General features: G+C 64.6%; 47 protein-coding genes, 1 tRNA gene and 1 other RNA gene. 26 read left to right on the plus strand and 23 right to left on the minus strand.

What is annotated here, in order from left to right:
• Positions 1 to 38 precede the first annotated feature (38 nt).
• The 3 genes from QZV93_RS11975 to QZV93_RS11985 all read right to left on the minus strand — a co-directional run bounded on the left by QZV93_RS11975 (position 39) and on the right by QZV93_RS11985 (position 1,518).
• Positions 39 to 125 (minus strand) — tRNA-Leu (locus QZV93_RS11975).
• Positions 126 to 212: 87 nt separating this feature from the next.
• A complete protein-coding gene (locus tag QZV93_RS11980; RefSeq protein WP_295558745.1) occupies positions 213 to 953 on the minus strand; it encodes a ceramidase domain-containing protein in 741 nt (246 codons plus the stop codon).
• Positions 954 to 987: 34 nt separating this feature from the next.
• Positions 988 to 1,518, minus strand: coding sequence for a thioredoxin family protein (locus QZV93_RS11985; protein ID WP_295558747.1), 531 nt, complete (start codon positions 1,516 to 1,518; stop codon positions 988 to 990).
• A 273-nt stretch (positions 1,519 to 1,791) separates the two neighbouring features.
• On the opposite strand from QZV93_RS11985, the gene QZV93_RS11990 reads away from it, so the two are divergent.
• Positions 1,792 to 3,981 (plus strand): bifunctional diguanylate cyclase/phosphodiesterase, encoded by a 2,190-nt coding sequence (locus QZV93_RS11990; protein WP_295558749.1) that lies wholly within the window; start codon positions 1,792 to 1,794, stop codon positions 3,979 to 3,981.
• 50 nt (positions 3,982 to 4,031) lie between these two features.
• Here the strand turns inward: QZV93_RS11990 and QZV93_RS11995 are convergent, their stop codons facing one another.
• Together QZV93_RS11995 and QZV93_RS12000 are read right to left on the minus strand one after the other, a co-directional pair.
• Positions 4,032 to 5,039 (minus strand): tetratricopeptide repeat protein, encoded by a 1,008-nt coding sequence (locus QZV93_RS11995; RefSeq protein WP_295558751.1) that lies wholly within the window; start codon positions 5,037 to 5,039, stop codon positions 4,032 to 4,034.
• 147 nt (positions 5,040 to 5,186) lie between these two features.
• Positions 5,187 to 5,741 carry an acyloxyacyl hydrolase gene (locus QZV93_RS12000; protein ID WP_295558752.1) on the minus strand — a complete coding sequence of 185 codons (555 nt, stop codon included), beginning with the start codon at positions 5,739 to 5,741 and terminating at the stop codon, positions 5,187 to 5,189.
• 224 nt (positions 5,742 to 5,965) lie between these two features.
• Between QZV93_RS12000 and QZV93_RS12005 the strand changes: the two genes are divergently transcribed.
• On the plus strand, positions 5,966 to 6,433 hold the full coding sequence (locus tag QZV93_RS12005) for a DUF2852 domain-containing protein (RefSeq protein ID WP_295558754.1): 468 nt from the start codon (positions 5,966 to 5,968) through the stop codon (positions 6,431 to 6,433).
• Positions 6,434 to 6,658: 225 nt separating this feature from the next.
• Positions 6,659 to 7,453: a HAMP domain-containing sensor histidine kinase gene (locus QZV93_RS12010; protein WP_295558755.1), complete on the plus strand. Its 795-nt coding sequence runs from the start codon at positions 6,659 to 6,661 to the stop codon at positions 7,451 to 7,453.
• Positions 7,454 to 7,459: 6 nt separating this feature from the next.
• Here the strand turns inward: QZV93_RS12010 and QZV93_RS12015 are convergent, their stop codons facing one another.
• Positions 7,460 to 8,296 carry a pentapeptide repeat-containing protein gene (locus QZV93_RS12015; RefSeq protein ID WP_295558756.1) on the minus strand — a complete coding sequence of 279 codons (837 nt, stop codon included), beginning with the start codon at positions 8,294 to 8,296 and terminating at the stop codon, positions 7,460 to 7,462.
• A gap of 206 nt (positions 8,297 to 8,502) precedes the next feature.
• Between QZV93_RS12015 and QZV93_RS12020 the strand changes: the two genes are divergently transcribed.
• A complete protein-coding gene (locus QZV93_RS12020; protein WP_295558758.1) occupies positions 8,503 to 9,075 on the plus strand; it encodes a methyltransferase domain-containing protein in 573 nt (190 codons plus the stop codon).
• Between the two features lie 25 nt (positions 9,076 to 9,100).
• Here QZV93_RS12020 and QZV93_RS12025 read toward each other — a convergent pair whose 3' ends face one another.
• Positions 9,101 to 12,715, minus strand: coding sequence for a hydantoinase B/oxoprolinase family protein (locus tag QZV93_RS12025; RefSeq protein ID WP_295558760.1), 3,615 nt, complete (start codon positions 12,713 to 12,715; stop codon positions 9,101 to 9,103).
• A 116-nt stretch (positions 12,716 to 12,831) separates the two neighbouring features.
• Here QZV93_RS12025 and QZV93_RS12030 point away from each other — a divergent pair, with 116 nt between their 5' ends.
• From QZV93_RS12030 to QZV93_RS12060, 7 genes are all read left to right on the plus strand, one after another.
• Positions 12,832 to 13,560: a TerB family tellurite resistance protein gene (locus QZV93_RS12030; protein ID WP_295558762.1), complete on the plus strand. Its 729-nt coding sequence runs from the start codon at positions 12,832 to 12,834 to the stop codon at positions 13,558 to 13,560.
• Positions 13,557 to 14,342 (plus strand): N-acetylmuramoyl-L-alanine amidase, encoded by a 786-nt coding sequence (locus tag QZV93_RS12035; RefSeq protein ID WP_295558763.1) that lies wholly within the window; start codon positions 13,557 to 13,559, stop codon positions 14,340 to 14,342. Before QZV93_RS12030 ends, QZV93_RS12035 begins: the two co-directional genes overlap by 4 nt.
• A 189-nt stretch (positions 14,343 to 14,531) precedes the next feature.
• The gene (locus QZV93_RS12040) at positions 14,532 to 15,890 is read left to right on the plus strand and encodes a glycerate kinase (protein ID WP_295558765.1); all 1,359 of its coding nucleotides are present in this window, start codon (positions 14,532 to 14,534) and stop codon (positions 15,888 to 15,890) included.
• A 209-nt stretch (positions 15,891 to 16,099) separates the two neighbouring features.
• Positions 16,100 to 17,212: an OpgC domain-containing protein gene (gene opgC / locus QZV93_RS12045; RefSeq protein WP_295558766.1), complete on the plus strand. Its 1,113-nt coding sequence runs from the start codon at positions 16,100 to 16,102 to the stop codon at positions 17,210 to 17,212.
• 109 nt (positions 17,213 to 17,321) lie between these two features.
• An RNA gene (gene rnpB / locus QZV93_RS12050) (RNase P RNA component class A) lies at positions 17,322 to 17,721 on the plus strand.
• Positions 17,722 to 17,879: 158 nt separating this feature from the next.
• Positions 17,880 to 18,143 (plus strand): hypothetical protein, encoded by a 264-nt coding sequence (locus QZV93_RS12055; RefSeq protein WP_295558768.1) that lies wholly within the window; start codon positions 17,880 to 17,882, stop codon positions 18,141 to 18,143.
• Between the two features lie 108 nt (positions 18,144 to 18,251).
• Positions 18,252 to 18,548, plus strand: a complete 297-nt coding sequence (locus tag QZV93_RS12060) for a hypothetical protein (protein ID WP_295558770.1) — start codon at positions 18,252 to 18,254, stop codon at positions 18,546 to 18,548.
• Positions 18,549 to 18,639: 91 nt separating this feature from the next.
• Here QZV93_RS12060 and QZV93_RS12065 read toward each other — a convergent pair whose 3' ends face one another.
• Positions 18,640 to 19,050, minus strand: a complete 411-nt coding sequence (locus tag QZV93_RS12065; RefSeq protein ID WP_295558772.1) for a diacylglycerol kinase — start codon at positions 19,048 to 19,050, stop codon at positions 18,640 to 18,642.
• 93 nt (positions 19,051 to 19,143) lie between these two features.
• A complete protein-coding gene (locus QZV93_RS12070; RefSeq protein ID WP_295558773.1) occupies positions 19,144 to 20,067 on the minus strand; it encodes an alpha/beta hydrolase in 924 nt (307 codons plus the stop codon).
• Positions 20,068 to 20,484: 417 nt separating this feature from the next.
• On the opposite strand from QZV93_RS12070, the gene mraZ reads away from it, so the two are divergent.
• From mraZ to QZV93_RS12105, 7 genes are all read left to right on the plus strand, one after another.
• Positions 20,485 to 20,988: a division/cell wall cluster transcriptional repressor MraZ gene (gene mraZ, locus QZV93_RS12075; RefSeq protein WP_295558774.1), complete on the plus strand. Its 504-nt coding sequence runs from the start codon at positions 20,485 to 20,487 to the stop codon at positions 20,986 to 20,988.
• On the plus strand, positions 20,985 to 21,977 hold the full coding sequence (rsmH, locus tag QZV93_RS12080; protein ID WP_295558775.1) for a 16S rRNA (cytosine(1402)-N(4))-methyltransferase RsmH: 993 nt from the start codon (positions 20,985 to 20,987) through the stop codon (positions 21,975 to 21,977). Before mraZ ends, rsmH begins: the two co-directional genes overlap by 4 nt.
• Positions 21,978 to 22,034: 57 nt before the next feature.
• Positions 22,035 to 22,325: a cell division protein FtsL gene (locus QZV93_RS12085; protein WP_295558777.1), complete on the plus strand. Its 291-nt coding sequence runs from the start codon at positions 22,035 to 22,037 to the stop codon at positions 22,323 to 22,325.
• Between the two features lie 15 nt (positions 22,326 to 22,340).
• Positions 22,341 to 23,996, plus strand: a complete 1,656-nt coding sequence (locus QZV93_RS12090) for a penicillin-binding protein 2 (protein ID WP_295558779.1) — start codon at positions 22,341 to 22,343, stop codon at positions 23,994 to 23,996.
• A gap of 32 nt (positions 23,997 to 24,028) precedes the next feature.
• Complete coding sequence (locus tag QZV93_RS12095; protein ID WP_295558781.1) at positions 24,029 to 25,234, plus strand: GNAT family N-acetyltransferase; 1,206 nt, start codon at positions 24,029 to 24,031, stop codon at positions 25,232 to 25,234.
• A gap of 251 nt (positions 25,235 to 25,485) precedes the next feature.
• Complete coding sequence (locus QZV93_RS12100) at positions 25,486 to 26,097, plus strand: helix-turn-helix domain-containing protein (protein WP_295558783.1); 612 nt, start codon at positions 25,486 to 25,488, stop codon at positions 26,095 to 26,097.
• A 408-nt stretch (positions 26,098 to 26,505) separates the two neighbouring features.
• Complete coding sequence (locus QZV93_RS12105) at positions 26,506 to 27,546, plus strand: FkbM family methyltransferase (protein WP_295558784.1); 1,041 nt, start codon at positions 26,506 to 26,508, stop codon at positions 27,544 to 27,546.
• 36 nt (positions 27,547 to 27,582) lie between these two features.
• Here the strand turns inward: QZV93_RS12105 and dxs are convergent, their stop codons facing one another.
• The 7 genes from dxs to QZV93_RS12140 form a co-directional block, all read right to left on the minus strand.
• The gene (gene dxs / locus QZV93_RS12110; protein WP_295558785.1) at positions 27,583 to 29,493 is read right to left on the minus strand and encodes a 1-deoxy-D-xylulose-5-phosphate synthase; all 1,911 of its coding nucleotides are present in this window, start codon (positions 29,491 to 29,493) and stop codon (positions 27,583 to 27,585) included.
• A gap of 185 nt (positions 29,494 to 29,678) precedes the next feature.
• Positions 29,679 to 30,620, minus strand: coding sequence for a hypothetical protein (locus QZV93_RS12115; RefSeq protein WP_295558786.1), 942 nt, complete (start codon positions 30,618 to 30,620; stop codon positions 29,679 to 29,681).
• A gap of 98 nt (positions 30,621 to 30,718) precedes the next feature.
• Positions 30,719 to 30,979, minus strand: coding sequence for an exodeoxyribonuclease VII small subunit (locus QZV93_RS12120; RefSeq protein ID WP_295558787.1), 261 nt, complete (start codon positions 30,977 to 30,979; stop codon positions 30,719 to 30,721).
• 90 nt (positions 30,980 to 31,069) lie between these two features.
• Positions 31,070 to 32,020 carry a histone deacetylase family protein gene (locus QZV93_RS12125; protein WP_295558788.1) on the minus strand — a complete coding sequence of 317 codons (951 nt, stop codon included), beginning with the start codon at positions 32,018 to 32,020 and terminating at the stop codon, positions 31,070 to 31,072.
• Positions 32,021 to 32,105: 85 nt separating this feature from the next.
• Positions 32,106 to 33,620 (minus strand): hypothetical protein, encoded by a 1,515-nt coding sequence (locus QZV93_RS12130; RefSeq protein WP_295558790.1) that lies wholly within the window; start codon positions 33,618 to 33,620, stop codon positions 32,106 to 32,108.
• 16 nt (positions 33,621 to 33,636) lie between these two features.
• Positions 33,637 to 35,418 carry an acyl-CoA dehydrogenase gene (locus QZV93_RS12135; protein WP_295558792.1) on the minus strand — a complete coding sequence of 594 codons (1,782 nt, stop codon included), beginning with the start codon at positions 35,416 to 35,418 and terminating at the stop codon, positions 33,637 to 33,639.
• Positions 35,419 to 35,567: 149 nt separating this feature from the next.
• Entirely contained in the window at positions 35,568 to 35,930 is a 363-nt protein-coding gene (locus QZV93_RS12140; protein ID WP_295558794.1) for a hypothetical protein, read from the minus strand.
• A gap of 90 nt (positions 35,931 to 36,020) precedes the next feature.
• On the opposite strand from QZV93_RS12140, the gene QZV93_RS12145 reads away from it, so the two are divergent.
• A complete protein-coding gene (locus tag QZV93_RS12145) occupies positions 36,021 to 37,466 on the plus strand; it encodes an FAD-binding oxidoreductase (RefSeq protein WP_295558795.1) in 1,446 nt (481 codons plus the stop codon).
• A 6-nt stretch (positions 37,467 to 37,472) separates the two neighbouring features.
• Here the strand turns inward: QZV93_RS12145 and QZV93_RS12150 are convergent, their stop codons facing one another.
• From QZV93_RS12150 to QZV93_RS12160, 3 genes are all read right to left on the minus strand, one after another.
• Complete coding sequence (locus QZV93_RS12150; protein WP_295558796.1) at positions 37,473 to 37,811, minus strand: hypothetical protein; 339 nt, start codon at positions 37,809 to 37,811, stop codon at positions 37,473 to 37,475.
• A 156-nt stretch (positions 37,812 to 37,967) separates the two neighbouring features.
• Positions 37,968 to 38,567, minus strand: coding sequence for a response regulator (locus tag QZV93_RS12155; protein ID WP_295558798.1), 600 nt, complete (start codon positions 38,565 to 38,567; stop codon positions 37,968 to 37,970).
• Positions 38,542 to 40,143: an ATP-binding protein gene (locus QZV93_RS12160; RefSeq protein WP_295558799.1), complete on the minus strand. Its 1,602-nt coding sequence runs from the start codon at positions 40,141 to 40,143 to the stop codon at positions 38,542 to 38,544. The genes QZV93_RS12155 and QZV93_RS12160 overlap by 26 nt, the downstream gene beginning before the upstream one ends.
• A 261-nt stretch (positions 40,144 to 40,404) precedes the next feature.
• Here QZV93_RS12160 and QZV93_RS12165 point away from each other — a divergent pair, with 261 nt between their 5' ends.
• Positions 40,405 to 40,614, plus strand: a complete 210-nt coding sequence (locus QZV93_RS12165; RefSeq protein WP_295558800.1) for a hypothetical protein — start codon at positions 40,405 to 40,407, stop codon at positions 40,612 to 40,614.
• Positions 40,615 to 40,763: 149 nt separating this feature from the next.
• On the opposite strand, the gene QZV93_RS12170 is transcribed toward QZV93_RS12165, so the two are convergent.
• Positions 40,764 to 41,642 carry an SGNH/GDSL hydrolase family protein gene (locus tag QZV93_RS12170; RefSeq protein ID WP_295558802.1) on the minus strand — a complete coding sequence of 293 codons (879 nt, stop codon included), beginning with the start codon at positions 41,640 to 41,642 and terminating at the stop codon, positions 40,764 to 40,766.
• On the minus strand, positions 41,639 to 42,706 hold the full coding sequence (gene opgC / locus QZV93_RS12175) for an OpgC domain-containing protein (protein ID WP_295558804.1): 1,068 nt from the start codon (positions 42,704 to 42,706) through the stop codon (positions 41,639 to 41,641). The genes QZV93_RS12170 and opgC (QZV93_RS12175) overlap by 4 nt, the downstream gene beginning before the upstream one ends.
• Positions 42,707 to 42,932: 226 nt before the next feature.
• Between opgC (QZV93_RS12175) and QZV93_RS12180 the strand changes: the two genes are divergently transcribed.
• Positions 42,933 to 43,727, plus strand: a complete 795-nt coding sequence (locus QZV93_RS12180; protein WP_295558806.1) for a tellurite resistance TerB family protein — start codon at positions 42,933 to 42,935, stop codon at positions 43,725 to 43,727.
• On the opposite strand, the gene QZV93_RS12185 is transcribed toward QZV93_RS12180, so the two are convergent.
• A complete protein-coding gene (locus tag QZV93_RS12185) occupies positions 43,724 to 44,662 on the minus strand; it encodes a hypothetical protein (RefSeq protein WP_295558807.1) in 939 nt (312 codons plus the stop codon). The genes QZV93_RS12180 and QZV93_RS12185 overlap by 4 nt on opposite strands.
• 141 nt (positions 44,663 to 44,803) lie before the next feature.
• On the opposite strand from QZV93_RS12185, the gene QZV93_RS12190 reads away from it, so the two are divergent.
• Complete coding sequence (locus tag QZV93_RS12190) at positions 44,804 to 45,226, plus strand: low affinity iron permease family protein (protein ID WP_295558809.1); 423 nt, start codon at positions 44,804 to 44,806, stop codon at positions 45,224 to 45,226.
• Positions 45,227 to 45,237: 11 nt separating this feature from the next.
• Here the strand turns inward: QZV93_RS12190 and QZV93_RS12195 are convergent, their stop codons facing one another.
• On the minus strand, positions 45,238 to 45,387 hold the full coding sequence (locus QZV93_RS12195; protein WP_295558810.1) for a hypothetical protein: 150 nt from the start codon (positions 45,385 to 45,387) through the stop codon (positions 45,238 to 45,240).
• A 141-nt stretch (positions 45,388 to 45,528) separates the two neighbouring features.
• Here QZV93_RS12195 and QZV93_RS12200 point away from each other — a divergent pair, with 141 nt between their 5' ends.
• The 4 genes from QZV93_RS12200 to QZV93_RS12215 all read left to right on the plus strand — a co-directional run bounded on the left by QZV93_RS12200 (position 45,529) and on the right by QZV93_RS12215 (position 48,717).
• Positions 45,529 to 45,876, plus strand: a complete 348-nt coding sequence (locus tag QZV93_RS12200; protein ID WP_295558811.1) for a hypothetical protein — start codon at positions 45,529 to 45,531, stop codon at positions 45,874 to 45,876.
• Positions 45,877 to 46,040: 164 nt separating this feature from the next.
• The gene (locus QZV93_RS12205; protein ID WP_295558813.1) at positions 46,041 to 47,276 is read left to right on the plus strand and encodes a patatin-like phospholipase family protein; all 1,236 of its coding nucleotides are present in this window, start codon (positions 46,041 to 46,043) and stop codon (positions 47,274 to 47,276) included.
• 125 nt (positions 47,277 to 47,401) lie between these two features.
• Positions 47,402 to 47,932 (plus strand): hypothetical protein, encoded by a 531-nt coding sequence (locus tag QZV93_RS12210; protein WP_295558814.1) that lies wholly within the window; start codon positions 47,402 to 47,404, stop codon positions 47,930 to 47,932.
• Positions 47,933 to 48,498: 566 nt separating this feature from the next.
• Positions 48,499 to 48,717 (plus strand): hypothetical protein, encoded by a 219-nt coding sequence (locus QZV93_RS12215; RefSeq protein ID WP_295558815.1) that lies wholly within the window; start codon positions 48,499 to 48,501, stop codon positions 48,715 to 48,717.
• Positions 48,718 to 48,845: the final 128 nt, after the last annotated feature.

A 48,845-nucleotide genomic window follows, 5' to 3' on the forward strand; every position in this document is an offset into this window, starting at 1 on the left:
ATTCACGACCTGAGCCGCCTCGGGTCTACAAAAACAGTTGGTGCGGACGGTGGGACTCGAACCCACACGACGTTGCCGTCTCAGGATTTTAAGTCCTGTGTGTCTACCAGTTCCACCACGTCCGCAGGATCGATTCAGATTCGGTGTTGGCGCCGGGCGGGCCTTTATGCGCTGGCGCGCGCGACGGCTCAAGATGGTGCGTTACGACGCCCTCAGACTTGTAAAACCCCGGGCTCCTTTCTGGCGGGGCTCGCGTCGCCGTGCCGGACCGCCGCGCGTAAGAGGATATAGAGCGTCAGCCCATTGAGGATGTGCCACACGAAGTGGCTTCCGCTCAGATGTCCGCCGAAACGGCTCAGCTCGCACAGCTCGAGATCGAGCGTGCGGAAGGTCATGGAGACGAAAAATACCGCTGAGGCGAGCGCGATGGCGCGGCCAGCCGGGTGAAACGCAAGCGCGGCCGCGGACCCGAGCAGGGCCAGGAAGGCCGGGAGATAGCCCACGGTGCCGTTGAAGCACCGGGCGCCGGCACGGGCCGTGATCGGCAACAGCTCGCCATACTGGCACTGGATGCCACCCGCATATCTGACCGAGACGTAGAACGCCCCCAATCCGAGGATCACAACGATCCAATTGAGCCCCAGGAGCTGGCGCAGCACGAACGCAAAATAGGCCACCATGAACACAGCGATGGGAATGCGGTCGGCCAGTGCGGCCCATTGCGTGGCGTAGGTGTGAAACAGGAAGCTGCCGATGCCGATCACGGACGTGAGCCCGATCAGCAGCGCGACGGCGGGCTTCCGACTCTCCCGGGGCTGAGACCGGTAGTCGTAGGCTGCCACAAGAGCTGCAATAAGAAATGCAGTGTTGCTCACGGCGTTGAGCGGCTCGGCCCAGAATGCCGGATCCTGGCCGCGCTCGCAGTACATGTAGATCTTTGCGCCGAGATCCATCGTGCTTTGTCCCGGAAAGTCCCTTCTCCCGCCCTCAGTTCTCGGCACGCCGGTCGGGATCAGCAGCGGGTGGAGCCGTCGTCATGCCTGCCGCCTTCCGCATCAGTGATCGCAGCTCGGTCGGATCGTCGAGATCTATGGTATGGGGGTATTCGGGGTCCTTGCCGCGCACGTCGTTCATGACGTCGCCTTCGGCCGTGTAGAAAATCGTGCGAGGGACGTAGGTGCCATCGGGGGAGAAGGCGCCGTTGGCATCGGGGTCCTTGTCGACATCGACCAGGATCATGACGAAGCTCTTCGCGGCAGCGACGACGCCCGGGTCCCTCCAGACCGCTCGATAGCGCTTGCAGGAGCTGCACCAGGAGGCATGAAACAGCATCACCACCGGCTTGCCGGTACGGTTCGCCTCACGGATGCCCGGGCCAACCTCCTGCCAGGCGATCTCCGCCCCGTTCCAAAGATCCGCCATCTCGGGCTGGCGCGCCGCGGCCGGAACGGACGCCACCCAGAACATCGCGACGCTGAATGCGGCAAACGCGCGCGGCAAAAAATTCATGGTCGGCATCGTTCATGGTCTCCCGGTTCAACGCGCCTCTTTTCCCGCTTCTTGGCGGCTAACGCAAGGCGATGCCAGAGGCGGGCCGGCACGCGCCCTCCCATGATAACGCAGATCATTACCTCGCATTAACCGTGTGTTGCGCGGTTTTCTTAATAGTAATCGTTCTAAGGTCAAGGGAGGTCGGAGCTACCAAAAATCGAACCTGCCGTGTCCTTTATCCGAGTTCTCAAAACCGCGAAGCCCGCACTTAGCGTCGGGGCGCCGCGCACTGACGAGCCAATGCGTGCGCTCGCGGTGGCGAGCGTCCTTACGATCGCTTTTGCCGCCCTCATCGTGCTCGGAGCGGTGTGGTGGTCGGCGACGCGCGCCGATACAGCTGCAAAGGACAGGCTCTTTCAGACCGTGTCCTTTGCGCTCAAGGACGCCGAGAAGAAGATCCCGTACGATCAAGAAAGCGTAGCCTACTGGGACGAGGCGGTCGTCAATACCCATGACGCCTTCAACGAAACGTGGGTGGACGTCAACCTTGGCGTCTGGATGCACACCTACTTCAAACACGACCGCGTCAACATTCTCGATGCGAAAAACCGGCTCGCCTACGCGATGGCCGACGGCGAAAAGGTGGCCGACCCCGATCGCATACCAAGCCCCGTGATCGAAGATCTCGCCGTGCAACTTCGGCACAATATCGCGGAAGGGGCCCTCGACCACTTCGAGGCCGAAGAAACCCGCATTCCCCGTATCCAGGATCTCGGGATCGTCGACGGCCGGCCGGCGATCGTCAGCGTCATGCCCCTGGTGCCCCACACGCGTGGGGTGGTGCAAGCACGTGGCAGCGAGTTTCTGATCGCGAGCGTCCGCTTCCTCGACGAGAGCTTTCTCGCGGATTTGGCAGAGGCCAATCTCCTCTACCGTGTCCGCTTCTCGCGTGCCGACGACATCAAGCCCAAAGAGCAATCCTATCCGCTCAAATCCCGAGCCGGATCGAGCATCGGCCGCTTCGTCTGGACGCCCAAACTGCCGGGGACGCGAATCCTGTCGGAAGTGCTTCCGGTTCTTGGAGCCTGTCTCCTCGGAATTGGCATCGCCGTCGTGTTCCTGATACGGCACCTCAGGCGAACCTACACCGAACTCGTGAGCAGCGAAGCGCATGCCAAGCACCTCGCGTTCCACGATGCGCTTACCGGACTGCCCAATCGCGCCTATTTCAACAGCCGGCTGGACAGCGCCCTCGACGACGTCAGAAACGGGCGCGGTCAACTCGCGCTCATGTTCCTCGACCTCGATCGGTTCAAGCAGGTCAACGACACGCTCGGACATGCCGCCGGAGACGTGCTGATCTCGAATCTTGCCAGCCACCTCAGCGCCGCGCTCCGACCGGGCGACGTGCTGGCGCGCATGGGCGGCGACGAATTCGCCATCGTCATGCGGGACGTCAGGGGCCGAACCGAGGTCGAGGCGCTCTGCCGCGAACTCGTGGACATCGTCTCGAAGCCGCACGACGTCGGCTGCGGACAGGCCGTCGTCGGTCTCAGCATCGGTATCGCGATGGCGCCTCAAGCCGGAACCGATCGCAGCGAGCTGGCGCGCAGAGCGGATATCGCCCTCTACAAGGCAAAGCGGAGCGGCGGGCAACACTTCGAATTCTTTACCGAGCACATGAGCCAATCAGTGCAGCAGCGGCGGGATCTCGAAATCGATCTGCGCCATGCGCTCGATTCCGGGCATGAGCTCGAGGTTGTTTTCCAGCCCGTCTACTCGGTGGGCGGCACCGCGCTCACGGGCGTAGAGGCGCTGCTGCGGTGGAACCATCCGCGAGCCGGAGCCGTCTCACCCTACACGTTCATCGGACTTGCCGAGGATTGCGGACTGATCGACCGGCTCGGGGACCTCGTTCTCAGACGTGCCTGCGCGGTAGCCGGCGCATGGGATCTCAAGACGATCTCCGTCAATGTCTCGGCGATGCAGCTCCGGCATGGAACGTTCGCGCAACGCGTTTTGGACCTTCTCGCCGAAACGGGCATGAGCCCGAAACGGCTGGAGATAGAGATCACCGAGAGCACGCTCCTCGCCGGAACGGAAGCCTCGAGCCGCAACCTGAAGGCGCTCAGAGCGGCCGGCATCAAGGTCTCTCTCGACGATTTCGGCACCGGGCATTCGTCGCTCAGCTACCTCATGAAGCTCGAGGTCGACCGCATCAAGATCGACCGTTCGTTCGTACGGCATGTCGGAAAGATCGAGCAATCAGACTCCATCGTCCAGGCGATCGTGACCATGGCGCACGCCGTTGGTGTATCGGTCACCGCCGAGGGCGTGGAGACGCGCGAGCAGCTGGACTTCCTCACGCGCATCGGCTGCAGCGATCTGCAGGGGTATCTTCTGTCGCCGCCGCTTTCCGCGCTCCGGATGGTCGAGCTGATCGCGAGCAAGGGCCCCCGCAACGAAAAATCCGGCACCGAGGCCGCCTAGAGCGCAATCGCCTCCCGTGGAATGGCCATCGCGCGCGCCAGCATCGCGATTCAGTTGCTCGCGTTCTCGCATTCGACAGCGACCGTCGTTTTTGCCTCCGGGATAAAGCGGCGACAGTCGGACGTCGCCGGCGACTGAGCAGCGGGCGAGCGGGATGCCGCGGCGGCTGCGGCGACTTCGGCGGCCGGCCGCGGTTTACCTTCGAGCACGGCGAGGCGTGATCGCGCCTTCTCCTGTGCAACATAAGCGTCGAGCGATTTCGACGTGATCTCCAGAGAGCGCCGGTAGCTCGCGACGGCGGCGTCATTGGCGCCCTTCTTCTCCTCGATCTCGCCCTTCAAGGCATGCGCCGTCGCCTGCCTCTCCTTGAGCTTGAGCGCCACATCGATATCCGCCGTGGCCGCGTCGAGGTCACCGGCGCGAAATTTGACGAGGGCTCGTGCATAGAAGGCTGCCGGCTCGTCGGCATTCGCGGAAGCTGCCTTGTCCGCGTCCATACGCGCCGGATCGGCCTCGCCCAAGTCGGAGAGCACGATGGCGCGCTGCGTAATGATCTTGGCGTCGCCAGGATCGAGGCTTGCGGCACGCTGAAGCTCCGAGAAGGCGCGGTCCAGTTCGCCACGATGACGGAATATGCGCGCACGATTCGTGTGCGCTTCTGCCGTGTCGCCCTTCTTCTCGAGATAGCGATCGAGATCGGCAAGGGACTGGTCGCGCGCACCCAGCACATGCTGGACGACCGCCCGGCTCAGATAGGTGTCTGCGTAAGCTGGATTGTTGCTCACCGACTTGTCGAAATCGGCCAGCGCCTGATCGTAGGCGCCCTGATGGTAGTAAGCCCAACCGCGGTTGTAATGGCCGATGTAAATTTGCTCATTCGGGAGACGCCCGCTTTTCATAACGCGCGTGCAAGCATCGGCGCTCGTCTTGCGGTCGGCGGCCGTGCAATCGGCGAGGTCCTGGGTCATGCCGGCCAATGCGGGAGAGGCAAGCAGACAGATAGCGCACGCGAAATAAAAACGACGGCGATGCTTCGAAAAACCGGCTGATCGCGACATGGTCCGCTCCCTTGGATCATCCTCGGTCGAAGCTCGGAGCTAGGCGCAAACGCGGCTGCCTGTCTGTTCCCGCCGTAACGGACGACGCGCATCGTCGTCTCTTGCCGGCAATCGCCGAGAAGAGACGACGTTTTCATTCTCGGGAGGCTAGAACCGGTAGCCGTAGCGCACGCCGATGCGGTCGAGCCCCTCGTTCGGATCGACGGTGTAGGCGTTCGACATGTGCTCGAAGTAGGCGGACAGGCTGTTGTGCTCGTCGAGGCGGCAGCCAATTTCCAGAGGAATGTGAAACAAAACGCGCGAGCCGAGCGCCTTGCGATCGACGTCCTTCAACTCGAGCTGGCCGTCGTGCACCGTGCCCCCGAGCCCCAAGCCGAAGAAAATTCCGGAAGGCGTTTCATACTGCCATCGCGCGTCCAGGTAGACGTCGCTGGTTCCGCCTTCGGTGTCGATCGAGGCGCCGACCGCCGGGCGAAGCGCGCCGCCGAACAGCGCCACCGACGGCGAAAAAAGGGCTTCGACATTGATTGCGGCAGAGACCGGTTCGGCTCGGAAACCGCTCCAAAGATCGGGCATGTCGTGGTCGAGAACGCCGAGCTTCAGTTCCTCGATCAGGCCTCCGGCCAAAGCCGCCTGATCCTGAAAAGCCAATAGCCCCAGAAGTCCGACCAGGGCCATCAGCAGTTTGGCGGAGAGCGTCATCAGCGGTCACTTTTCGAAAGCCAAGACGCCAGCAAGTTCGCGCAGTCGGCGGTGGGTCGCTCCTTACATCGGCGTATAGAGTTCCTATTTCTCAACAGCTGTGCCCCGTTTGCCCGCTCGATCCTGTGCGGCGGGAGCGAAAAAAGAGGCCACGCATCTTGACGAGGCGCCTCTCATGCGCCACGTATGTTAATGTGATAAACATTCACATGAGGGCTGACCGCATGCACGACATGGTTCTCAAGCTCGACGAGATGGGCCGGCCGGCATGGCTCGGCCTCATGGTGGTGAGCTTCATTCTCTTTTGGCCGCTGGGACTGGCCGTCCTGGCCTTTTTGCTCTGGAGTGGACGCATGGGACATGGTTGGGGTTGCAGCTCATACGGCGAGCGGCGCGCGCGCTGGCAGCAGCGTTTCGCGGACAAGTGGGAGCGGCGTGGAGGCGGCGACGTCTGGCGCGGCGGCTTCTCATCGTCAGGCAACCGCGCCTTCGACGAGTACCGCGAGGCAACGCTGCAGCGGCTCGAAGACGAACAGCGAGAGTTCCGCGAGTTCCTGGAGCGCCTGCGTCTTGCCAAGGACCGCGCCGAGTTCGATCAGTTCATGGACGACCGGAAAAACCGGCCGGCAGGGGAAGGAAAAGACCCCAACGGCAGCCCGCTCGGCGGGGGCGCGCCCTCGCCGCAGACCTGACCCCCGGGCAGACACCACACGGACGAGGCCGGCCCCATGGGCTGGCCTCGTTGCGTTTCGGATGGCTTCGATCCTTAGGCGCCACCCCATCCCACTTAACCGGCGGGAAATAATATTTCGGGACAGTTTCCCGAGAGGCCGGCCTGTTGTGTAACGATTTTCTCATCCGCTACCCGATAGGCTGTGAACGATGATCGGCATTGCGCCCGTCATGGAGACTCTTCGATGCTCGTGCGCTGCGGCGTCGCCGGCTGCATCATGGCTCTGGCAATGTTGCTGCTCGCGCCGCTGGCGGCCGTGGGTGGGGATTCCCATGCGGGATCGCCATTGTCGCCCTACGGGTTCCTTTGCCTTTCGGTCGTCGCATGCCTCGCCGGCGAGGCGCTGATCGTGATCGGGAAATCGCGGCCGAGCGGACGGAGCCCGCGGATTCGAATGTCCGCTACAGGCCTTGCCGCAAGCCCGGGCCCGGCTTCCGATCGGATGCCCGGCGTCGACGATCTCGTCGGCATGCTCGACGACACACTGAAACTTGCGCGCGCCGCTCCTCCCGCGGGCGAACTCGAACCGGCGAACATCCTCGAGGTGCTGCAGGCGGCGGCTGCAAAACAGCGCTCGCCTCGCCTGACGCTCGTTGTGAAAACGGCGCCGATCCACACCCTCGCCCGCCCTGCCCTCGGACGCGCGTTCGAAATCCTGCTCCAGAACGCGCTCGCTCATGGAGCGCAAGCCCAAGCCTCGTGCGATCACGGCACGTCCGCTCTCGTCGTCCACGTGGACGACGACGGACCGGGCATCCCGCGCAGCGAGCGCACGAAGGTCTTCGACTGGCGCTACTACATGACCACGCCGCCCTCTCAGCAGATCGGGTGTTGCGCGGATCTGGTCATTGCGCGGCAGATCATGCTTGCGCACGGCGGCGAACTCATCGTCGGCCCCTCGCCGCTCGGCGGGGCCCGCTTCACGGCCCGGCTTCCGTTGCTGGCCGAGCACCAACTCGAACTCGCGGCGGCGTCCTAACGGCTGCTACCGAAAGGCTTTGTCGAGGTTCTGGGCCTTGTCGAAGCCGGTCGCGGTCTCGAGCCCCTTGACGCCGGTGAGATTGGCGCCATCGAAATCGGCGCCCGTCACATCGGCCCCGGTGAGATTTGCCCCGGAGAAATCGACCTTCGACAGATCGGCCTCGACGAGCTTGGCGTCTCTCAGGTCGGCGCCGACCATGCTCGAGAACATCAGCACGCTGCGTGTAAAATCGGCGCGATGCAGGATCGCTCCCGAAAAATCGCAAGACTTCAGAACGTTCTTTGCCAAGGTGACCAGCGTGCCCTGGCCGGGCTTGGCCTCCAGCGGGCTGAAGTCGGCGTTGGTCAAGTCGGCGCCGCGGAAGCTCGCGCCCGAAAGATCGGCCTGGACGCGGATGCCGGTCAGATTGGCTCCGGCGAAGCTTGGCGCGTCGGCGTAGCTGTTGTGCATGTCCGAATAGACGGTCGGGCGAAAAATCGTGGTGCCGCGCAGGTTGGCGCCCGACAGGTTGGTCCGGATCAGCACGGCGCGGTCGAGGCGCGCGCCGGAGATGTCGGCGCCTTTGAGATTGGAGCCGGTGAAATCAACACCATAGAGGTCCGTACGGGCGAGGCTCGCCTGCTTGAAGTCGAGCCCCGAGAGGTCGAGGTAGGTCAAGTCGCGGCCGGCATAGTCGAGGCGCTCGCCGGGCTGGGCCTTGAAGAGCTGCTGGGTGATCTCACGGACGGTGAAATCGGCTTCGGGCGAGACGTTCTCGTGGATCTCCTCGGCCGCAACGGCGGGATGCGCCGCGAGCAGCAGCGCACACAGTCCCATCTGCCAATTTTTAGCAGTCGCCATGACCGATCCGTCTTTGCCGGGGCCCGCCAGCCGCGGCTCTATATCCTATTAAATGATTCCCATGCGGGGCGCAGAGTTCAAGGGGCTTTTGGGCCGGCGTCCGCTGTCCGTCGGAAATAACACCCCGGGGATTTCGCCCGGTTCTCCTGGTCAGGAAAGCGAAGTATCGATCATGGCAACCGAAATCGACCTCAAAAGGCGCGCGGATGCTGCACACAAGGGCACAGATACCCCGCTTCATCCTGGCGAGCCTGATCGCTGCTGTCATCGCCGCGCCGACCTCAAGTGCCGTGCCTCGCGATCTGGACGTGCTTTATTTTCCGACACCGCAAACTGCGGTCGAAAAGATGCTCGAGATGGCGGAGATCACGAGCGGAGACGTCGTGATCAATCTGGGATCGGGCGACGGCAGAATTCCGATTACGGCGGCTAAGGTCTACGGCGTCACCGCTCTGGGCGTGGATCTCGATGCCGAGCTCGTCGCGAAAGCCAGCGCGAACGCGGAGCGTGAGGGCGTCGCCCATAAGGTGACGTTCCGGGAGCAGGATCTGTTCGAAACGGACCTCAGCACCGGAACAGTCATAACTATGTTTCTCCTGACATCCATCAACGAAAAGCTCAAGCCGCGGCTGAAGCAGCTCAAGCCCGGCACGCGCATTCTCTCCTATAGCTTCGGCATGGGCGACTGGGCGCCGGACAAGACCGAACGCGTCGACGGCCGCGCCATCCATATGTGGGTCATCCGCAGGGACACGAACGGCGTCACGGCGGCCGACTAGGAGCACCCGTCATGCGCGGGTTGCCCTATTCCTCGCCGAGGCCGCCGCCGGTGGGCGTCTCAATGATGACGGCGTCACCGGCTTGCAGCGTCGCGCTTGCTGCGCCCTGTAGCTCCTCCATCGATCCGTCGCGGCGACGGATGGCATTGCGGCCGGCTTCTCCGGGTGCGCCGCCCAGCAAGCCGAAGGGGCGAACGCGGCGGAAGCCCGAGAGGATGGCCGTGCGCATGGGCTCCAGAAAGCGGATGATTCGCAGCGTGCCGTCGCCGCTTTTCCAGCGGCCCTTGCCGCCCGAGCCGCGGCGGATCGAGAAGCGCTCCAGCACCACGGGATAGCGGCTTTCCAGGACCTCGGGATCGGTGAGGCGTGTGTTCGTCATGTGCACGTGGACGGCGGCGGCGCCATCGAAGCCCACGCCGTCGCGGTCGAAGCCGGCCGGGGCGCCCGAGCAGATGGTCTCGTAATACTGCACGCGTTCGTTGCCGAAGGTCAGATTGTTCATCGTACCCTGCGCGGAGCCCAACACGCCGAGCGCCGCGAACAGCGCGTTGGTGATGACCTGGCTGGTCTCGACGTTGCCGGCGACGACGGCAGCGGGATAGGCGGGCTTCAGCATCGAGCCGTCCGGAATAACGATCTCGATGGGCCTCAGACAGCCGGCATTAAGGGGAATGGGCGCGTCGAGCAGAACGCGGAAGACATAGAGAACCGCGGCACGCGCAACCGGAGCCGGCGCGTTGACGTTGGTCGGCTGCTGCGGCGACGTCCCCGTGAAATCCACCTTGGCGGAGCGGCGCGCGCGATCGATGGTGACGGCAACCTCGATGGCCCAGCCGCCGTCGGTCTCGACGCGGAAATGCCCGTCGTTCAATCCGCCGATGAGCCGACGCACAGCCTCCTCGGCGTTCGCCTGCACGTGCGCCATGTAGCTCGCGACCCCATCGAGGCCGAACTCCGCGACGAGGCGCAACAGCTCGGTGCGGCCGCGGGCGTTGGCGGCGACCTGGGCCTTGAGATCGGCGATGTTCTGCGCGGGGTTGCGTGCCGGATAGCGCGCGCCCGTCAGCAGAGCCAGCGTCTCGCGTTCGAGGAAGCGGCTGTCCTTCACGAGCGGGACGCAGTCGATGTAGACGCCCTCCTCCTCGATGGCGGTGGCGTCGGGGCTCATGGAGCCGGGCGCGGTTCCGCCAATGTCGGCGTGGTGGCCGCGGCTAGCGACGTAGAAGTGCGGCCTGGTCCCGCCGTCGAGGAAGACGGGCGTCACGACGGTGATGTCCGGAAGATGCGTTCCGCCCGCATAGGGTGCGTTCAGCATGTAGACGTCACCCGGCGCGAGGCCGGCGCCCCGCTCGCGGATCACGGTCTCGACCGCGCTCTCCATGCTGCCGAGATGTACCGGGACGTGCGGAGCGTTGGCCACGAGCTCGCCGTTGCCGTCGAAGATGGCGCAGGAGAAATCGAGGCGCTCCTTGATGTTGACAGATTGCGCCGTGGCGCGGAGTGCTTCGCCCATCTCCTCGGCGATCCCCATGAAGAGATTGCCGAACACCTCGAGGAGGACGGGATCGGCGTCGACACCGACCTTCTCACGCTCTTTTGTGGTGGTGCGCGTCAGCAGGAGATCGCCGAGCGCGGTTTTCTCTGCCGACCAGCCGGGCTCGACGACAACGGTCTGGTTGGCTTCGATGACGATGGCCGGCCCGGCGATGGGCTCGCCCGCGGCGAGCGCGTCGCGTCCCCACACCGACGCTTCGTGCCAGGCGCCTTGCGAATAGAAGCGGGTGCGGGACGCCGGCGTTGCGGCCATCCGTTCCGGATCGGGCTCGTGCGCGATGCCGGGAACCTCATCGGCGCTTTCCGCCTCGACCTCGACAAGCGCGATGAAGATCCGCCTCTCGGGCGACACGAAGCCGAAGTGCTGCGCGTGCGCCTCCTCGAAGGCGCGCTTCATCTCTTCAAGATGAGAAAGCGGGACGGGAAGTGCGACTTCGGTCGCCTCGTATCTGAGGTGAAGCCGCGCGGTCGTGCGGAGCGTGCCGGGCGATGCGCCCTCGGCGACGAGCTCGTCCGCGGCTTCCCGGCGCATGGCGTCGACAAGCGCTTCGGCAGCCGCGACGCCAAAATCGTCGAGCGGCATCTCCAGCGAGCGCTCGCGGCTGGCGCGGACGGACGAGAGGCCGATGCCGTAGGCGGACAGCACGCCGGATAGCGGATGTATCAGAGCCTGGCGCATGCCGAGCGTGTCCGCCATCCGGCAAACGTGCTGGCCGGCGGCGGAGCCGAAGCCGTTGAGCGCGTAGCCCGAGACGTCGTAGCCTCGCTCGACGGAGATCCTTTTCACCGCCTTGGCCATGTTCTCGACGGCGATGCGGATGGCGCCGTCTGCCACCTCCTCCGCCGTGCGTCCGTCGCCAATGCTCGCTGCTAGCTCCGCGAAAGCGGCTCGCGGCGCGCCGGCGTCGATGGGCTCTGTGCCGTTCGGGCCGAAAACCTGGGGCAGGAATGCGGGATCGAGCTTGCCGAGCACCACGTTGGCGTCGGTGACGGTGAGCGGGCCGCCACGGCGATAGCACATGGGGCCGGGATCGGAGCCGGCGCTTTCGGGTCCGACTTGCAGTCGTCCGCCGCTGTAGGAAAGGATCGAGCCGCCGCCCGCGGCGACGGTGTGAATGCGCAGCATCGGCACGCGTAGACGGACGCCCGCAACCTCGGTCTCGAAGGTGCGCTCGTAGTCTCCGGCAAAGTGAGCGACGTCGGTCGAGGTGCCGCCCATGTCGAAACCGATGACGCGCGTGAATCCTGCCCGCTGTGCCGTCTCGGCCATTCCGACGACGCCTCCGGCGGGGCCTGAAAGGATAGCGTCGCGGCCGTGGAAGTGCGCGCGCGTCTTGAGGCCGCCGGACGAGGCCATGAACATGAGGCTCGTCTCGAGATCTCCGGCGAATGCGCGCGCGACGCCGTCGGTATACCGGCGCAGAACGGGGGAGAGATAGGCGTCGGCGACGGTGGTGTCGCCGCGCGGCACGATCTTGATGAGCGGCGCGACCTCGTGGCTGGCAGAAACCTGCGTAAAGCCCGCCTCGCGCGCAAGCGCCGCGGCCCGACGCTCGTGATCGGGAAAGGCGTAGGCGTGCATGAAGACGATAGCGACGGCGTCGAAGCCATCGCGACGGGCGGTAGCAAAATCGGCGGCCAGCTTCTCGACATCCAGCGGCCTCTCGATGGTGCCGTCGGCACGCACGCGCTCGTGAGCGCCGATGACGCGGCGATACAGCACGTCGGGCTTCACGACACGACGGGCGAAAATGTCGGGACGCGCCTGGGTGCCGATCTCAAGCTGATCCTCGAGCCCCTCCGAGATGACGAGCACGGTCGGCTCGCCCTTGCGTTCCAGGAGCGCGTTGGTCGCGACCGTGGTGCCGATCTTGACGCAGCGGATGCGTTCTGCCGGGATCGGCGCGCCGGGCGTCAGCCCCAGGACGCGGCGGATGCCGGCGATGGCGGCATCGTTGTAGAGGCCAGGAGCCTCGGACAACAGCTTCAAGGCCGTCAAGCGGCCATCCGGCGAAACGGCGACGATGTCGGTGAACGTGCCGCCGCGGTCGATCCAGAACTGCCAACCCCCGCCCGCCTCAGCCATCGTCCGTCCTCCTCGATGCTGGTTGGCTATCGGCGGGCGCTGCCTGCGTCAATTGCGGATCATGAAATTTAGTCCATGTCCTTCATCATCGGCGCGGATTTGGGTATGGGTTCTCCATGCCTCTCGATTGCATCTCCAGTTTCATCGAGCCGGCGCGGGACAAACGTCTGCGCGCCAGGCTTGCGGACCTCATCGAGCGCTGGTGGCCGGCGCTCGGAAAGCTCGTAAGACCGAAACCCGCTCATCAGACCGCGGCCTTCTCGGCGGCCGTGGTTGCGCTTGCCGCGAAAATGGCAAAGGCGGACGGCGTTGCCGTCATCGCGGAGTGCCAGACGTTCGAGCGCTTCTTCGAGCCGACGCCGGACGAGGTGCCGCGCATCCGCAATCTCTATCGCCTCGCGAGCCAGGACACGGCCGGGTTCGAGCTCTACGCCGAAAGCATCGCGCGAATGCTCAAGGATGAGCCCGAGCTCAAGGTCAACGTGCTCGAGTGTCTGTTGACGATCGCCTGCGCCGACGGGATCCTGCATCCGGCGGAGGAGGAGTTCCTGAGGACGGTCGGACGCGCATTCGGCATCTCATGCGACGAGTTCAAGCGCATCCGCGCGCCGTTCGTGCGCGACATGGACGACCCCTACGATGTGCTCGGCCTCGAACGCTCGGCCTCACATCAGCAGATCCGGTCGCGCTACCTGGAGCTGGTGCAGCGGTTTCATCCCGACCGGCTGATCGCGCGCGGCGCACGGACTGCGTTGGTCAAAGCCGCGACCGTGAAGCTCGCCGCGATCAATGCGGCCTACGAAGCGATCGATTTAGAAAAGCGGGTCGCGGGAGAGCGCGTGTGAGCCCCGATCCCATCATCCGCCCGGACACGCTCCTGGTCGCGGATCTCCATCCCTCGCCGAACATCGAGCCGCGGAAAGCGGGATATACGCCGTCCATTCTGATCCTGCACTACACAGGGCTGCCGACGGTCGAGCGGGCGCTCGACGTGCTGTCGCGGCCAGACTGCAAGGTCTCGTGTCACTATGTGATCGACGAAGATGGGCGCATCATCCAGATGGTCGCCGAGGATACGCGCGCGTGGCATGCCGGCGTCTCCTACTGGGGCGGCGAGACGGATATCAACTCGGCCTCGATCGGCATCGAGATCCAGAACCCGGGGCACATGCTGGGCTACCCCGATTTCCCCCCCGTCCAGATGCGGGCCGTCGCCGCGCTCTCCCGCGACATCACGCGACGGCATGGGATCGCCCCCCATCGGGTGCTTGCCCACTCGGACGTGGCGCCGGGGCGGAAGATCGATCCCGGCGAGAAGTTCGACTGGGCTTGGCTGGCCGGGGAAGGGGTGGGCCATTGGGTTGCACCAGCCCCGATCGAGGACGGCGACGAGGACATCCCGCCCGGCAGTCGCCAACGCGACGTGGACCGGGCCCGGGCGCTGCTTGCCGCCTACGGCTACAAGGTCGATCCCAAGGGTGCCCTCGATCCCGAGCTGCAGACCGTCCTGCGGGCGTTCCAGCTCCACTTCCGGCAGGAGCGCTGCGACGGACAGCTCGACCGCTCGACCCTGGACACGCTGTCGCGGCTCGGGGTTCCAAGTCTCAAAGATGACCGGATCGCGTGATTAATCGTGACAATTAAAATCGCGATGTAAACGGCTTAGACTGTGGCTCTCTCGTACACTCCCGGATGCCTGCCCTGCCGCGGCCGCTCGCTCTGGCCTCGCAGCGGCAGTTTGTTGCATTGTGGGACGTGCCTACTCGAAAAATAAAATCGAGCAGCCAAACCATAAAGAACCTAGGGGAAACGCCTCATGAAGATCGTCATCGCCCCGGACTCCTTCAAGGAGAACCTCACCTCCCTCGAGGTGGCGAGCGAGCTCGAGACGGGGCTGCGGCGCGTGTGGCCCAACGCGGAGTACATCAAGGTTCCCATGGCGGACGGCGGCGAGGGCACGGTGCAGTCGCTCGTCGACGCAACCGGCGGGCGTATCGTCAAGTGCGCGGTGACGGGCCCCCTGGGGCAGAAGGTGCTCGCCTCGTACGGCCTGCTCGGCGACGGTCGCACGGCGGTGATCGAGATGGCCGAAGCGTCAGGATTGCCGCTGGTGCCGAAAGCCGAGCGCGACCCCCTGCGTGCCACCACATTCGGCACCGGCGAGCTGGTCGCCGACGCCATCAATCGCGGCGTCGAGGAGATCATCATCGGACTCGGCGGATCGGCCACGAACGACGGCGGCGTGGGCTTCGCGCAGGCGCTCGGCGTGCGCTTCATCGACAAGGACGGCGCGCCCATCACGGAGCCGCTCGGCGGCGGGCGTCTCGATGAGGTCTACGCCATCGACAGCCGGTGGGTGAACCCCGGGCTGGCGCGCGTGAAGATCAGCGTCGCATGCGACGTGACCAACCCGCTGACCGGCGACAAGGGGGCTTCGTTCGTCTATGGACCCCAAAAAGGCGCGACACCGGAGATGGTGCTGAAGCTCGACCACAATCTCGGTCACCTCGCCGCCGTCATCAAACGCGATCTCCAAGTCGACGTCGCCGACCGGTCGGGCGCAGGCGCGGGCGGCGGCATGGGGGCCGGACTGCTGGCCTTCACCAATGCCGTCATGAAGCGCGGCGTCGAGCTGGTCGTCGAGGCGACGCAACTCGATGCGTACATGAAAGGCGCTTCGCTGGCGCTGACCGGCGAGGGCCGCGTCGATTTCCAGACCGCATTCGGAAAGACGCCTTCGGGCGTGGCCGCTTCGGCGCACCGCCATGGCGTACCGGTCGTCGCCATCGGCGGCGGCCTGGCCGACGATGCGAACGGCGTGTTCCAGCACGGCATCGATGCGATCGAAAGTGCGACGCCGAACGCCATGCCGCTCGACGTTGCCATCAAGAAATCGCGCCAGTATCTGCAAGACGCAGCCGAGCGCGTGGCGCGCCTCATCGTCATGGGGCAGCGCATGGCGGCGGGCACGACGGCGACGCAATCGGCGTCCGCTCCGAGCGCATCCGCGCCGGCTTACGTCAATGGCGCGGCTCCCGTGCTGACGCAGCCGATGGCAAAGCGTAACAAGCCCGTCAAACGCTTCCTGCGCGCCAAGCGCGTGCAGGGGCTTACCCGAGCCGCGGTCGAGCTCAGCCAGCGCCGTCGCGGGCGCCAAGCCCCCGCCACAAGCTAAACAGCGAGCCGGCGCCATTCATAACGGCGCCGGCATCCTTTTGATCCTAATGCTGAATTTTGAGAAAGCGGGCCGGGATGGGCGTTTGGGCGGCGCGTATCCGTTTTCTATCCAGGCACGCCGGGCGTTAACTTGGCCGGTGTCTTTGCGTTGCGGGGCCAAAGACCCCTTGCGAGATTGGCCGATGGGACGGCCGAGACTCGCAGCACATGCAAACGAATGCCCTCAAAAGGGATTTGAGAATCGACCTGCTGCGCGGGTTGGCACTCGTCTTCATTTATATTGATCACATTCCCTTCGATCGTCTTTCGCATCTCACGCTTAGAAACTTCGGCTACACGAATGCCGCCGATGTTTTCGTTCTCTTGGCGGGAACCTCATTCGCGCTCGCTTATGCGCGCCGGCTCGACGTCTCCGGATTGAAGGCTGTCCTGGGGCCGGTTCTGCGGCGCATCTTCACAATCTATTTTGCCCACATCCTGGTGCTGCTGCTCGGTCTCATCGTGCTCGTGCAGGCCGGGCGCGACGCGCCGCTCGATCTTTTCTCCACGATATCGGGCCCGGTGTGGGCCGGACTTTCTCCTCGTGACGCCATCGCAATGGCGACGACGCTCGAATACCAGCCGCCCTATTTCGACATCCTACCGCTCTACGTGGCGCTGCTGCTCATGGCCATACCCATTCTGCTTCTGGCGCGCGTGCACTGGGCCCTGGCGCTCGCCGCATCGATCGCGCTGTGGGCGTTCGCCGAATTCTACGGCCTGAATTTCTCGAGCACGAGGTCTGACGCCGGTTGGTATTTCAATCCTCTTTCGTGGCAGTTTGTCTTCACTGTCGGCATCTGCCTCGGCCTCGCGAGCCAGCGACCGGCGCCGATACTCGAAGTCCCGTGGCTTCCTCTCGTGTGCGTTCTGTATCTCTGCGTCGCATTCTTCATGTCCGCACCCTGGCGGCGCTACGGCGTGCCGATAGACTACTGCAATATCGAAACCCTGCCGCTTCTCAACTCGTCGGTCGACCGGCAGACGCCATGGCGCTTCGCCAATACGTTGGCTTGGGTCTTCCTCATCGCACGCTACGTGCCAAGGGATGCCGGCTGGCTCACGCATCCCGTCACGCAGCTCGCGACGCGAATGGGACGGCATTCGCTCGCCGTCTTCTGCGTCGGCAGCCTTTTGTCGCTCGTCGCCCGCGTGTTCTTCGCCTGCACACACGACAGCTGGCTGGTGGAGATTGCGCTCGATGTCGGCGGCACGGGTCTGCTCGCGCTCACGGCCTACATGCTCGACCACGAGCCGAGACACGCTCCCGACACGGCGTAGTCATGGTCTTTTTCGTGAGACGGATGATTCACGCTTTGGATCATGGTCTTCATCGTTTTTCGCCGTTGCCCTTGACGCGACGTGCAATCACATCCTTATGTGGCCACTGTCAGCTGGCCGGACGGCCGCTGCCGGCGCTCGGGCGTTATGGCCTATCAAGAGATCCGGTGGAGGAAAGTCCGGGCTCCATGGAGACAGGGTGACGGCTAACGGCCGCCGGGGGTGACCCCAGGGAAAGTGCCACAGAAAACAAACCGCCCGACGGGCTCGCTCGTCGCGGTAAGGGTGAAACGGTGCGGTAAGAGCGCACCGCGCGACTGGTAACAGGAGCGGCACGGCAAACCCCACCCGGAGCAAGACCAAATAGGGGTGGCCGCGTGCGGGGAAACCCGGCACGAGGCGCGTCTTCAAGCCCGCCACCCGGGTTGGTTGCTCGAGGCGCCCAGCAATGGGCGTCCCAGATGAATGGCCGTCCACGACAGAACCCGGCTTATAGGCCGGCTGACACTTTCTCCTCTGCCACCTTTTGCCTCATCTTTTCTCCGATACAAACCCGCCTTAGTGTTGGGCTAGCTTGCATTTTTCGGGTGACGCCAGCCGGGGAAAACCTTCCGCCGCGCTGCGCGTTAATCCCCCAAATTCCGTCCCTGAAAGAAGGAGTCCTGAGATGAAGATGATGCTCCCGCTCGCTGCTGCGCTGGTGCTTGGTGCAACGCCGCTGCTCGCCCGCGACGACAGCTTCTCGGAAGATCCCGTGCCGCCGCCGCATCAGGCCGGCCCGAGCCTCTACGACCGCATCTCCGCCCACTACGGCCCGATGGGCCGCGACGTGAAAGAGGAGTTCCGCGACGGCCCTTGCAAGATCACGCGCGAGTGGGAAACCGACGGCGACTACTACGAGCGCATCAAGTGCCGCGGTCCGCGGGACTGACCGAGGATTCTCCGGCCATGCACCATAAGTCCGCCGCGCATTTGACAACCTGAACGGCGGGCCGTCTCATCGGCACCAGGCTCAGCCCTATCAGAGGAGCTTCGTCTCATGAAACGCATCGTGACTGGCCTGGCCCTGCTCGCCGCGTCCGCTGCGCCCGCCCTCGCCGGCTGGGACCGGTATGACGACGACGACGAGTATTATTCACGCCAATGGCGCGGCGAGTATCGCTCGTATTACGCTGTGCCCGCGTATCGCGCACCGGCCTATGAGGTCTACATTCCTTACGGGGCCTACTTCGACGAGGGGCCCGAGTACTACGGTTCCAACTGCGAGGTGGAGCGCAAATGGCGTCACGGGCGCTATAAGGAAAAGATCGAGTGCGACGACGATGACGACGATTGATCGCCGCTGATTGCCGGGCACCGCTTTCACCACGACAAGCGCGCCGCTCCTTCTCGAAGGGGCGGCGTCTTTTTTTGGTTTTGCCTTTGGATCAGAGCGGGCGGCCCTTGCCGGTCAGCAGCCACTTGGGATCGAACCAGCGGTCGGCCGGGCCGTCATAGGGCAGCCGCGTGATGTCCCAGTGCATGATGTACTTCGCGTAGACGTCCCAAAGCGGAGGTCCGCCGCCGATGAAGACCACGCGATCGGCGAACTCCGCGAGCACATCCTCGGGATTCTCGTGTGAGCGCGCGATGCGCAGCGTCATCTCCTTGGCGGCGAAGTCCGGTACGGCACCGATGGTCTTCGGGCCTGCGATCAGGACGTGGCCGCGCGTGATGTCGAAGAAGCGCTCCACATCGGCGCGGAACTCGGGCCGAGGATCGCCTTCCCACGGCAGCTCGCCCTTGAGCCCCATCTGGCCGCTCAACCCTATGGCGCAGATGCAGCGGATATCGGCCATGGCTTTTTCGCGGTCGCCCGCGCTCCTCATCACGTTGATGACAATCGCGACTGGTAGTCGATCACTCGCGGTTGCTCAAGCCGCTCCGCGCAACTATCGATCGAGGAAAGCGCCGAGCACGCTGAGGAGCACCTTCGGGCGCTCGTGCTGCGGCAGGTGATGACACTTCTCGAGCACGGCGAGGCGCCCTCGGGGCAGTGCGGCCGCGAGCTTGCGGCCAGAGCGCAACGAGACGATCGGGTCCTTGCGGCACCAGACCACGAGCACGGGCTCTCTCAACTCCCGATAGCGTTTGACGATCGCGTCGGTGTCGCGCTCGTTGACGATGGATCGCGCCGTGGCGAGGAAGGCCCGTGTCGCGTCGAGATTACGGTAAGGCTGGGCATAGCCGTCCACGATCTCGTCGCTCGGCTCGCGTCCGCCCATGGCCTCCTTGAGCAGGAACCGCGCGACATTCTTCGGCGGAACGACGGCCGCAACGGTGTCCGGGATCAGCGGCGTCAGAACGAGATCGAGGTATCTCGCCGTCGCGGCGGGAAGCGCGGGAGCACTGATCACGACAATGCGCCGAATGCGCCCCGTTCCTTTGATGCCTTCGGCAAGCGCCGTGCGGAGCGCGACGGTGCCGCCGAACGAATGGCCGACGACGATAAGGTCCTTGAGGTCCTGCTTGACGATGAAGCGGGCGACGAGGTCAGCCTGATCGTCGGCGGAGTAGGCGCCATCGTCGGGCTTTTCAGAGTGACCGAAGCCCTTGAGGTCGAGGGCAATGACGCGATGGCGCGCGGCGAGCGCCGGCAGAATCTCGCGCCAGGTGAAGATACTTTCGCCGAGGCCATGCAGCAGCAGGAGTGGCGGTCCCTGGCCATGCTCCTCGAAATAAAGGTTCACGGGCTGGCGACCGGGCGCCCCGACGGCAATGCGAACGCCGGGCAAGGCGCCGGCGCGTTCCTCGACCGTGGAGGCCTCCGAAGCCGGAGGGGCCGCGTCGCCAGCCGCTGGCGCGAACAGGCTCACGAGGCCTATTCCGGCCAACGCTGCCCGTCGCCACCGTCGATCGTTCCTCACCCGCCGTCCCTCCCGCTCTCGCACCCAATATCAGGCGCCAAACGGGCCGGAGGAAGGGCACGGCTGCGGGTTTCGGATGCAGATCAAAGCCCAGAAATTGGGGTTTTCTAACCTGTGTATTCCTTAACGATCCATTGACGCCCATATCGAACCATGGCATCCCATATAAGCCCGACCGCACCGGGCAAGGGCCCGTGGTCGTGGCGCCTGCTTCGAGAGAGGGCCGAAGCACGAGCGACCGCCACGGCCCAGCCGGGTGCGGAGGTAGACGGCGGGGCCCGTCGGGGCCCGTCTTCGTTTTTGAAAGTCCTGCGAAGCGTTCCGGAAGCAGTCTTGTGGCGTTGAAGAGCGAGGCTCAAAAAGGGGATGGACCGCTTTGTCTCGACATTCACCAACAAGATCGACGCCAAAGGGCGCGTCTCGATCCCAGCCCCTTTCCGCGCCGTTCTCGAGCGCGACGGCTACAGCCAAGGAAGCGCCGGGGGAATCTATTGCTACCCCTCGATCGATGCTCCGGCCCTTGATGCGGGCGGCGAAAGACTTGCAAAAAAGATCGACGGGCTTCTCGCGGGCCTGCCGGACTATTCGGATGAGCGAGACGAGCTCTCTGTCGCGCTCTACGGCGACGTCCAGGTTCTCGGGATCGATGGGGACGGCCGTATCGTCCTTCCTGAAAGCCTTCGCCGTCACGCCGGTCTTCAGGATCACGTCACATTTGTCGGCCTTGGCGACAAGTTTCAGATCTGGGCCCCAGACGCCTTCGAAGAGCGCCGCGCCCGGGCCCGCGAAAAAGCTCAAGAACACAGAAAACTTTTCGGCGCGGGGAGCGGCCACCGCAGCGGCGGTGGCGACGAGGGGGCACGGGAATGACGCCCCGGAGCACCGGCGAGGGACCGGTGGACCGGGACGTGCGGGCACACATTCCCGTGCTCATCTCGGAAGTTCTGGAGCAGCTCCGGCCGGGGCCGCAAGAAACCTACATTGACGGAACGTTCGGCGCGGGTGGCTACACTCGCGCCATTTTGCAGGCGGCACCCTGCCGTGTGATCGCCATCGAGCGCGATCCTACGGCCTTTGCCAACGGGCAGGCGCTGGTCGCGGAATTCGGCGGGCGGCTCGTCTTGGCGCCCACCACCTTCAGCAACATGGAGCAGCCGGCACGCGAAGCCGGCCTGACGCACGTCGACGGCGTGGTGCTCGACATCGGCGTCTCGTCCATGCAGCTCGACGACCCGGAGCGCGGGTTCTCGTTCCTGCGCGACGGACCGCTCGACATGCGCATGTCGCAGTCCGGGCCCTCCGCCGCCGACGTCGTCAATGGCGCGGAGGAAGAAGATCTCGCCGACATTCTCTACGAGCTCGGCGAGGAGCGGCGGTCGCGCGCGATCGCGCGGGCTATCGTCAAAGCGCGGGATGAGTCGCCCATCACGACGACCAAAGCGCTGGCACATATCGTCGAGCGCGTTCTCGGCCGGGCGCGGGGCGACGAAAAGCATCCGGCGACCCGCACCTTTCAGGCGTTGCGCATCCACGTCAACGACGAGCTCGGAGAGTTGAAGCGAGCGCTCGAGGCCGCCGAACGTCTGCTCAAACCGGGCGGACGGCTGGCGGCGGTTACGTTCCATTCCCTGGAGGACCGGATCGTCAAGCACTTCCTGCAGGAGCGCTCCGGAAAGACGGCTGGCGCCTCGCGCTATCTGCCGGAGCCGGCCGCGGCGGCGGATGCGCCAAGTTTCCGAATTGTTAACACTCGTGGCTTTACACCTAACGAAAAGGAAACGGATGCAAATCCGAGAGCGCGATCGGCGCGGCTGCGTGTCGGCATCCGGACGGATGCACCCGCGTGGCACGGCAGCTAACCCGTAGCGCCCTGTCCAAGGTCTTGACTTCGTTCGCCGTTGGTTGAGGTCGTTCCGATGCACCCGCTTACCGTTTCGGCCGCGTTCCTGGCCATATCGAGCGCCTTCCTGCTCTACGGACTGAGCTACGACACACGCCAGCTCGAAGCGCGCGTCGCCGCGCAAGAGCGGCTCGCGGAAAGAGCCCGGTCCGACATCTCAGTGCTCAAGGCTGAGCGGGCCCACCTCGCACGGCCCGCCCGAATCGAGCCGCTGGCGCGGGCGCAGGGGCTCGTGCCGTTGACGGACCAGCAGGTGGCGGACCAGGCAGCGGAAAGCACGATTCGCACGGGGGCCATCGCCCGCTAGCTTCGGGGGACGTTCATGAGCGGCGCAAACGGGCGGGGACAAGGAGCGGGCTCCAGCGCCGGGCTCAGAACCCGGCTCGTCATGCTCGGCATGGCGGCGCTTTTCGCGTGCGTTACCGGGCAGCTCGCGCGGCTCGCCGGGACGGCGGCGCCGGAGATGACGGTCACTCTCAACGAGCCGATGGCGCGCACCTACGTTCGGCCGGACATTCTCGACCGTGGCGGCCGGCTGCTGGCTACCGATATCGAAATGCCGTCGCTCTATGCCGATCCCTCGCTCGTACAAGGGATCGACGATGCGGCCGAGCAACTCGGCGCCGTTCTGCCGGACATCGATCAAGGCGAACTCCGCCGCTCGCTTTCCGACCGCAACAGGCGTTTCATCTGGCTGCGCCGCGGCGTTTCACCCAAGCTTGCGCAGAAAATCCACGACCTCGGCCTCCCGGGGCTCGAGTTTCGCACGGAGCTGAGGCGCGCCTATCCGCTCGAACGCCTGGCGGGACACGTGCTCGGATCCGTCAATATCGACAACAAGGGCGCAAGCGGCATCGAACGGGCCATCGACGAGACGATCGGAGTCGAAACCACCATTGGCGCGCCCGTCAACGCCGGCCTGCCGGTCAGGCTGACGCTCGACCTCGGCGTACAGCATGCGCTCGAGGACGAACTCAAAGCCGCCATGGCGCGCTACGAATCGAAGGGTGTCGCCGGACTCGTCATGGACGTGCACACCGGCGAGATGCTCGCCTCGGCGTCGCTACCCGGAGTTGATCCGGCGCGCAACGCGGAAGGGCTGGATCCGGAAAGGGCCGACAAGATCCAGGGAGGCGCCTATGAGCTCGGCTCGGTGTTCAAGATCCTGACCGTCGCCATGGCGCTCGACGGCGGTCGCGCGAAGCTCGACACCGTTCTCGACGTCACCAAGCCGCTGACCGCCGGGCCATTCACGATCAAGGATCTGCATTCGTCCGGGCGGCCTCTCACGGTGTCCGAGGTCTTCATTCACTCCTCCAACGTCGGCTCGGGGATGCTGGCGCTGGCCGAGGGGCCCGAGCGGCAAAAGGCTTTTCTCGAAAAGCTCGGACTCATGCGCGAAATGCGAACGGAAGTGGGGCCGGTCGCGGCGCCACAGATGGGGTCGCAGTTCGGCCGAGCGGAGCAGATCACGGTCGCGTACGGGCACGGAATTGCGGTGGCACCGATCCAATTCGCGGCAGCGACGGCCGCCGTCATCAACGGCGGAACGGCCGTCACGCCGACGTACTTCAGGCGCGGGGGCGAGGCGTCGCCTTCCGCGCAGCGGGTCGTCAGCGAAGAAACCAGCCGGAGCCTCTGCGTGCTGCTTCGCCGCAACGTGACCGAAAGCGCGGGAACCGGAAAACGGGCCGATGTCCCCGGGTATCGGGTCGGGGGCAAGACGGGAACGGCGGAAATGCCGGGCCGCGGCGGATATCAGGAAAAGTCCGTCGTGTCGTCGTTCCTGGCGGCCTTCCCGATGGACGCTCCCCAGTATCTGGTCATGGTGCTCATCTTCGAGCCCAAAGGAACGGAAGCGGCGGCTGGCGAAATCCTGGCGGGTCGCAACGCTGCGCCAACCGCCGGGCGAGTCATCGGCCGTATCGCGCCGCTGCTCGGCGTCAAGCCGACGAATGACGTCGCTCAACTCGACTGAGCTTAACCCAATTCAAACGGCTCTTGGGGATAGTGGGGATCACCTTTCCGAACGAGTTGAAGGCGCATCTTTCCGCCATGGACGACATCCAGATCGTATCCGGCGTCGACGGTATCGCGCGCCTGCGCTCGTGTTGGAGCAACGCCTGCGGCCGGGCCGGTGGCGCGGGAGCCTTCCAGCGGTTCGACCTCGTGCTCGAATCTGCCCAGCTCGCCCGACGCATCGGCTCGGAGCCTATCGTGGCCGTGCTGCGCCGCGGGGGCGAGCCTCGGTCGTTGCTTGCGCTTCGGCGCGAGCGCCTTTTCGGTGCGCGCACGGCCGTGCCGCTCGTCTATCCGCTGGCCCAATACACCGACATTGCCGGAGAAGCGATTACCCCGGACGACCTTGGCCGGCTGTGCAACAGCCTGGCACTGACGGGGATCGACGTCATGCTGCTCAGAAAAGTGCGGCAGGATAGCGGGCTCTTCGCAGCGCTCGCCGCGTGCGCGCGGTCCCAGCGTTCCCAGGACATCGCTCATTATATCGACCTCGAAGCCTTCGGCACGTTCGCGGCCTATGATGCGTCGTTCTCCAGCCGGACACGCCGCAATCGCCGTCAACGGATGCAGCGCCTCGAATCCCACGCCGGCGCCGTGACGTTCGAGGTTCTGCGCGGTGACGAGGCAGCAACTGCGTTCGACACCGCGCTTGACTGGAAGCGCCGCTGGCTTGCCAATCGGGGCATGTCGAGCCCCGTTTTCGACGAGAGCGACTGGGAGCACTTATTGCGTTCCAACGTCTTGGCGGGTGCAGCCATCGTCACCGCACTCAAGGCCGGAGCGACACCGCTCGCCATCGAAATCGGACTGCAGGACCGGCGCAGCTACATCGCCTACCTCGGCGCCTATGACGACGCTTTCAGCGCCTTCAGTCCCGGCCAGGAGCAAATGCTCCGCACCGTCTCCTGGTGTTTCGATCAGGGCTTCAAGCGCTACGATCTTCTAGCGCCCAGCGACGACTACAAGCGCCATTGGGCGCGCGGCGACACCGGCGTCGCCATCGACGACTATGCGATCGCGCTCACGCATGTCGGGCGCGGAGTGGCCGAAGTCAGGCGTCATGTGCGGCCGCTGGCACGGGATATCTACCATCGTCTGCCGACCGAGATGCGCGTCGCCGGCGAGCGCTACGGCGTACCGGCGGCCGCCGTGGCGGCTGCAGCCGCAGCGGGTGCCGTGATCGCGGCGATCGAGTAGCGTCAAGCCAATGCTCAGAAAAGCTAGAACCACCGGCGAGCTTTGCCGCCGATGGTTCCTCCCCGCTTACGCATCGGCATCGATCGGGCGATGCCCAAGCGCTCAGGGTCTCGAAGGCACCCGGACGTAGGTTCGGGCGCTAGGCAGACCAAAATCGCGCTTGCCCGCATTGGGCGTCCTGCCCGATTGCAGCCGAGATCGATCTGTAGGAAGGCAGACGGCGCGCTTCAACGTCTAATGGGGTCTATCCAGTGGGCGACATCGGTGACGACTGGGGGAGTTTCGTGCGCGGCTATCGCGTGCGCCACGGGCTCAGCCAAGTTCACATGGCCTATCTCATGGGCGTTGCCCAGCGCACCATCTCGCGGTGGGAGCGCGGTGAGGACAGTCCGAGCGTGGCGCAGCAGAAGCGGCTGCGCGACCTGGGCTGGGAACCCGCGAGCTCGCTGTTCCGAGGCATTGCGGATTCAATCACCTATTGCCCGGCGCCGCGCGCGCTTACTCGTACGCCGAGTTTGCGGCTGCAGAGACTTTCTGCGCCTGCCCTCGCCAAGCGCCCCTCGATGGCGGACTGGATCGGCCGCGACTTGGCACCGATCGCCTGCGGTGTGCTGGCTGAAATTCTCGACGATGCCGTGCTTCAACGCGCCATTGCCGCGGGGGAGATCCAGAGCCTCGTCACAACGACCCGGAGCGTGCTGCGCACGGCGGAGCACGATTCGATCGGGCTTTACCGGACAACCATCACCTACTTCTTCCACGAGGGCACGCTGTACAACGACGCGATCGGTGTTCCCGCGCCGGATAACGCGGTGTGCGGCTATCGCGCCCAGCCGATGGACGAGTTCATTTTCGATCGTTAATCAGCCGGCCTCCGTTAAGGCTCAGTCCAACCGGGCGTGCCATCGCAGCCGCATGAAAATACGGGGCAGTTTGCTCGATAACGGCGTCAAAAGGAGATCGGCACTCACGACCTACCTTCAGGTTGCAAGAAACGCATACGTTCTATCTCAACTCTTCCCCCTCCACATCGAGAGCGCGACATCGGTTTACCTAACCGCGGCTCAGTGTTTCGGAATGTTTATGCTAAGTGCAACTTTGACCACTTGACGATCGGGAACCGTTGTCGTCCGGTGCGTAAGCTTCCACTTGTTCAATTGGCTTGCTGGCACCGAATGGGGTTTTCGGCGCCTCTGCCACCTGCGCCGGCAAGCAGAACCAATCGGCGACTTTGGCTTCGGGATACGACAGCAATAGGCTTGCACTGGATCATGAGCATTTTCGATCGCATTCGCCATGCCGATCGGCCGAAGCAGGACGACGGCGAAGTCCGTCGCGGCGCAGTCAGCGGTTTTTCGTTGCGAAAGACGAAGACGCGTCTCGTCGATTGGGAGGTCTTGCGCGCGGATATCGCCGCCCATCTCGCCAACACGCAAATGTCCCTGGCCTCGCACGAGCACGGGTACAATCTGCTTATCCCGGGTCACAACCCCATCGCGTTCAGACCGCCTCACAATGGCGCCGTCCTGCACAAGCCCGCGCACCCGTTCTTCTACGAAGAAACCACTACGCTTCTCTTGAGCTTCCTGATTACGCGGTTCCAGACGTCGCTGTTCTTCGACATCGGGGCGGGCCTCGGATATTTCGCGCGGGTGGCGGCCTCTCACATCAAGCATGCTCCGTCGGTCTATGCGTTCGAAATGCGCCCCGATCGCATGTCGCAGCTCGAGGCGAACATCGCAAACGACGCGTTCGGCGCTCGCATTCTCCCGCGGCTTGCGGGATTGACCGACGTCCATAAAGGCCCGACCGATATCTGGTATGCGAGCTCCATCCTGTTCGAAACCCGCCCGGACGCCGCCGATTACAGGGAGCGCTGGCGCTGGCTCAAGTTCAATCTCCGCAGCGGCTTCAACGGTACTTTCACTTCCGCCAACGTGCCTATGACCAGCGTCGATCACGTTGCCGAGACCGCTGGTGCATGGCCGGATATCGTCAAGGTGGACGTTGACGGATACGAGGGCCGCGTTCTTGAGGGCGCTTTAAAGGTGCTCGTCACGCACCGCCCGTTCATCCTGCTCGAGCTGCACAAAGACAAAAAGCTGCGGTTTGGCGTGCGCCGCAGGGACATCGCCAATTCTCTGTTCGATCTCGGCTATCGCGCTCTGTTCCTGACCGACCATCAGGACCGCCTCAAGTGCGAGGTCGTGGAGGTGCGATCCGGCGATCCGCTCATCGACCGGCAAGAAACGGACCTCTTGCTTTTCTTCCACCCGGAATTCCAGCGCAACGACCAGGCCAACCCGCGGTAACAGCGCGTCGCGACGCCGGCCAGAGCCTGCTTGGCGTCAGGCGCGGCTCGGGCTCGCCAACGCGTCGCGGCCGAGCGCTGCGAGCGCCGTGCTGACGATGTCAGGGGCGGCGAGAGCCGCACGCTCGTACATGCGTGCGGGAGAGTCGTGATCGATGAACACATCCGGCAGCACCATGGTGCGCACCTTGAGGCCGCGGTCGAGCAGGCCTGCTCCGGACAAGTGCTGCAGCACGTGACTGCCGAAGCCGCCAACGGAGCCTTCCTCGATGGTCACCAGCACCTCGTGCTCCTTGGCGAGGCGCGCGATCAAATCATGGTCGAGCGGTTTCATGAAGCGCGCATCGGCAACAGTGGTCGAGAGCCCCATGGCGGCGAGCTGGTCGGCCGCTTTCAATGCCTCGCCGAGACGCGCGCCGAGCGAAAGGATGGCAACGGCAGAGCCTTCGCGCAGCACGCGGCCCTTGCCGATCTCCAACGGCCGTCCCTCCTCAGGACGCTCGACGCCCAGACCCTCGCCGCGAGGATAGCGGAAGGCGCAAGGCAGGTCGTCGATCGCTGCCGCGGTCGCTACCATGTGCGTGAGCTCGGCTTCGTCGGCGGCGGCCATGACGATGAAATCCGGCAGGCATCCTAAGTAGGCGAGGTCGAACGAGCCCGCGTGCGTCGGACCATCGGCGCCGACGAGGCCGGCGCGGTCGATCGCGAAGCGAACCGGCAGGCGCTGGATCGCGACGTCGTGCACGACCTGATCATAGGCGCGCTGCAAGAACGTGGAATAGAGCGCGCAGAACGGCTTCAAGCCCTCCGTCGCGAGGCCAGCCGCGAAGGTGACGGCGTGCTGCTCTGCAATGCCGACGTCGAAGGTGCGATCCGGAAACTCCTTGCCGAAGAGGTCCAACCCGGTGCCGTCCGGCATAGCAGCCGTGATGGCGACGATGCGCTTGTCTTTCCTGGCCTCAGCGATGAGGCTGTCGGCGAACACGCGCGTATAGGTCGGCGCGTTCAGCTTCGGCTTCACCTGCGCGCCGGTCACAACGTTGAATCGTGCAACGCCATGATACTTGTCGTCGGATGCCTCGGCCGGCGCGTAGCCCTTGCCCTTCTTGGTGACGACGTGGACGAGGATCGGGCCCTGCTTGGTATCGCGGACGTTCTTCAAAACCGGCAGGAGGTGGCCCAAGTCATGGCCGTCGATGGGGCCGACGTAGTAGAAGCCCAGCTCCTCGAACCACATGCCGCCTTGCCACAGATGGCGCGTGTACTCCTCCATGCGAGCCGCGCGACGCTCCCAGCTCTTCGGCAGGCGCTTGGCGAGCTGCTTGGCGAAGTCGCGCAACTGCAAATAGGTGCCGCTCGACGTGACACGCGCGAGGTAGGACGAGAAGGCGCCGGTCGGCGGCGCGATCGACATGTCGTTGTCGTTCAGGATGACGATCAAACGCTCATCGCGGGCACCGGCATTGTTGATGGCCTCGTAGGCCATGCCGGCACTCATGGCGCCGTCGCCGATCACGCAGATGACGTGGTTCTCTCCGCCCTTCAAGTCGCGGGCGACGGCCATGCCGAGGCCGGCCGAAATCGAGGTGGACGAATGGGCGGCGCCGAACGGGTCGTACTCGCTCTCGCCGCGCTTGGTGAAGCCGGAGAGGCCGCCACCTTGGCGCAGGGTGCGTATGCGATCGCGGCGGCCGGTCAGGATCTTGTGCGGGTAGGACTGATGGCCGACGTCCCAGATCAGGCGATCGCGCGGCGTGTCGAACACCCAGTGCAAGGCAACCGTAAGCTCGACGACGCCGAGGCCCGCGCCCAGATGGCCGCCGGTGACCGAAACCGCGTCGACGGTCTCGTGACGCAATTCGTCCGCGATCTGGCGAAGCGCGGACTCGGGATGCTTGCGAAGATCCTCGGGCGTTTCGATGGTGTCGAGGAGCGGCGTCTTGCTCACGGTAGGGCGTCATCCTTCGGTCATGGAGCGATAAGCTCCCGCGAACCAACGGTTTAATGCGGCCCGCATATGCGAGCACTTTAGCGCCGAACATGCGGCGATTGAAGGGCCGAGGCCGGGCATAAATCCCTATGGGCTGCGGCACAAAGGTGCGGCATGCCTCCGGAGGCCGCCGCTGCCTACCGTCAATTCACCTGGCAGTTTTCCTCGTACTTGGTGCAGGCCTTGCCGTTGCCCCCGGAGCACTGGGCCTGCCAGGTCTTGCAGCCCGACTTCTTCCACGGCGCCACCTCGAAGCCCTGCTTGTCGTGCGGCCAGACGCATTTTCCGTTTTGCATCCGGTAGCCCTTGTTGCAGTAGCAGTCGCCCTCGGCGCTGCGATAGGCGTTCTTTCCGCAGTTCTGCAGGAGGACGCATTTGCCATTCTGCAGCTTGTAGTTCTTGGCGCACACCAGCGGCTTCTTCTTGGGGGCCGCCTGCTTCTCGGGCTGTTTCTCCCGGGTCTCGGCAGCCGGCCTTTGGGGTGCGTCATCAGCCGGGAGATGGACCAGCTCGACGGTTGCGGGTTCGGCAGCAGGCATGAAGATCTGCAGACAATCGCCGGGGCCGGTCGCCACCACCCAAGGATGGGTGCGGAACGTATCGAACGTCACCTGATCGCCGGAGTTCACGCCCCCGTAGTCCTGCAGCCTGCCGTCGAAATCGACCCACATGAAGGACCGATACATTCCGGACTTGTTGACGAACGTGATCTTGGTCGGCTCTCTGGAATGCTCCGGCCGCAACCCGGAAAGCTCAGAGCACGGCCGCTCTCCGGCACGGGCCGATGACGGCGGGAGCGCCGGCGCTTCTGTCTGAGTCTGCGCCGGAGACGCCGGCTTCTCATTCAGCTTTTTGAGATAGGCGCGCGCCAGATCGGCGTGAAAACCTGTCGGATAGGTGTTCAGGAACGCGTTCCATGCGTCGACGGTGCCAAGCTCCTTGGCGCTGTTGAACGCATCCTTTTCCGCACTCGCCGCGGCGCCCGCGGATGGCGTGGCGTCCCCCGATACGGCCACCTGGGCGGGAACTGTCAGCGAAGCCAAAACAACGCACGCGACCCAAACGGCCGCTCGCTTCAACGCCATCACATCCCCCCGTCCGCACTGTGCTCCAAGCGCGGATAATAGTCGTGCTGAGCATTTTCAGCAAACGAAACGGGAGGGCCGCCCTCGCGATGCGCCGGCTATTCCGGGTCGAGAGGCTCGGTGCCGCGGGGAGCGCCGTCGGCTCCGACCGTGAGCTTCTCGACACGCGCTTCGGCCTGTTTCAAGAGCCGGTCGCAGTGCTCGCGCAAAGCCTCGCCGCGCTCGTAGATGGTGATGCTCTCCTCGAGCTCGACGTCACCCCGCTCCAGGCGGCTGACGATCGTCTCGAGCTCCTTGAGCGCCTTCTCGAAGGAGAGGTCCTTGATGTCGGCGTGGTTCTTGTTCGGCAACTTGCTCATTTCCGTGCTGGTCCCGTGATTCTCAGGCCCGACTCTAGAGCTTCGCACGCGCCCGCGCACGCACTTGTTTCAAAGCGTAATATCAGTTGGTTAGGCGCCGAGATCCATGAGCGTCCGAACGTGGACGGCCACCGATTTGGCGAGCGCTTCGAGGTCATAGCCGCCTTCCAGCATAGACACGATGCGGCCGTGGCAGTGACTTTCGGCGGCCTTGCCGAGCGCTTCGGTCGCCCACATGAAATCGGCCTCGACGAGGCGCAGTCCGCCCAGGGGATCGCGCTTGTGGGCGTCGAAGCCCGCGGAGATGACGATCAGGTCCGGGCCGAAGTTGTGCAGCGGACCCAGGATCCGCGACGTGAACGCGTCGCGGAACGTCTCGCCGGCGTCGCCCTCGCGAAGCGGCGCGTTCCAGATGTTGCCGACCCCGGTCTCGGATAGGTCCCCCGTGCCGGGGAACAGCGGCATCTGATGGGTCGAGCCGTAGAAGAGATCTTTGTCGGACCAGAAAATATCCTGCGTGCCATTACCGTGGTGGACGTCGAAATCAACGACGGCGACGCGCTCCGCACCATGACGGGCCCGCGCGTGGTGGGCTGCGATGGCGGCGTTCGAGAACAGGCAGAAGCCCATGGCGCGGTCGTTTTCGGCGTGATGGCCGGGCGGGCGCACCTGGCAGAAGGCGTTGGCGACGCGACCGCCCATCACCTCGTCCACGGCGTCGAGGCCGGCGCCGACGGCACGCACCGCCGCCTCGTAGCTGCCCGCGGACATGACGGTGTCGCCATCGAGATGCAGGCCGCCGTTACGCTTCTTCGCGACCTCGCCCGCCCCCTTGATGCGGGCCAGATGCCCGAGCGGGTGCACGCGCAGAATCGCCTCCTCGACGTCGTCGCGCAACGGAGCTTCGGCGCGCTTCAACGCGCTGTAGCTCTCGTGGGCCAATACGGCGTCGATGGCGCGCATGCGCTCCGGCCGCTCCGGATGGCCAAAGCCCGTGTCGTGATCGAGAAAGTCGGAATGTGTAATCAGCAGTGTAGCCATAGAGCGGTAAGCCTCGGGCACTCCCAGAGTTTCTTGTTGACCCCATGATAGCGGAGCAGTTCGTCCTGACCAGCGGTATCGACGTTCAAACGCGCGCGGGACGCAGCCGGTCCCAAAGCCAGCGGACGGCACGGATGGGCGAGGTGATCATATTCCAGAGCTGTTGCACCCCGAGCCAGAGCAGGGCGGGGATGCCGGCGAGCGGCAGGAACACCAGGAGACACGCGAGGAAGCGGGCCAACCGGGCTGCGGCATACCCGAGGCGTCCCGCGTAGTCCTGACGCTGCTCGGGCGGCCAGATGCTTTTCCACCACGAAAACGTCACCTGCCAGGCTATCAGCCCTGCAACGATAGAGCCCAAATAGGCGAACTGGATGCCCGACGGGATGCCGGGCAAAATGCGGGCATCGAGTTCTTTCTCACGCTCCTGGTCGCGGGCGAAGACCTCGATCGACTTCACCGCAACGTGCCCCGTGACCTCGCCCAGCCAACTGTCCCAGCCGATCCAACTGCCGACCGTATCGGTGATGGGGGCCGATGGGGCCGGCGTCGGGAGGGCCGAAATGACGATGCGACCGTGGCTGCTCGGCGCGGCCTTGATGGTGAGCTCGCTGCCGGCGCCGCCGAGTGCGCTCAGAAAGTCGGCAAAGTTTGCGCGTTTCAAAGCCTCGTCGAGCCCCGCGACCTCGACCGTCTGCCAAAGCCAGTTGCGTCCGCCCGGCTGACGGGAGGCGCCGGTCGAGAGCAGCAAGAGATTGACGTCGGCGTCCTCGGCGGCCTTGACGAGCTTCACGATGTCGAGGCTCTGCTCGGGGCCGCTCGTCGAACGGAACGTCAGCACATTTCCCTCGATGCGGCCGGATATCATCGCGGTCTGCCCCTTGAGGCCCGAGAGGGCCGCCGGAAGTGCCGAGGGATCGACCTGATCGACGAGCGCGGCCTTGGTCGCCGGATCGAAGCGAGGCGCCGACGACAGGCGTTGCGGACCGCCCGTTTCGAGAGCCAACGTGCGGATGTTCGAGCGGTTGAGCGAGCGCGTTAGCCGATAGACGGTCTCGTCGAACAGCGCACGGTCGGCAAGGCTCAAGACGATGTTGGGGCGGAACTCGGCGGCCAGCTCATCGGCGCCGACGCGGCGCAGCTTGAAAGCCTCGTCGCCGACGACGACGTGAAGGTCGGCGTCCCTGGGCAGGTCCTTGAGGGCGGCACGCTGCGAGAAGACCGCGTCCTCGCTCAGATAGTAGGCCAGGCGGCCGCCGGGTGCCGCCTCGGGCGCCAGCGCGGCACCGACGCGAGCCAGCTCCTCGGGCGTGGCAGCGGTGAAGACCTGCCCCTCGCGATTGGCGAACTTCCAATGACCTTCCGGCGTAACGTGGGCCGCAAGCGCCGTGCCGCCGGTCACTTTCGGCAAGCCCGCTACATGGACAGCCGCGTTGTCGAGTGCACCGAGGCCCGATTTTCCGCTTTTGGAAGCGACCCCTCCGCCGCCTTCCGCCGCCTCGCGGGCGATGCGTGACAGCCAACCCGCGCTCACCGGCGTCACGAGCGCGACGCATACAGCAAGACCCAATGCTCCCAATGCGAAGCGCATCGCCCCCATCGCTCGCCTCTTCAGCCTAAACCGGCGCGGTCTCCGGCGTGACGCCGATCACAGCATGGCCACCGGACGTAACAATGGCAGAAAGGCCGGGTGCCGCGACGGAGATGTTCTCGGCAAAAAAGCGGGCAACCGCAACGGATTCCGCAGCATGCGGGCCGCCCTCCTCCAATCCCAAGAGAGCGCCCTTGGCGAGGTAATGCCCGCCCGCCGCGAGGCCGAACAAGCGCAGGTAGGGCGTTGCGCCGGCGAGTGCGAGATTGGGGGTATGCTCGATCGCCTCGACCATCCAACTGGTCGCCTCGGCAAAGGCAACCACGGTGGACGCGAGCCGCTGCCCCATGCGGCCAATCTCCTGGCGGTTCACCGTCTTCGCCCGGCGCGCGACGGTCTCGAACTCCTCGATCATATCCTTGATGAGCTGGCCACCGCCGAGCGGCAGCTTGCGCGTGACGAGGTCGATGGCCTGGATGCCGTTGGTGCCTTCGTAAATCGGCAAGATGCGCGCATCGCGATAAAACTGCGCCGCGCCCGTTTCCTCGATGAAACCCATGCCGCCGTGGACCTGCACACCCATGGACGCGACCTCGCAGCCGATGTCGGTCGCAAAGGCCTTGGCAACGGGCGTGAGGAGGGCTGCGCGGTCAGCCGCAGTGCGGCGCTCGTGCTCGGTCTCGGCGTGGTGCGACTTGTCGATCTCGGCGGCGGTGGCGTAGCAGATGGTGCGCGCGGCGCGCGTCAAAGCTTTCATGGTGAGCAGTGTCCGGCGGACGTCCGGGTGCTCGGCGATGGGCACCATGCCGGGCGCTTTCGACGTCGTGGAGCGGCCCTGGAGGCGCTCCCTGGCGTAGGAGACGGCGTGCTGCGTCGCGCGCTCGGCGACGGCCACGCCCTGGATGCCGACCGCGAGGCGCGCCGCGTTCATCATAATGAACATGGTGTTCAAGCCGCGGTTTTCCTCGCCAATGAGGTAGCCGATAGCGCCGTCCTTCTCGCCAAACTTCATGACTGCGGTCGGACTGCCGTGGATGCCGAGCTTGTGCTCGAGGCCGGCACAGACGGCGTCGTTCTCGGCGCCGAGCGATCCGTCGGCATTGACGAGACGTTTCGGCACCAGAAAGAGAGAGATGCCGCGCGTGCCCTCCGGCGCATCCGGCAAGCGCGCGAGCACGAGGTGGACGATGTTGTCGGTCAGGTCGTGGTCGCCGTAGGTGATGAAAATCTTGGTACCGAAGAGGCGGTAGGTTCCATCGGACGCGCGCTCGGCGCGGGTCTTGATGACTGAGAGGTCGGAGCCGGCGTGCGGCTCGGTCAGGTTCATGGTGCCGGTCCACTCGCCGCTCACCATGCGCGGCAGGTAGCGCTGCTTGAGCTCATCCGAGCCACCGGCCCGCAAGGCATCGATGGCTCCCTGCGTGAGCAACGGGCAAAGGCCGAACGAAAGGTTCGCCGAGTTCCACATCTCGCATGCGGCCATGGCGACGGTCTCGGGCAGCTCCTGGCCACCGAATTCCTCAGGGCAGGGCAGGGCGCTCCAACCGGCCGTGCGGAAAGCATCGTAGGCGGCCTTCCAGCCGGGCGGCGTGAGGACGCGTCCGTCGACCCAGCGGGACGGCGAGCGGTCGCCGGCTTTGTTCAAGGGCGCCAGCTCCTCGGACGCGAACTTGCCGGCCTCCTCGAGCACCGCACGCAGTGTCTCGTCGTCAAGTCCGCGGACGGTGCCCTCGCCGGCCGTGCCCGCTGCATCGCCGGCGGTTCTCAGCGCAAGGAGAATGTCGTCGACTGGAGCCTGGTAGCTCATGGGATCCCTTTCCGTGCACCCGTTCGAATCGGGGCTGCCGTCTCGCGCCAATCATCGTGCGGAAGCCTTTCGAGCGCAACGGACGACAAAGAGGCCGGAACACCGCCTCGCGCGCAATCCCGGGCCCGCCACGAAGCGGGCGCGCCTTATCAACAGCGGGAGTTGCAGCTCAACCGACACTGCTGGCGGATGGACAGGCATTGGGACGTGTTGAGACCCGAGCAGGCGATGGTCTGGCAGGAGGAGCCACAGCGGGAGCGGCAAGCCGAAGAGGAGCCCATGCGCGAATAGAAATCCGACGAGGCGCCGGTGCCGGACCCACGCGGGGTCCTCAGGTCGGGCGCGAGCCGCGGCGTGGGCTGCACGCGGGGAGCCGGGACCGGCTTCACTCGCTCCTGGACGCCTCGCGAATAGCGATCCGCCGCCGAGACATCCGGCGCGACGAGACCCGCCGTCGCCAACAGGCACGCCGCCGCAAAGAGCCACGCCGCGGGCGATATCGTACGGGACATTAACTGCGATTTTTGCGTCACGACCTCAAAGCCTGATATTGACTGCTGCAAGCGCTTCGCGCCTTTCCGATCTTCTGCGGCAGCCCGTCCATGACGTCGTCCTCCGATCGTTCCGCCAAGGCGCCCGGCGCCGACCTCATCGCGCGCTTTGCGGCGATCGTCGGCGCCGACAATGCGATCACGGATGCCGCCGAGCAAGCGCCGTTCCTCCGCGAGTGGCGAGACCTTTATGTGGGGCGGACACCGCTGATCTTGAAGCCCGCCACCACGCAAGAAGTGTCTCGCATTCTCGCCTTGGCTAACGCGGAAGGCGTGGGCGTGGTTGCGCAGGGGGGGAACACCGGGCTCGTCGGCGGGCAGATCCCGAGCGAGTCCGGCGCCGAAATCGTGCTGTCTCTCACGCGGCTGAAGCAGATTCGCGGGCTCGGCGCGGACGGCGGATCGCTGACCGTGGAGGCCGGCGTTACGCTGGCCGAGGCGCAGGCTGCGGCCCGGTCAGCCGGGCGGCTCTTTCCGCTGAGCCTGGCGTCCGAGGGCAGCGCCACCATCGGCGGGTGCCTCGCAACCAACGCCGGCGGCGTGGCCGTGCTCTCGTACGGGACGGCGCGGGCGCTCGTCTCCGGGCTCGAGGTGGTGCTCGCGGACGGGAGCGTGTGGGATGGGCTCGGCGCGCTCAAGAAGGACAACACGGGCTATGACCTGCGCGACCTGTTCGTCGGATCGGAAGGCACGCTCGGCATCATCACGGCGGCGACGCTCAGGCTCTATCCGGAACCTGTGGAGCGGGCAACGGCATTTGCCGCGCTGCCCGGTCTCGATGCGCTGCTGCCGCTTTTCCAGCTGGCGGAAGCCCAAGCCGGAGCCTCGCTCACCGCGTTCGAGTTCATGAGCGGCGAGCTGCTCGGGTTCGTGACGCGGCACATTCCCGGCACGCAGCGCCCGCTCGCAGGCGAAGCGCCTTGGTATGTCCTGCTCGAGATCTCGGGAGCCGCCGAGGGACGCGCGACGGGGCTGCTCGAGGCCCTGCTCGCGCATGCGGCGACGGCCGGGCTCGTGAGCGATGCGGCCGTGGCGGGCTCACTCACGCAGGCGGCGGCCCTGTGGCGACTGCGCGAGAGCGCTTCCGAAGCGCAGAAGGGCGAAGGCGGATCAATCAAACACGACGTGTCGGTGCCGGTGGGACGCGTTCCCGAGCTCCTGTCGAAAGCCGCCGATGTCGTGGCGCGCATCTCTCCCGGCGCGCGGCCGGTGCCGTTCGGTCATTTCGGCGACGGCAACGTGCACTACAACATCTCGCAACCGCCCGGGATGGCGCGCGAGGCGTTCCTCGCGCAGTGGGACGAGGTGGCGCGCGCCGTGCACGACGTCGTGACGTCGCTCGGCGGCTCGATCTCGGCGGAGCATGGCATCGGACGGCTCAAGCGCGAGGAGCTGGTGCGCGTGAAAAGCGCGGTCGAGATCGATCTCATGCGGCGCATCAAGACGGCCCTCGACCCCAACGGTATTCTCAACCCCGGGAAGGTTCTCAGCCGTTAGGCCCTATTAGCGGCAGGGCCGGCCTTCGACCTGGCAGCTGAAGCCGCCGCCCGATTGCGTGCAGCTGACGCGCTTGGCAACAGCCTTGCTGAAACGCGCCCAATCGCTGCCGTACTCGAAATCGGTGAAGCTCTGCCAGGAGCCAATGGCATCCTTCTGGGCCGCGGCTTTGGTTCTTCCCTGGCCGTTGCCGTAGTGCCAGTGGTCCGTCATGCACATCTTGCCACCGACGCGCGCCTGGTTGTGCATGTCCGAGAAGCCGGTCTGGTCGGCCAGCGCGGGCGTGGCGCCCACAGCAAGAGCAACCGCAGCCAGATACATGCGAAGCGACGTGCCGGTGGTCATCTCGAGACTCCTCCTCAGACCCAGTTTGAGCATTTTACCGATTCAGATGTCGGTCTCGACGGCGCAAAGACAATATCCCCACCGCAGAGACAAACGCGCCGCGGGCGCACAGCTTCAACTGCGCGGCATGCTACGGGAAACTACGGAGGGGTTGAGTCACTCGACGCCAAGCGCCATCGCCATGCGCACCAGGTCCGCGATCGAGCGCGCCGACATTTTCGTCATGACCCAGGTGCGGTGAATCTCGACCGTGCGCGGGCTGATGCCCAGCTGCTGGCCGATCTCCTTGTTGGAAAGACCGCGAATGAGCAGTTGCATAGTGTCGCGCTGGCGATCGGAGAGCGCTGCAAATTTGGCCTTGAGATCGTCGAGCTCGATGCGCTCCTTAAGTGAGCTCTCGGATGCAACAAGTGCCTCCTCGACGCTGGCGATCAAGCGGTCGTTGGAAAACGGCTTCTCCACAAAATCGAAAGCGCCGAGCTTGATGGCCTGGACGGCCAGCTCGACGTCGCCGTGACCGGTCATCAGCAGGAGCGGCCGCGGATCGCCGTTGCTGCGCAGTGTGCGCAGCAGATCGAGCCCGGAAATCCCCGGCATGCGCACGTCGCTGACGATGCAGCCCGCGGCGAAAGGAGCGGCAAGAAACGGTTCGGCTCCCTCATAGCACGACACTGTCAATCCATGAGTCTCGAGCAACATGGCGACCGCATCGCGGACCGAGGCCTCGTCGTCAATGACGCTGACGGTCTTGCTCATTACCCTCCCTTTCGATCGGCAGCTTCAAGACGACGCGCGCGCCGCGCGACGACGTGGAAATGGTCAGGCCGCCCCCATGAGCCTCGGCAATAGACCGGGCGACTGCAAGGCCCAGCCCGGATCCCTCCGGCTTGGTGGTCGTGAACGGCGTGGGCTCGTCGATGTCGAAGCCGGGTGGAAAGCCGGGTCCATCGTCCTCGACCTCGATCAGCACATCGTCATTGCCCGACAACAACACGCGCGTTTCAACGGTGCCGCTGCGGCCGACTCCTAGAATGGCCTCGGCGCCGTTCACGATCAAGTTGTGGATCGCCTGCTGAAGCTGAATGCCGTCCGCGCGAATGATCGGGAAATCCGGATCCATGTCGATCACGAGACGAATGCCCTTTTTCTCGAGATCCTCGCCGAGCAGGGCCTCGAGCTCTTCGAGCTTGGCGTAAAGATCGACGTCGCGCTTCGTCAGAGTGCCCTGACGCAGGAGCTCTCGGATGCCGCGCAGCACCTCGTTGGCGCGATTGCTCTCGACGCGGATGCGCTCGACGGCGCGTGCAACGAGATCGGGCCGGCCATCCTCCATCGCCTTCGCGGCTATGCCGGCGTAAGTATTGAGCGCAGTCAGCGGCTGATTGATCTCGTGGGCGATGGTAGCCGCGACCTCGCCGGCCGAGCGAATGCGCAGCGCCCTGTTGATCGAGGCCTGCTGGTCGCGGAGGCGGGCTGCCGCGTCCTCGCGCTCGGCGACGATGGTGCCGACGATGAGACCAGTGATGGCGAGTGCGATCATCAGCACCTGCAGGGCGCCGAGTCCAGGGTCCGGGCCGAAGCGGATCTCCGCGCCGATGATGAGCCCGAGCTGAATGAACAGCAAGCTCATGGCGGCCCCCGGCGGACCGTAGCTCAGCGCGATCCAGAGCAGCGGCAGGAACAGCAAGTAGAAGAGCTGGAAGGCTGTCGCCTCCTGATAGCCGAAGACCATGGCGAGCGCGCCGAACAGGGACGCAAACTGCACCAAGGCAAGCGCCTCGACCTTCGGCCACGGCCGGTACGTGGCGGCAAGAAGCACGAGCGGAGCCACCACGAGGATGCCGATGATATCTCCAACGGCGGCGCGCCAGGCGACGGCCAGCACCTCGTTCTGGAATATGGTACCGGTCGAACGCAGGATGACGACATAAAGTGCGGCTGCGACCAGGGCTGCGGAGACCGAGACACCGATCAGGGTCAGTGCATCGCGCACGAAACGGAAGCGGGGATCGAAGGTGGCGATACGCCGGAGCGCCAAGCCCCCTGCCAGGTATGTGCTGCCCACCGCAAGCGAGAGGATCAGCTCGAGCTTCGTGCCAAGCGCCGCGCCCCTGACGATCATGTCGGCGACGGCCGGCGCGATGAGGACGACCGGCGCGAAGGCCGATCCTCCGAGGAAGACCGCCGCGATGCTGAGGCCGGGCGGCGGATTCCACGGCGTAATGCCGAGGCCGCGGTAAGGCTTGACGTAGCTTACGTAATCGAGCGCTACATAGGCGGCGACAAAGATGCAGCCATACAGGATCCGGCGAGTTTGGCGGGCATCGATCATGGAGCGTCGTCGGCCCGTCCTCGGTTGCTGTTAACTGTGTGGACCCCGCGCCTGCCTCTCGACAACTCCGTGAAGTTCCCGACCCTCACGCTTGCGAAGACGCCGAATGCCCATATTCCATGGGCTCGCCCAGGGCGATACGTAATGCTCCCTATGGCACCCTTCTACGTACTGATGCCAATTGCCGGAACAATGCGAACGCAGCAAGGTTAGCAGCGTAGCAACTTTGTCCCTGTCCTAGCAAAATCGCAGGAGGCTTCGATGATCGACCCCACCACTGAGGCTGTGGCCGAATTCGAGCATCGGCTCCCGGCAGCCTATTCGCAGGGTTTCGCACACATTCGCGTCCTGTCCGTGATCAATCCGGACGATCCGGGCCCGCTCGGCGGCCCTGACGCCGCGTTTCCGGCAGAGGCTACGCGCGACTACATGGCCAGGGCTCCGCTCGACGATCTGCTGAGGGCCGATTGAGGCCGTTTCAGCGATCGCTTCTGGAGATCCCCGGCATGCCAACCGGCAGCAAGCTCTTCGATCTCGTGCTGGTGGTCAGCGCAATCGCCATCGTCATGGCTTTCCATCTTTCCTGAGCCTCTGCGGGTCAGGAAAGATGCGGCACCGTTTCAGTGCATGGCACCGTTTTCGGTATCCGCCTGCAGGATTCCGGCGACGATGGCTTTGGCTGCGTACTCGGCCATGCACTGATAGCCAAGATCGTTGAGATGAAAGCGATCGTTGGCTAGGTAGGACGAACCCGGGTGCTGGCGGGCGAGATCGGCCATGGCATCGTATCGATTGACCAGCAGCACGCGCTTTTCGGATGCGACGGTCGCGATCTCGTTGACGATGCTCGTATAGCGCGCGTCCTTCGATAGACGCTCGACGTATTGAGGATCAATCAAGACAACGTCAATCTTGTGGGACGCCAGCCACGTGAGCGTCTCGCGGAGCTGCTCGCCGAAAGTCTCGGCGTCGATCCGCGCAACCGCATCGTTGGTGCCAACCTGCCAGACGACGAGATCGGGCTTCAACTCGGCGACATCCATCTTGATGCGCTCGGCCGCGCCTTCCGCGACCTCGCCTGACTGCCCACGCGTGTACATCTCTACCTTCAGACCGTCGATCACGCCTTCGAGGTCGTTCTCGAGACGGACAGGATAGGTGGCACGCGGAGACGATGCGCCTACTCCGACAGTAGACGACGAGCCGAGCGCGATGACGCGCACCGGCCGGTTCTGCAGGATGGCACGACGCACGGCGCGCAACGCAGAGCGCCCCTCGAAAGCCGGGCTCTTGACCTTGCACTCGACGGACGCCTGAGGATTGAGGAAGCGCAAAAGCGGACGACGCTTCGTTGCCTGGGCCGTGGCCGCGCCGGGCGCAGCAAGCGGAACCGCGGGCGCGGCTTCGGCCGGGTGGATCTCAACAGGCTTGCTCGCATCGGTCGCGACAGCCGCCGACGGCATGACGCTCACCGCTCCGACCATCATCGCGGCGCTCAAGATTGAGTTTCGGAAACCCATGCTGTTACCCTCAACAAGACCAAACCCAATGCCACGATCGCCGTGTCGAGCAAGAAGGTCGGCTCGCCAATGTATCTTACAATCTGTCCTGCCAGTGCGAGCAGCGAGGCGACACAGAAAACGGCCAACGAGTTGCGGCCGAGGCTGCTGCAGTAGCGCACGACAGGTCCCATCTGCCTGGAAAGTACAGGATATGCCGGATTAAAGGCAATCGCGATTGCCGCCATGCTCAAAATTCGGACAGGCGACAGAAATTCCTTATCGAATAAATAGAAATAGCGCGGCTCCGGCACGAGCATCGGGTCTGGACGATAGTCGATCCACACAATAACGGCGCCGACGGCGACGATCGCGACGGCCAACGGCCAAATGCGATCCAGCGCCATTTGCCAACCGGGGTAGCTGCGTTGCGCAGTGATGGCGAGAAATCCGAGAACGATCAGGAGCTGCCACGAAAGCGGATTGAAAAACCACGCCCCTTCCGCCGGCCAACTGGGCAGCTTGATCTGGTAGGCCAACGTGACGGCATAGAGCGCAACGGAGCCTGCCAACGCGAGCATGAGCGACCAACGCGACAGCACGATGAAGATGATGGCCAGCAGCAACAGCACGACATAGAGCGGCAGAATATTGAAGTAGCCGATCTGATACGTCAGCAGCGTGAGCCCGATGGACGAGCGCACCGTGTCGGAGAACGCGGGTCCGGCGCCGTGCCATTCGAGCAGCAGCGGATCCGTGAAGACGATGGCGCTCGCGCCGAGCATGGAAATGGCAACCGATATGGTCACGACCTGTGCCCGCCAGATTTCGAAGGCGCGCATGAGGAGGCGCATGACGACTTGGCCGATCGGCTTCGGCTGCGACCCGCCATTGTTGACAAACGCCAGAGAGCATCCGGCGAGGAAAACGAAAAGCTCGGCTGCATCCGAGATGGCAAACTGGCGCAGCGTCAGGAACGAGTAGTCGAGCCCGGGGATATGATTGATGAAGATCATCACCAGCGCGACGCCACGCCAAAAGTCGATCGCATTGGGGGGCCGCATCTCGCGCTCTCGGTTCGTCTTAGTCCTACGTGCCCGCAGGCGAGCCAAGAGCCTTTAAGCGCACCTCCCGACGCGAGACAAGCGGATGATGCCCGGCACCCGTCAGCATCGATACCGGCGTGTTCCGAACCCTGTATCGACGGCGGTTTTTGTTGCGTCGCAACCTTGTGATCTACGTATTTCTCCCTATCTACCGCGTTGAGGAAAAGCTGACTGGGAGACGTGAATGATCGACGCTTCGAAGCTTCTTGATCTCGTCATGGGGGCGGCACCGCAGAGTACAGGCTCCGTGCCCGTCTCTCGCCCCAGCATAGACCCGAGCTCACAGAGCGCTCCGCAGCCGGACCTTCTCGAACAGGCGAAAAGTTTTCTCGGCAGCCGCGGCGGCTCGTTCGCGGGAGGCGCTGCTGCGGGCACGCTCGCGACGCTGCTGCTCGGCACCAAGGACGGGCGAGACCTCGCGGGCGACGTGCTCAAGCTCGGCGCTGCAGCCGCGCTCGGTGGCCTCGCCTATAAAGCCTACACCAACTACAAGGACGGCAAACCGCTGGTCGGCACGCGTGCGGCCGAGTTTCTGCAGGCGGCCCGCAGCGGCGCGACGCTTCCGGGCGCACCCCCTGCCAACGAGCACGCGCTGCTGTTGCTCAGGGCGATGATCGCGTCTGCGCTTTCGGACGGCCTCATCGACGCGACAGAGCGCCAGCGCATCGTCGGACGCCTCGCCGACACCGGCGTCGGCGCGGATGAGCGTCAGTTCCTAGACCGCGAAATCGCGGCGCCGTGGTCGCCGCAGCAGTTCGCGGCAGCGGCGGCGACGCCGGAGGTGCGGAGCGAGGTTTACCTCGCGTCCGCGATCGCAATCGAAGCCGATACGCCGGCGGAGAAAGCGTATCTGCGTTATCTGGCGGCAACGCTGGGGCTCGACGATGGGCTGATCGCACATCTCGACGCGGCCGTGGCATCGGCGAAGGATCCGGCCGCAGGCTCGGTGACGCAAACGCCTCAGGCAGCGGGCGCCTAGTCCGCCGCTCCGGTCTTGGATCCGGTGTTGGGCTCGGCCTCAATCTCCACGAGCTCGGCCGAGGACGGATCCAGGATGTAGATCCTGCGATCCGGCTTCTCGCGTGCGACGCGGATTGCGAGGGCGCGCCCCTCCATTTCGTGTGCGCTCCGCTCCGCTTGGCTCCAAAGGCTCGCTCCCGGATCGTCGGGATGGAGGGAGTTGGTGAAGGCCTCCGCCCACCGGTTGAGATCCTCCGCGAGCTCGGGCGAAAGTTCGAGCTGCTCGGGCGGGAAGTCGCCGTACGTGTCATCGTCGAGGGCCCAGAGGGGATGGCAGTAGTAATCGGCCATGACCTTGATGCGCGTCGATTGGGACGGGTCGCGGGACGGCACTTCGGAGACATCGGCGTCCTCCCCGCCGGGCTGCGAGGACGACGAGGCGCGGGCCGGAGGTCCGGCGATGCTCCAGACGACATAGCCGATATGCGCCAGAACGACGGCCACAGCCAGCGCCGCCAGCGGCCAATCGAGCGCCCGCCAGCTCGTGAGCCTGCCGGCAGCCAGGGCCCACAGCACGAGGGCGGTGGCAACCAGATAAACGACAAACGCATTGGTGGACCGGGAGCGGCCCGTGGCATCCGGTGGATCGGCGACATCGAAGTAACGTGGCGCAAGATAGAAAAGGTAGACGGCCTGGCCGATGGCCGACGCCAGGAAGATCCAGGCCGCGATATCGATCAGGAAGAGCAGAGCCACACCACCGGCCAATACGAGCGCCGCCGCCGAAAGCAGCCAATAGGTTTGCGCAACCTCTATCCTGCTCACCGCCTTACACGCGATGGCCGCTATTGCCCGATCGATGACGTGGGACATCAGTGCGGCCCGGGTCGCGACATATCCGGCGAACACATAAAACGCGCCTAGCGCGCACAGCGCGACCTCAACCCCGGACATCTCTCCCCCTCAGCCGCGGAACTCCGCGGTGCGCACCCTACTTATGATCCGAGCCGGATCAAAGCGCCTCGAAATCAAATTGGCATCGCATCCCGGGCCGCTCGACGGGCCGCGTATTGCCGGACAACGGAGTGTCCTCAAATGAAAGAGATGTTTCGCCGATTTTCAGAAGGCGCAGCCCATGCCGTCGGATCGTATTGGGCTTTTCTCGCCGCCTGCGCCACCGTCGCCCTATGGGCGCTCACAGGCGCTTCGTTCGCCTATTCGGATACGTGGCAGCTGTTCATCAATACCGGAACGACGATTGTCACGTTCCTCATGGTGTTCCTCATTCAGAACACGCAGAACCGCGAAACTCGCGTCATGACGCTCAAGCTCGACGAGCTGTTACGGAGTATCGAGGGTGCGCGAACCGGCCTGGTGGGCCTCGATTCCATGTCGGATGCCGATCTGGAACGCGTGCACGAGGAATTCCTACGCCTGCGCGAAAAATATGCGCCGCTGGTGGATGACGACCTCGCCCACGTGGCTCAGGAACTGCGCGCCCGAAAACGGGAGCGATGAGCTCAATATCGTCAGACCGGCGTCTGCATATAGAAGTACGCATAAACAACAGCCGCCGCGACGAGCGCGATCAACATCGAGCGTGTCAGGACGCGATAGTTCAGGCGTTGCGGCGTCGCCTGACGCGCCTCCGTGGGGTTGATGACCTTGCGATCTTCCATGTTGGCCTCCTCATCCGTGTCGGTTTGGAACGCCGCCCGGCTCTGTTCGTTCCGGATTCCGGATCCGACAGGTGAGGTCTTAGAGATTTATTCACTATCATTGCCGATCTTCAACGCATTGATGTGCGTGCGGAGGAAGCAATGGCTTTGTGGAAATCGCTGGTTTCGTCGCTGTCCAAGGACGACGGAGAGCGTGCGCCCCTCAAGCCACAGGACTTCCGCGCTCCACGGCGCCTGAAAGAAGGCTACATCTGGTCCGAAAGCCTGATCATGCCGCGCCCCTGCACGATCAAGGACATGTCTCCTCTTACGGTGCAGATCGTGCTGTGGCACGACGATATCAAACCGCAGGTCTTTTCCCGCCCGCTCAAGCTCTTCTCGAGCTCGGATCGCAAGGAAGCCGACTGCGTCGTGGTGGCGCGCGAGAACAACGTGGTGTCCCTGCGTTTCACGAGCGCGTTTCGCGCGCCGACCCGGACCTACCCCTAGCGCCCCGCCGCAGCCGTAGCCGGATCCTCCCCGCCCCTTTGTCAAAAAAGCAAGACGCTGCAGCCGAATGCGTCCGCATGCTCCGAAGGGGGCTAGCCGTGCGGCAGCGGTGGCCGTAATCTCCGGAACCTGGCTATTCCGGGCCTCCGGGGGGAGTTCACTCCATGTCTGCGTTCGTTGCGTCACGTCTTTCGCGGCAGGCCCCCAAACGCATGCTCGCGCTCGACGGGGGCGGAGCGCGCGGCATGATTACGGTCGGCTTCCTGGAGGCCGTCGAGACGCTGCTGCGCAGGCGCTACAAGCGCGACGACTACGTACTGTCCGACTATTTCGACATGATCGGCGGCACCTCGGTCGGATCGATCCTGGCCACCATGCTGGCGCTCGGGTGGCCGATGCAAAAGGTGCGCGAAGAATTCTGGAAGATTTGTCCCGAGATCTTCAGCCAGCGCGTCGGCCGCGGCCTCATTTTGCCGCGCTTCTCGGTGCGAGCGCTCAGGAGGAACCTCAAGAACGCGCTCGGCGACATGCGCCTCGACAGCGACGCGCTCAAGACCGGGCTCGCGATCGTTTCGAAGAGGCTCGATACCGGCAGCGCCTGGGTCATGTACAATAACGCGCATTCCGAGTACTGGGCGACCAGGATCAATGCGGCGACGGGAAAGAAGACGGTCGGCAATTGCGAGTACCGGATCGCCGACATCATCCAGGCCAGCACGGCGGCGCCGACCTACTTTCGCCCTCACTGGATTCAGATCGAGGCACCGAGCGAGGGCAGCGCCGGCCAAAAGGGTCTTTTCGTCGACGGCGGACTCTCGCCCTACAACAACCCGTCGCTGCTCATGTTCATGATGGCCGGGATCAGCGGCTATCGTCTCGGCGGCGTGAAGGAGGTGACGGGCGACGACGGCAAGACCTCGAAGCGGGGCGTTCCATGGGAGCTCGGCGCCCAAAAGCTGCTGATCGTTTCCGTCGGAACCGGCGACTACCGCGTCAAGGTCACGTCCCGGCGCCTGACCCCTGCGGCTGGGTTCGGCGCACAGGCCCTGCTCGGCACGATGGCCGACAATCAAGCAACGACATTGAAGCTCATGCAGTGGCTCGCCGATCCGAAACGGCCCTGGACGATCAACGGTGAGGTGGACGATCTTCGATGGGATAATCTCGGCAAGCTGATCGGCGGCTCGCAGGCGCTGTTGAGCTTCACGCGCTACAACATCAAGCTCGAAGAGAAGTGGCTGCGCGAGAAGCTCAACGTGACCCATTTTTCCGACAAGCGTCTCGCGCGCCTGCGCGAGCTCGACAATCCCAACGAGTTGCACACCTATCTTTCGCTGTCTCGTGCGGCCGCGACCTTTCAAGTGACTGACGACGATTTTCCGGCGGAGTTCGATATCTGAAATCGATGCCGCGGGGCGGTTGCATAAATTTTTCCGTCGTCCAGAACGTTTGGCCGCCGGCCAGCGTTCGATCGACAGGATCGCCGCCGTGAAGGCGGCACACGTCAATTTGGAAGGATGCCACCATGTTCGAAATCATTCGTGTCGGCCCGCCTCCCGGCCGGCCGCGGCTCACGGCCCCCTCGGGCCTTGCCGACGGGGATTTCGAGAAGATCGCTCGCGAACTCGGAACGCTGCCCTTCAAGGCGCGGAAGACGGGTTTCGTGGCGGCGCGCGAGGCGCGCAAACGGGAACACGTGGATACCTACTGGAACGGCAAGGAAACGGAGAATGTCGCCCAGCCGGGCGATTTCGTGGTGACGAGCCTTACGCCCACAAAATCGGTGCTGAGAGACGGCGACGGGAAAGCCAATATCTATGTCATCAGCCGTGCGAAGTTCGCAAAACTCTATGTCCCCGACGCGGGCAAGACCGAGTTCGGCGACGTCTACCGGTCGATCAGCGTGGTCGACGCCATCTTTCTCGCCGGAGGCTTCGACATCCTTGCGCCCTGGGGAAAGCCGCAAAGCGCCGAAAGTGGCTATGTCCTGAAAAGCGGAAGCGAGATCTACGGCAACAGCAAGGACACGTTCGAGCAGACCTACGAAATGCCGTAGGCGCAGCATTTGCCTTTGTCCCAGCTCCCGCCTTCGGCGAATTCGGCTGGAGCCGGCTTTTTTCTGTTGCGCGCGACATGGCTGACAAGCGAAAGTCGCCCCCGCGAGGGGGATAATAATTCATGTAGGGCGTCAGTCATACTCCTCGCAGACTGATTGTCGAATGGGACTGCAGGCCATCTCGGCCTTGCTCCAAGCGGAAAGCGCGACCGCATCGCGCCGCAAGGTACCCACTCATGTCACACAGAACCCAACTCATCGCGATCTCTTATCGTGACCTCGGTCACAGCCATCGGCTGTGCGGTCCTGGATATCGCCCTCCGCGCGCACGCGAAGCGGAACCGTGGCGGCCGCCCAAGCGGTCTCATCTCGATCGGTGGCTCGACCAGACATCCGGTTCCGCATGTTCGCCGTGAGCCTCGCGCGTCTCTCCTGAGCGCCTCGACGCTTTCATATTCTCAACATGCCGCACCGAGTCCGCTGGCTTAGGCCATTCGACGGCGCCGGAGATGGCGCTGCGGGGCTTCCCGGCGACCGAGCGGCGATCAAGGAAACGGACATTCAAGATGAACAGCTTCGCGCCCATTGAACCCGAGACCCACGTCTTCACCGGAACCGTCAAATCCTGGCAGGCCGACTACGGCGAGCTGCTCACGGACAGCGGCGTGACGGTGCCACTGGTGACCAGAGGTCTTTCGCCGCTGCCTGTCGGAACGCGACTGACGCTCGTCGCGCGCAAGTTCAAGCCGCTCTTCATGGTGGAGAAAGTGGTCGCGCGCGGATAGGCGCGGGGCCGCTCGAGGCGATGCCTCGGACGGGTCCCCGTGCCGAACGGCGAACGCAGGCTTATCAGGCTTTATGTGTGAATGGTCGGAGCGGGGAGATTTGAACTCCCGACCCCCAGTCCCCCAGA

This window comes from uncultured Hyphomicrobium sp. (assembly GCF_902826555.1).
Lineage (GTDB): Bacteria > Pseudomonadota > Alphaproteobacteria > Rhizobiales > Hyphomicrobiaceae > Hyphomicrobium_C.

Coding starts and splice junctions, on each gene's coding strand:
- QZV93_RS11980 (WP_295558745.1), bottom strand. CDS start 953: ATGGATCTCGGCGCAAAGATCTACATGTACTGCGAGCGCGGCCAGGAT.
- QZV93_RS11985 (WP_295558747.1), bottom strand. CDS start 1,518: ATGCCGACCATGAATTTTTTGCCGCGCGCGTTTGCCGCATTCAGCGTC.
- QZV93_RS11990 (WP_295558749.1), top strand. CDS start 1,792: ATGCGTGCGCTCGCGGTGGCGAGCGTCCTTACGATCGCTTTTGCCGCC.
- QZV93_RS11995 (WP_295558751.1), bottom strand. CDS start 5,039: ATGTCGCGATCAGCCGGTTTTTCGAAGCATCGCCGTCGTTTTTATTTC.
- QZV93_RS12000 (WP_295558752.1), bottom strand. CDS start 5,741: ATGACGCTCTCCGCCAAACTGCTGATGGCCCTGGTCGGACTTCTGGGG.
- QZV93_RS12005 (WP_295558754.1), top strand. CDS start 5,966: ATGCACGACATGGTTCTCAAGCTCGACGAGATGGGCCGGCCGGCATGG.
- QZV93_RS12010 (WP_295558755.1), top strand. CDS start 6,659: ATGCTCGTGCGCTGCGGCGTCGCCGGCTGCATCATGGCTCTGGCAATG.
- QZV93_RS12015 (WP_295558756.1), bottom strand. CDS start 8,296: ATGGCGACTGCTAAAAATTGGCAGATGGGACTGTGTGCGCTGCTGCTC.
- QZV93_RS12020 (WP_295558758.1), top strand. CDS start 8,503: ATGCTGCACACAAGGGCACAGATACCCCGCTTCATCCTGGCGAGCCTG.
- QZV93_RS12025 (WP_295558760.1), bottom strand. CDS start 12,715: ATGGCTGAGGCGGGCGGGGGTTGGCAGTTCTGGATCGACCGCGGCGGC.
- QZV93_RS12030 (WP_295558762.1), top strand. CDS start 12,832: ATGCCTCTCGATTGCATCTCCAGTTTCATCGAGCCGGCGCGGGACAAA.
- QZV93_RS12040 (WP_295558765.1), top strand. CDS start 14,532: ATGAAGATCGTCATCGCCCCGGACTCCTTCAAGGAGAACCTCACCTCC.
- opgC (WP_295558766.1), top strand. CDS start 16,100: ATGCAAACGAATGCCCTCAAAAGGGATTTGAGAATCGACCTGCTGCGC.
- QZV93_RS12055 (WP_295558768.1), top strand. CDS start 17,880: ATGAAGATGATGCTCCCGCTCGCTGCTGCGCTGGTGCTTGGTGCAACG.
- QZV93_RS12060 (WP_295558770.1), top strand. CDS start 18,252: ATGAAACGCATCGTGACTGGCCTGGCCCTGCTCGCCGCGTCCGCTGCG.
- QZV93_RS12065 (WP_295558772.1), bottom strand. CDS start 19,050: ATGGCCGATATCCGCTGCATCTGCGCCATAGGGTTGAGCGGCCAGATG.
- mraZ (WP_295558774.1), top strand. CDS start 20,485: ATGGACCGCTTTGTCTCGACATTCACCAACAAGATCGACGCCAAAGGG.
- rsmH (WP_295558775.1), top strand. CDS start 20,985: ATGACGCCCCGGAGCACCGGCGAGGGACCGGTGGACCGGGACGTGCGG.
- QZV93_RS12085 (WP_295558777.1), top strand. CDS start 22,035: ATGCACCCGCTTACCGTTTCGGCCGCGTTCCTGGCCATATCGAGCGCC.
- QZV93_RS12090 (WP_295558779.1), top strand. CDS start 22,341: ATGAGCGGCGCAAACGGGCGGGGACAAGGAGCGGGCTCCAGCGCCGGG.
- QZV93_RS12105 (WP_295558784.1), top strand. CDS start 26,506: ATGAGCATTTTCGATCGCATTCGCCATGCCGATCGGCCGAAGCAGGAC.
- QZV93_RS12115 (WP_295558786.1), bottom strand. CDS start 30,620: ATGGCGTTGAAGCGAGCGGCCGTTTGGGTCGCGTGCGTTGTTTTGGCT.
- QZV93_RS12120 (WP_295558787.1), bottom strand. CDS start 30,979: ATGAGCAAGTTGCCGAACAAGAACCACGCCGACATCAAGGACCTCTCC.
- QZV93_RS12125 (WP_295558788.1), bottom strand. CDS start 32,020: ATGGCTACACTGCTGATTACACATTCCGACTTTCTCGATCACGACACG.
- QZV93_RS12130 (WP_295558790.1), bottom strand. CDS start 33,620: ATGGGGGCGATGCGCTTCGCATTGGGAGCATTGGGTCTTGCTGTATGC.
- QZV93_RS12135 (WP_295558792.1), bottom strand. CDS start 35,418: ATGAGCTACCAGGCTCCAGTCGACGACATTCTCCTTGCGCTGAGAACC.
- QZV93_RS12140 (WP_295558794.1), bottom strand. CDS start 35,930: ATGTCCCGTACGATATCGCCCGCGGCGTGGCTCTTTGCGGCGGCGTGC.
- QZV93_RS12145 (WP_295558795.1), top strand. CDS start 36,021: ATGACGTCGTCCTCCGATCGTTCCGCCAAGGCGCCCGGCGCCGACCTC.
- QZV93_RS12150 (WP_295558796.1), bottom strand. CDS start 37,811: ATGACCACCGGCACGTCGCTTCGCATGTATCTGGCTGCGGTTGCTCTT.
- QZV93_RS12155 (WP_295558798.1), bottom strand. CDS start 38,567: ATGAGCAAGACCGTCAGCGTCATTGACGACGAGGCCTCGGTCCGCGAT.
- QZV93_RS12160 (WP_295558799.1), bottom strand. CDS start 40,143: ATGATCGATGCCCGCCAAACTCGCCGGATCCTGTATGGCTGCATCTTT.
- QZV93_RS12165 (WP_295558800.1), top strand. CDS start 40,405: ATGATCGACCCCACCACTGAGGCTGTGGCCGAATTCGAGCATCGGCTC.
- opgC (WP_295558804.1), bottom strand. CDS start 42,706: ATGCGGCCCCCCAATGCGATCGACTTTTGGCGTGGCGTCGCGCTGGTG.
- QZV93_RS12180 (WP_295558806.1), top strand. CDS start 42,933: ATGATCGACGCTTCGAAGCTTCTTGATCTCGTCATGGGGGCGGCACCG.
- QZV93_RS12185 (WP_295558807.1), bottom strand. CDS start 44,662: ATGTCCGGGGTTGAGGTCGCGCTGTGCGCGCTAGGCGCGTTTTATGTG.
- QZV93_RS12190 (WP_295558809.1), top strand. CDS start 44,804: ATGAAAGAGATGTTTCGCCGATTTTCAGAAGGCGCAGCCCATGCCGTC.
- QZV93_RS12195 (WP_295558810.1), bottom strand. CDS start 45,387: ATGGAAGATCGCAAGGTCATCAACCCCACGGAGGCGCGTCAGGCGACG.
- QZV93_RS12200 (WP_295558811.1), top strand. CDS start 45,529: ATGGCTTTGTGGAAATCGCTGGTTTCGTCGCTGTCCAAGGACGACGGA.
- QZV93_RS12205 (WP_295558813.1), top strand. CDS start 46,041: ATGTCTGCGTTCGTTGCGTCACGTCTTTCGCGGCAGGCCCCCAAACGC.
- QZV93_RS12210 (WP_295558814.1), top strand. CDS start 47,402: ATGTTCGAAATCATTCGTGTCGGCCCGCCTCCCGGCCGGCCGCGGCTC.
- QZV93_RS12215 (WP_295558815.1), top strand. CDS start 48,499: ATGAACAGCTTCGCGCCCATTGAACCCGAGACCCACGTCTTCACCGGA.